General features: G+C 53.2%; 57 protein-coding genes, 2 tRNA genes, 1 pseudogene, 1 riboswitch and 1 other annotated feature (1 of these 62 running past the window's edge). Of the genes and pseudogenes, 54 read left to right on the forward strand and 6 right to left on the reverse strand.

The window, feature by feature from the left end; translation table 11 throughout:
- From I2D94_RS11045 to I2D94_RS11195, 32 genes and pseudogenes are all read left to right on the forward strand, one after another.
- Positions 1 to 314, forward strand: a pseudogene (locus tag I2D94_RS11045) (hypothetical protein); the annotation flags it as partial.
- Positions 315 to 404: 90 nt separating this feature from the next.
- Positions 405 to 701, forward strand: a complete 297-nt coding sequence (locus I2D94_RS11050) for a hypothetical protein (protein WP_195396931.1) — start codon at positions 405 to 407, stop codon at positions 699 to 701.
- 151 nt (positions 702 to 852) lie between these two features.
- Positions 853 to 1293, forward strand: coding sequence for a SpoVA/SpoVAEb family sporulation membrane protein (locus I2D94_RS11055; protein ID WP_072684511.1), 441 nt, complete (start codon positions 853 to 855; stop codon positions 1291 to 1293).
- On the forward strand, positions 1290 to 2288 hold the full coding sequence (gene spoVAD / locus I2D94_RS11060) for a stage V sporulation protein AD (RefSeq protein ID WP_195396933.1): 999 nt from the start codon (positions 1290 to 1292) through the stop codon (positions 2286 to 2288). Before I2D94_RS11055 ends, spoVAD begins: the two co-directional genes overlap by 4 nt.
- Positions 2288 to 2638 (forward strand): stage V sporulation protein AE, encoded by a 351-nt coding sequence (gene spoVAE / locus I2D94_RS11065; protein WP_039865245.1) that lies wholly within the window; start codon positions 2288 to 2290, stop codon positions 2636 to 2638. The genes spoVAD and spoVAE overlap by 1 nt, the downstream gene beginning before the upstream one ends.
- A complete protein-coding gene (locus I2D94_RS11070) occupies positions 2635 to 3999 on the forward strand; it encodes a spore germination protein (protein WP_195396934.1) in 1365 nt (454 codons plus the stop codon). Before spoVAE ends, I2D94_RS11070 begins: the two co-directional genes overlap by 4 nt.
- Before the next feature lie 55 nt (positions 4000 to 4054).
- Positions 4055 to 4780 carry a ScpA family protein gene (locus I2D94_RS11075; RefSeq protein WP_072684508.1) on the forward strand — a complete coding sequence of 242 codons (726 nt, stop codon included), beginning with the start codon at positions 4055 to 4057 and terminating at the stop codon, positions 4778 to 4780.
- Between the two features lie 2 nt (positions 4781 to 4782).
- A complete protein-coding gene (scpB, locus tag I2D94_RS11080) occupies positions 4783 to 5325 on the forward strand; it encodes an SMC-Scp complex subunit ScpB (RefSeq protein WP_072684507.1) in 543 nt (180 codons plus the stop codon).
- A 189-nt stretch (positions 5326 to 5514) separates the two neighbouring features.
- The gene (locus I2D94_RS11085) at positions 5515 to 5895 is read left to right on the forward strand and encodes a hypothetical protein (protein WP_195396935.1); all 381 of its coding nucleotides are present in this window, start codon (positions 5515 to 5517) and stop codon (positions 5893 to 5895) included.
- The gene (locus tag I2D94_RS11090) at positions 5853 to 6389 is read left to right on the forward strand and encodes a GDSL-type esterase/lipase family protein (RefSeq protein ID WP_195396936.1); all 537 of its coding nucleotides are present in this window, start codon (positions 5853 to 5855) and stop codon (positions 6387 to 6389) included. The genes I2D94_RS11085 and I2D94_RS11090 overlap by 43 nt, the downstream gene beginning before the upstream one ends.
- On the forward strand, positions 6358 to 6705 hold the full coding sequence (locus tag I2D94_RS11095) for a DUF4358 domain-containing protein (protein WP_195396937.1): 348 nt from the start codon (positions 6358 to 6360) through the stop codon (positions 6703 to 6705). Before I2D94_RS11090 ends, I2D94_RS11095 begins: the two co-directional genes overlap by 32 nt.
- Positions 6706 to 6723: 18 nt before the next feature.
- Entirely contained in the window at positions 6724 to 8463 is a 1740-nt protein-coding gene (locus I2D94_RS11100) for an ABC-F family ATP-binding cassette domain-containing protein (protein ID WP_072684504.1), read from the forward strand.
- Between the two features lie 74 nt (positions 8464 to 8537).
- A riboswitch (purine riboswitch) is annotated at positions 8538 to 8636 on the forward strand.
- A gap of 176 nt (positions 8637 to 8812) precedes the next feature.
- The gene (gene purC / locus I2D94_RS11105; RefSeq protein ID WP_072684503.1) at positions 8813 to 9535 is read left to right on the forward strand and encodes a phosphoribosylaminoimidazolesuccinocarboxamide synthase; all 723 of its coding nucleotides are present in this window, start codon (positions 8813 to 8815) and stop codon (positions 9533 to 9535) included.
- Positions 9532 to 10935: an amidophosphoribosyltransferase gene (purF, locus tag I2D94_RS11110; protein WP_083538524.1), complete on the forward strand. Its 1404-nt coding sequence runs from the start codon at positions 9532 to 9534 to the stop codon at positions 10933 to 10935. The genes purC and purF overlap by 4 nt, the downstream gene beginning before the upstream one ends.
- A gap of 13 nt (positions 10936 to 10948) precedes the next feature.
- On the forward strand, positions 10949 to 12244 hold the full coding sequence (gene purB, locus I2D94_RS11115; RefSeq protein ID WP_072684502.1) for an adenylosuccinate lyase: 1296 nt from the start codon (positions 10949 to 10951) through the stop codon (positions 12242 to 12244).
- A gap of 488 nt (positions 12245 to 12732) precedes the next feature.
- Complete coding sequence (locus I2D94_RS18585) at positions 12733 to 14544, forward strand: hypothetical protein (RefSeq protein ID WP_195396938.1); 1812 nt, start codon at positions 12733 to 12735, stop codon at positions 14542 to 14544.
- A gap of 224 nt (positions 14545 to 14768) precedes the next feature.
- Complete coding sequence (locus I2D94_RS18310) at positions 14769 to 15476, forward strand: hypothetical protein (RefSeq protein WP_304607857.1); 708 nt, start codon at positions 14769 to 14771, stop codon at positions 15474 to 15476.
- Positions 15477 to 15724: 248 nt separating this feature from the next.
- On the forward strand, positions 15725 to 16066 hold the full coding sequence (locus I2D94_RS18315; RefSeq protein WP_229056866.1) for a hypothetical protein: 342 nt from the start codon (positions 15725 to 15727) through the stop codon (positions 16064 to 16066).
- A gap of 102 nt (positions 16067 to 16168) precedes the next feature.
- Positions 16169 to 17251, forward strand: a complete 1083-nt coding sequence (locus I2D94_RS11130; protein ID WP_195396940.1) for a glycosyltransferase family 2 protein — start codon at positions 16169 to 16171, stop codon at positions 17249 to 17251.
- A 268-nt stretch (positions 17252 to 17519) separates the two neighbouring features.
- Entirely contained in the window at positions 17520 to 18215 is a 696-nt protein-coding gene (locus I2D94_RS11135) for a polyphosphate polymerase domain-containing protein (protein WP_083538522.1), read from the forward strand.
- A 25-nt stretch (positions 18216 to 18240) separates the two neighbouring features.
- The gene (locus tag I2D94_RS11140) at positions 18241 to 18918 is read left to right on the forward strand and encodes a DUF4956 domain-containing protein (RefSeq protein ID WP_072684498.1); all 678 of its coding nucleotides are present in this window, start codon (positions 18241 to 18243) and stop codon (positions 18916 to 18918) included.
- Between the two features lie 14 nt (positions 18919 to 18932).
- On the forward strand, positions 18933 to 20423 hold the full coding sequence (locus I2D94_RS11145; RefSeq protein WP_195396941.1) for a CotH kinase family protein: 1491 nt from the start codon (positions 18933 to 18935) through the stop codon (positions 20421 to 20423).
- Positions 20424 to 20438: 15 nt separating this feature from the next.
- Positions 20439 to 22574, forward strand: a complete 2136-nt coding sequence (locus I2D94_RS11150) for a hypothetical protein (RefSeq protein ID WP_195396942.1) — start codon at positions 20439 to 20441, stop codon at positions 22572 to 22574.
- Between the two features lie 12 nt (positions 22575 to 22586).
- The gene (locus tag I2D94_RS11155) at positions 22587 to 23699 is read left to right on the forward strand and encodes a HEAT repeat domain-containing protein (protein ID WP_195396943.1); all 1113 of its coding nucleotides are present in this window, start codon (positions 22587 to 22589) and stop codon (positions 23697 to 23699) included.
- Positions 23696 to 25126, forward strand: coding sequence for a glycosyltransferase (locus tag I2D94_RS11160; RefSeq protein ID WP_195396944.1), 1431 nt, complete (start codon positions 23696 to 23698; stop codon positions 25124 to 25126). Before I2D94_RS11155 ends, I2D94_RS11160 begins: the two co-directional genes overlap by 4 nt.
- On the forward strand, positions 25126 to 25998 hold the full coding sequence (locus I2D94_RS11165) for a hypothetical protein (protein ID WP_195396946.1): 873 nt from the start codon (positions 25126 to 25128) through the stop codon (positions 25996 to 25998). The genes I2D94_RS11160 and I2D94_RS11165 overlap by 1 nt, the downstream gene beginning before the upstream one ends.
- 107 nt (positions 25999 to 26105) lie before the next feature.
- Entirely contained in the window at positions 26106 to 27077 is a 972-nt protein-coding gene (locus tag I2D94_RS11170) for a YafY family protein (RefSeq protein ID WP_195396947.1), read from the forward strand.
- Positions 27078 to 27132: 55 nt separating this feature from the next.
- Positions 27133 to 28068 carry a radical SAM protein gene (locus tag I2D94_RS11175; protein WP_370544615.1) on the forward strand — a complete coding sequence of 312 codons (936 nt, stop codon included), beginning with the start codon at positions 27133 to 27135 and terminating at the stop codon, positions 28066 to 28068.
- 141 nt (positions 28069 to 28209) lie between these two features.
- The gene (locus I2D94_RS11180) at positions 28210 to 28566 is read left to right on the forward strand and encodes a hypothetical protein (protein ID WP_195396948.1); all 357 of its coding nucleotides are present in this window, start codon (positions 28210 to 28212) and stop codon (positions 28564 to 28566) included.
- Between the two features lie 90 nt (positions 28567 to 28656).
- The gene (locus I2D94_RS11185; RefSeq protein WP_195396950.1) at positions 28657 to 28893 is read left to right on the forward strand and encodes a hypothetical protein; all 237 of its coding nucleotides are present in this window, start codon (positions 28657 to 28659) and stop codon (positions 28891 to 28893) included.
- A 15-nt stretch (positions 28894 to 28908) separates the two neighbouring features.
- On the forward strand, positions 28909 to 29592 hold the full coding sequence (locus I2D94_RS11190; RefSeq protein ID WP_195396951.1) for a hypothetical protein: 684 nt from the start codon (positions 28909 to 28911) through the stop codon (positions 29590 to 29592).
- A gap of 75 nt (positions 29593 to 29667) precedes the next feature.
- On the forward strand, positions 29668 to 30546 hold the full coding sequence (locus I2D94_RS11195; RefSeq protein WP_195396952.1) for a helix-turn-helix domain-containing protein: 879 nt from the start codon (positions 29668 to 29670) through the stop codon (positions 30544 to 30546).
- A 140-nt stretch (positions 30547 to 30686) separates the two neighbouring features.
- Here the strand turns inward: I2D94_RS11195 and I2D94_RS11200 are convergent, their stop codons facing one another.
- On the reverse strand, positions 30687 to 31973 hold the full coding sequence (locus tag I2D94_RS11200) for an adenylosuccinate synthase (RefSeq protein ID WP_195396953.1): 1287 nt from the start codon (positions 31971 to 31973) through the stop codon (positions 30687 to 30689).
- A gap of 68 nt (positions 31974 to 32041) precedes the next feature.
- Positions 32042 to 33502 (reverse strand): glutamate--tRNA ligase, encoded by a 1461-nt coding sequence (gene gltX / locus I2D94_RS11205; RefSeq protein WP_195396954.1) that lies wholly within the window; start codon positions 33500 to 33502, stop codon positions 32042 to 32044.
- 518 nt (positions 33503 to 34020) lie between these two features.
- Between gltX and I2D94_RS11210 the strand changes: the two genes are divergently transcribed.
- Positions 34021 to 34095, forward strand: a tRNA-Gln gene (locus I2D94_RS11210).
- Between the two features lie 102 nt (positions 34096 to 34197).
- Here I2D94_RS11210 and I2D94_RS11215 read toward each other — a convergent pair.
- Together I2D94_RS11215 and I2D94_RS11220 are read right to left on the reverse strand one after the other, a co-directional pair.
- Entirely contained in the window at positions 34198 to 34578 is a 381-nt protein-coding gene (locus I2D94_RS11215) for a YkvA family protein (protein WP_195396955.1), read from the reverse strand.
- A gap of 232 nt (positions 34579 to 34810) precedes the next feature.
- A tRNA-Gln gene (locus tag I2D94_RS11220) sits at positions 34811 to 34885 on the reverse strand.
- Positions 34886 to 35027: 142 nt separating this feature from the next.
- Between I2D94_RS11220 and I2D94_RS11225 the strand changes: the two genes are divergently transcribed.
- The 12 genes from I2D94_RS11225 (at position 35028) to I2D94_RS11280 (ending at position 49261) form a co-directional block, all read left to right on the forward strand.
- The gene (locus tag I2D94_RS11225) at positions 35028 to 36104 is read left to right on the forward strand and encodes a M42 family metallopeptidase (protein WP_195396956.1); all 1077 of its coding nucleotides are present in this window, start codon (positions 35028 to 35030) and stop codon (positions 36102 to 36104) included.
- The gene (locus tag I2D94_RS11230; protein WP_195396957.1) at positions 36104 to 37084 is read left to right on the forward strand and encodes a hypothetical protein; all 981 of its coding nucleotides are present in this window, start codon (positions 36104 to 36106) and stop codon (positions 37082 to 37084) included. The genes I2D94_RS11225 and I2D94_RS11230 overlap by 1 nt, the downstream gene beginning before the upstream one ends.
- 122 nt (positions 37085 to 37206) lie before the next feature.
- Positions 37207 to 38865 (forward strand): B12-binding domain-containing radical SAM protein, encoded by a 1659-nt coding sequence (locus I2D94_RS11235; RefSeq protein ID WP_195396958.1) that lies wholly within the window; start codon positions 37207 to 37209, stop codon positions 38863 to 38865.
- Positions 38850 to 39440, forward strand: coding sequence for an RdgB/HAM1 family non-canonical purine NTP pyrophosphatase (rdgB, locus tag I2D94_RS11240; protein WP_195396959.1), 591 nt, complete (start codon positions 38850 to 38852; stop codon positions 39438 to 39440). Before I2D94_RS11235 ends, rdgB begins: the two co-directional genes overlap by 16 nt.
- The gene (locus I2D94_RS11245) at positions 39427 to 40125 is read left to right on the forward strand and encodes a TIGR01906 family membrane protein (protein WP_195396960.1); all 699 of its coding nucleotides are present in this window, start codon (positions 39427 to 39429) and stop codon (positions 40123 to 40125) included. Before rdgB ends, I2D94_RS11245 begins: the two co-directional genes overlap by 14 nt.
- Complete coding sequence (locus I2D94_RS11250) at positions 40122 to 40631, forward strand: tRNA (cytidine(34)-2'-O)-methyltransferase (RefSeq protein WP_006060655.1); 510 nt, start codon at positions 40122 to 40124, stop codon at positions 40629 to 40631. Before I2D94_RS11245 ends, I2D94_RS11250 begins: the two co-directional genes overlap by 4 nt.
- Positions 40628 to 41206 carry a hypothetical protein gene (locus I2D94_RS11255; protein WP_195396961.1) on the forward strand — a complete coding sequence of 193 codons (579 nt, stop codon included), beginning with the start codon at positions 40628 to 40630 and terminating at the stop codon, positions 41204 to 41206. The genes I2D94_RS11250 and I2D94_RS11255 overlap by 4 nt, the downstream gene beginning before the upstream one ends.
- 252 nt (positions 41207 to 41458) lie before the next feature.
- Positions 41459 to 42883: an SWIM zinc finger family protein gene (locus I2D94_RS11260; protein WP_195396962.1), complete on the forward strand. Its 1425-nt coding sequence runs from the start codon at positions 41459 to 41461 to the stop codon at positions 42881 to 42883.
- A 12-nt stretch (positions 42884 to 42895) separates the two neighbouring features.
- A complete protein-coding gene (locus I2D94_RS11265) occupies positions 42896 to 44815 on the forward strand; it encodes a hypothetical protein (protein ID WP_195396963.1) in 1920 nt (639 codons plus the stop codon).
- Positions 44815 to 45903, forward strand: a complete 1089-nt coding sequence (locus I2D94_RS11270; protein ID WP_195396964.1) for an AAA family ATPase — start codon at positions 44815 to 44817, stop codon at positions 45901 to 45903. Before I2D94_RS11265 ends, I2D94_RS11270 begins: the two co-directional genes overlap by 1 nt.
- Positions 45903 to 48116: a DUF5682 family protein gene (locus I2D94_RS11275; protein ID WP_195396966.1), complete on the forward strand. Its 2214-nt coding sequence runs from the start codon at positions 45903 to 45905 to the stop codon at positions 48114 to 48116. Before I2D94_RS11270 ends, I2D94_RS11275 begins: the two co-directional genes overlap by 1 nt.
- On the forward strand, positions 48116 to 49261 hold the full coding sequence (locus I2D94_RS11280; RefSeq protein WP_195396967.1) for a VWA domain-containing protein: 1146 nt from the start codon (positions 48116 to 48118) through the stop codon (positions 49259 to 49261). Before I2D94_RS11275 ends, I2D94_RS11280 begins: the two co-directional genes overlap by 1 nt.
- Positions 49262 to 49422: 161 nt before the next feature.
- On the opposite strand, the gene I2D94_RS11285 is transcribed toward I2D94_RS11280, so the two are convergent.
- Positions 49423 to 49677: a DUF3892 domain-containing protein gene (locus I2D94_RS11285; protein ID WP_006060663.1), complete on the reverse strand. Its 255-nt coding sequence runs from the start codon at positions 49675 to 49677 to the stop codon at positions 49423 to 49425.
- 61 nt (positions 49678 to 49738) lie between these two features.
- On the opposite strand from I2D94_RS11285, the gene I2D94_RS11290 reads away from it, so the two are divergent.
- The 7 genes from I2D94_RS11290 to I2D94_RS11320 all read left to right on the forward strand — a co-directional run bounded on the left by I2D94_RS11290 (position 49739) and on the right by I2D94_RS11320 (position 54968).
- Complete coding sequence (locus I2D94_RS11290) at positions 49739 to 50404, forward strand: hypothetical protein (RefSeq protein WP_195396968.1); 666 nt, start codon at positions 49739 to 49741, stop codon at positions 50402 to 50404.
- Between the two features lie 39 nt (positions 50405 to 50443).
- Positions 50444 to 50605, forward strand: a complete 162-nt coding sequence (locus I2D94_RS11295) for a hypothetical protein (protein ID WP_159432785.1) — start codon at positions 50444 to 50446, stop codon at positions 50603 to 50605.
- Positions 50606 to 50656: 51 nt separating this feature from the next.
- On the forward strand, positions 50657 to 51139 hold the full coding sequence (locus I2D94_RS11300) for a RidA family protein (RefSeq protein ID WP_006060666.1): 483 nt from the start codon (positions 50657 to 50659) through the stop codon (positions 51137 to 51139).
- Positions 51140 to 51490: 351 nt separating this feature from the next.
- Positions 51491 to 51919: a competence protein ComK gene (locus tag I2D94_RS11305; RefSeq protein WP_072684476.1), complete on the forward strand. Its 429-nt coding sequence runs from the start codon at positions 51491 to 51493 to the stop codon at positions 51917 to 51919.
- A 47-nt stretch (positions 51920 to 51966) separates the two neighbouring features.
- Positions 51967 to 53736 carry an asparagine synthetase B gene (locus I2D94_RS11310; RefSeq protein WP_195396969.1) on the forward strand — a complete coding sequence of 590 codons (1770 nt, stop codon included), beginning with the start codon at positions 51967 to 51969 and terminating at the stop codon, positions 53734 to 53736.
- 80 nt (positions 53737 to 53816) lie between these two features.
- Positions 53817 to 54677 (forward strand): YitT family protein, encoded by an 861-nt coding sequence (locus I2D94_RS11315; protein ID WP_195396970.1) that lies wholly within the window; start codon positions 53817 to 53819, stop codon positions 54675 to 54677.
- A 114-nt stretch (positions 54678 to 54791) separates the two neighbouring features.
- On the forward strand, positions 54792 to 54968 hold the full coding sequence (locus tag I2D94_RS11320; RefSeq protein ID WP_195396972.1) for a hypothetical protein: 177 nt from the start codon (positions 54792 to 54794) through the stop codon (positions 54966 to 54968).
- A gap of 10 nt (positions 54969 to 54978) precedes the next feature.
- On the opposite strand, the gene trpS is transcribed toward I2D94_RS11320, so the two are convergent.
- Positions 54979 to 55992 carry a tryptophan--tRNA ligase gene (gene trpS / locus I2D94_RS11325; RefSeq protein WP_229056856.1) on the reverse strand — a complete coding sequence of 338 codons (1014 nt, stop codon included), beginning with the start codon at positions 55990 to 55992 and terminating at the stop codon, positions 54979 to 54981.
- Between the two features lie 30 nt (positions 55993 to 56022).
- Positions 56023 to 56236, reverse strand: a binding site (T-box leader).
- 233 nt (positions 56237 to 56469) lie between these two features.
- On the opposite strand from trpS, the gene I2D94_RS11330 reads away from it, so the two are divergent.
- Positions 56470 to 56901, forward strand: a complete 432-nt coding sequence (locus tag I2D94_RS11330) for a Spx/MgsR family RNA polymerase-binding regulatory protein (RefSeq protein WP_039865115.1) — start codon at positions 56470 to 56472, stop codon at positions 56899 to 56901.
- Between the two features lie 59 nt (positions 56902 to 56960).
- On the forward strand, positions 56961 to 57143 hold the 5' end (the start) of the coding sequence (gene mnmA, locus I2D94_RS11335; RefSeq protein WP_072684473.1) for a tRNA 2-thiouridine(34) synthase MnmA. Its footprint extends 963 nt past the window's final position; the window shows 183 of its 1146 coding nt (coding positions 1–183); the start codon lies at positions 56961 to 56963; its stop codon lies beyond the right edge, outside the window.

The raw sequence follows: 57143 nt of genomic DNA on the forward strand, positions 1-57143 counted from the left end.
ATCCGGCAATGCGGGATGCGGCGTTTGAGCATAACCGGCGGATGATGGACATGGCGCAGCTGCGCTATGAAGGCAAATGGGAAGGCTTGGCAGAAGGCATTGAGAAAGGCATCAAACAAGGCATTGAACAAGGTGTCGAAAAGCAACGATTAGAAACCGCAAAGGAAATGCTAAGAAATCATTGTAATGATCAGCTCATCCAGCTCTGCACCAAGATCAGCCTTCGACAACTGGAACAGTTAAAGAAAGAAATCGTTTCAGGTTTTAGTCAAACCGAGGACGATTCGGAGAAATCCCATCGGGCAAGCGACTAAAAAGAGGAAACTGATTCAAATGAAGTTTAATGAGTAGTATGATCTAAATCCTTGATCGGGCAGGAAATCTTTAAGGAGGCGGACAGCGTAATGAAGCGAATGAGCAATGATCCGGCAATGCGGGATGCGGCGTTTGAGCATAACCGGCGGATGATGGACATGGCGCAGCTGCGCTATGAGGGCAAACAGGAAGGCTTGGCAGAAGGCATCGAAAAGCAACGATTAGAAACCGCAAAGGAAATGCTGAGAAATCATTGTGATGATCAGCTCATCCAGCTCTGCACCAAGATCAGTGTTCAACAATTGGAACAGTTAAAAAAGGAAATCGTTTCCGGTTTCAGCCAGACTGAGGACTACTCAGAGCAATCGCACCTTGCAAGCGACTGATATCATCGGAAAGAAAATATGGCGGCGTTTGCCGCCTTTTCTATCTTTTCCTCATTTTTAGCTGAATAAAGAAGTCTGTCGGGTTTTTGCGGTCTTGATGTTTGTTCGGGAAAATCCTGTCCATACTAGCGGATAGACAGGAGGAATCGTGATGAGTACACAAGGCTATAAAGAAGCGTCCAAGCGGACCGCGCCCAAAAAGGGAACGTTAGGCAAGGCGTTGTGGGCGTTTGTCAGCGGCGGGGTGATGGGAATCATCGGTCAGGGTCTTTTGACGATGTATCAACAGCTGCTGGGCTTAGACGCTAAGGCCGCAGCGGGTCCGATGGTCATCACCGTCGTGTTTGTCACGGCGCTGCTGACAGGACTGGGCATTTATGATAAGCTTGCGCAGAAATGCGGAGCCGGGCTGTTCATTCCAATTTCCGGCTTCGCCAACTCGCTGACAGCCTGCGCAATGGAAGGCCGCAGCGAAGGACCAATTTACGGCATTGGCAGCACAATGTTCAAGCTGGCGGGATCTGTTTTAACCTATGGCATCGCCGCGGCGTATACGCTGGGCCTGCTGCGATGGGTGGTGTCGCTGCTATGAAGACGCTGCATTTTCAATCCGTCTTTGTCGGCGGCTGCGGGACGGCGGCGGGTCCGATGGAAGCTCAGGGTCCGTTAAAGGATAAAATTGACAAGCTGTTCGACGACATTTATTGCGAAGAGAAAACCTATGAACAGGCAGAGCGGCGGCTGATGTCCGAAGCCTGCGATCATGCGCTGCGCGCGCAGGGATGCAAAACCAGCGATCTCGATCTGATCCTGGGCGGCGATCTGCTCAATCAGCTGGGGACCAGTCACTATTTTGCCCGCGATCTTGATATTCCGTTTATCGGTTTGTATGGCGCCTGTTCCAATTCAACACTGATCGCCGCCAACGCCGCGATGTGGATCGACAGCGGTCACGCTGAACGGGTGCTGGGCTTAACCAGTTCGCACAACGCGACGGCGGAACGGCAGTTCCGCTACCCGAATGAATACGGCGTACAGAAACCGGAAACAACGACCTATACGGTCACCGGGGCGGGCGCGATGATCTTCCAGAACGAAAAAACGCCTGTCCGTTTGACGCAGGCCACGCTGGGACGGATTCTCGACTGGCAGTTCACCAATCCCAACGACATGGGCAGCGCGATGGCTCCGGCGGCCTTCGATACGATCTGTCGGCATTTTGAGAACACCGGGACGAGTTTTGACGACTACGATCTGATCGTCACCGGTGATTTGTCCAAAATCGGCCGAAGCATGCTGATCGATCTGTTCAAGCAAAAGGGCATGGATCCGCACGACAAGCTGATCGACTGCGGACTTCTGATCTATGACCGCGAACATCAGGAAGTGTTCGCCGGCGGCAGCGGCTGCGCCTGCAGCGCGGTGGTGACGATCGCGTATTTGTTCGATCTGTTAAGAACCAAAGCGCTGCATAAGATCATGGTCGTCGCGACCGGCGCGCTGCTTTCGACGGTGATCGTGCAGCAGAAGGAATCGATCCCGTGCATTGCGCATGCGGTTGTATATGAAGGGACGGTCGGTGAATGATGGAATATTTTGGCGCGTTTGTTGTGTGCGGCTTAATTTGTCTGGCCGGACAGCTGATTTATGATAATACCAATCTGACGCCCGGGCACATTACAAGCTTGTTCGTTGTGCTCGGTGCGTTCCTTGACTTTTTCAATCTCTATGACAAGCTGGTCGAATTCGGCCATGCCGGCGCGCTGCTGCCGATCACCAGCTTTGGCCATTCGCTGATGCATTCCGTTATGGACGGAGTGGCGCAGCAAGGCTTATTAGGGATTCCGCTGGGGATGCTGGATCTGACGGCAGCCGGGATTACCAGCGCGATCTACTTTGCGTTTTTAGCGGCGCTGATCTTTAAGCCGAAGCTATGACCGAGAAGACCCCGTTTTCAGCGGAAGCCTGGAAGAACGTTGACTGGCTGCGGCAGGCGACCGACTGCTTCGACCTGACGATCCGTTCAGTCAACGTCAACGACCGGCAATGCCTGCTGGTGTTTGTCGGCGGGGTTACCGGTACGACTTCAATCGAACCGATCGTTGAAAGTCTGGTCTTCGACAAAGGCAATCTGGCATTCTTTCCAGCCACGGTGACGCAGGCGGGCAGTCTGGAGGATGCGCTCGACAAGATCCTGCAAGGCCAGACTTTGGTCATTCTGGAAGGCAGTGCCTATGCGTTTATCGTCGATACCCGCTCCTACCCAACCCGCGGGCCGAGCGAGCCGACGGTCGAGAAAAGTATCCGCGGCGCGCGCGATGGCTTCATTGAACATATCATGCTGGATTTGGGCATGGTGCGCCGGCGGATCCGCGATCCCAAGCTGGTGACAAAGGCTTATCAGAAGGGCAGCCGGACGAAGACCGATATCTTTGTCTTATACATCAGCGATCTGATTCATCCCTCGATCCTGCACGATTTCCAGAATCGGATCGACCATCTGCCGACCAACGCGGAGGTGACCAGCGAACGCCAGCTGTGCGAGCTGATGTATGGCCAGACGTGGAATCCTTATCCGCACGTGCGCTATACCGAGCGTCCGGATATCGCGGCGATCCATCTGCTTCAGGGTTCGCTGATCGTGCTGGTCGATAACTGTCCTTCGGCGGTTATCCTGCCGACGACCTTTTTTGAACAGACCAAGCAGATCGAGGAATACACCCAGACACCTGTGATCTCGCTGGTCATGCGGGCGATCCGGCTGGCCGGGGTGTTCTGTTCGATCTATCTGCTGCCGTTGTGGATGGTGCTGGTCATGCAGCACAATCCGACGCGCCTGAACCTGCCGCTGCCGGAAATCCCCGGACCGATTACGTTTGGCGTGCAGGTCTTGATCGCGGATCTTTTGATCGAGTGGATCCGGCTCTCCCTGATTCATTCGCCGTTGATGCTTTCCAGTCTTCTGGGCATCGTCGCGGTGTTTGTGCTGGGCGACGCGCCGATTGCGTATGGCGCCTATACGCAGGAGATCCTGATTATGACGGCAATCGTCAACATCGGTAATTTTGTGACCGCCGGCTATGAGCTGTCGATGGCGAATAAGATCGTGCGCCTGGCGCTGATCGTGCTGGTTGTGATCGGCGGTTATCCGGGTTTTCTAATCGGGATCCTGATTCATCTGATTCTGCTTTTACAAACCCAGGTCGGCCCGTTTCCTTATCTCTATCCGCTCATTCCGTTTAACGCCAGGGAATTCAAACGGCTGTTCTTCGGCAACTTCACGATGGATAAGAAATAAAATCTAGTGCTGAAAGCCACTTTTTGTTATAATGAGAAACAAGAGGTGGTTTTTTGTGTCGTTTACAGTCGCTGTGAATCAGTTTGAGGGACCGCTCGATCTGATGCTGCATCTGATCAAGGAGAAGGAGCTGGATCTGTTTGATCTGGATATCCATGTCCTGACGGAACAGTATCTTTTGTATCTGAATAAGATGGAAGAAATGCATTTGGAAGTGTGCAGCGAATATCTTGTCGAACTGGCGACGCTGATCGAATACAAAAGCAAGAAGCTTTTGCCGAAGCAGGAAGCGGAACTTAACGACGCCTATGAGGAAGATCCGAAGGACCGTCTGGTCCGCCGGTTATTGGAATATCAACAGTTTAAGGAAATCAGCGAGCAGCTGAAGCAGCTGTATCTGGACCGTCAGTGTCAGCTAAGCAAGCCGGTCTCGATCGAATCGGAGGAATGGATCAAAGCCAACGACAATCAACCGGTTCAAGGCAGTCCGTATGAGCTGGCAAAAGCGATGACGCGATGTCTACGGCGGATGCAGCTGTTAAGGCCGATTGAAACGAAATATACGGCGAAGGAAATTTCCGTTGAGGACCGGATCCTGCAGATCACGGCGCGGCTGGCGGATTTGCCGGAAACGTTCAGCTTTGAACGCTTGCTGGAAGACTGTCATGAAATTCATGAAACGATCGTCACATTTCTGGCGATTCTGGATATGGCGCATTCGCATCAGTTGTATTTTACAGTGGATGATGCGGATACGATCTGGTTTAGGAGGGGGGCTTAATCATGGAAAATCAGGCGATGACAATCGTCGAGGGCTTGTTGTTTATCGTTGGCGACGAAGGGCTGACGCTGCCGCAGTGCGCGGCGGTGCTGGATGTCAGCGAAAGCGAGGCGCGGCTGGTGCTGGAGGATTTGCAGCGGATGTATGCGGATGATCAGCGGGGGATTGAGGTTGTCGATTATGGCGGAGTGTTCAAATTTGTCTCCAAAGCTTCGATTCATCCCTATGCGCAGAAGCTGTTTGCGAATGCCAAGAGTACGGCCCTTTCTCAATCAGCGCTGGAAACCCTGGCAATCGTTGCCTACAAGCAGCCGATCACCCGCGTGGAAATTGAAGAAATCCGCGGCGTGGGCTGCGATATGATGCTGCGCAAGCTGCAGGCGCGGGGGCTGATTCGGGAAGCGGGACGTTCGGAAGCTCCGGGACGGCCGATTTTGTTTGAGGTAACGGAGGAATTTATGGACAGCTTCAAGCTGGTCAGTCTGAACGAGCTGCCGGAACTGCCGGATTATACGGAAAGCGAAAGCGAGGATCTGTTTGAATAGATCCTTTTTTCATCTTTAAACCTTTTTAGTTTAAACCGTGCCGTTTTCGCAGCTTGAAATTAAACTGCCGGAAAATCACCTCGGAAAATCTTTCCTTTTGGGAAAATCAGGCGAATTCAACATTCTTTCATGAAAGAGGAATTGCACTTCGGTCAAAAGGTTGTAAAATAAAGAAGGCAGGTGAATGCGATGAAAAAAAGCTTAGGTTTGCTCCTGTCGTTGTGTTTGGCCGGCTGCGCTGGGCAGCCGGTGGATTCTTCCGCCCTTATGAAGGAAAACACGACGCCGAAAGGGTGTCTTTGTTATAGAACCATCACGGATTTTGATTACAGCCAGCCACTGGCTGAAACCGCGCCGGTCTCGGACGACTTCTTTTCCGACACTGCGTTTTTAGGCGATTCGCGGGCTGTCGGCGTTTTTGACTACGAGGTTTTTCCGCAGTCGGACGTGCTGGCGTCGATCGGCTTGTCGATCAATCAGTGGCAGATCAAAAAGGTGATCGGGGAAGGAAAAGAGAAACAGACCGTATGGGAGCTCTGGAGAATAAAACTTACCGGCGGTTGGTTCTGATCGTCGGCTACAATGAACTGGGGTGGGAATACAGCTCGGTTTTTAAACAGAAACTGGGCAGTTTGATCGACGGATTGCGCGAAGTCCAGCCGGACGCTACGCTGCTGCTTCAGAAAATTTATCCCTGCAGCGCCAAGGGCTATGCCCGGGAAAAAGACGTCGCGCCCGAAAGAATCGCCGAATATAACGCGATCTTCACTGAGCTGGCACAGGAAAAGCAGATCTATCTGCTTGATCCGGCCCCGCTGCTGATGGATGAAAACGGCGAGCTGCGGGAAGAACTGACGGCCGACGGCGTGCATTTGAACACCGAAGGGTTCGCCATCTATAAGGACTATATGAAAACGCATGTGGAGGAAGGAAAGAACAATGAAAAAATGGAGTGTATTGATCTTGACGGCGCTGATGATCACAGGCTGTCAAAGCCCGGCCAAGCCGAACGCGAAGAGCGTGGCGGAAGTGATGGAACAGCTGAGCCGGAAAGCGGATCCTGAACAAACGCTGGTCGACGTCGACGCCGATCAGATCGACGCGTTTTATTTCTTCGCTCCGGACGAAGTGCTCGATCAAAAGATGAAAATGGCGGCGGATACCCGCGCTGATCAGATCGCGGTGTTCGAGGTCAGCCATCCCGACGAAGCGCGGAAAGTGATCGAATCCAGTTTAGCGGCAATGCAGCAGCAGAATGCCAACTACTTCCCGGAAGAAGCGGCGAAGTTGGAAAAGGCTTGTATTTTAAACGAGGGCGCGGTGTTTGCGGTCGTCGTCGGCGAACAGGCTGATGCGGTGTGCAGCGCAGGTCTGGAATAAAGAAGGGAGGCGGAGCGATTGATTTGTTCGGCAGACAATCTGGTTAAAAATTACGGCGCGGATCCGGTTCTGGATCATGTCAGCCTGGTTATCAATGAAAAAGAAAAATGGGGCATCGTTGGTGTTAACGGGGCTGGGAAATCAACGCTGCTGCGTTTGATCGCCGGGCTGGAAGCGCCGGATGACGGAACGGTCACGCTGGTGCCGGGCAAAAGGATTTCCTGTCTGGTACAGCAGCCGCAGCTGGATCCGGAGAAAACCGTCTTGGAAACCGTGCTGGAGAGCGCGGAGAAAAAAGATGAGGTTCAGGAATATGAAGCCAAGTCGATCCTGACCCAGTTAAAAATGAACGACATGAGTCAGAAGGTGGGCACGTGTTCCGGCGGTCAGCGCCGCCGTGTGGCGCTGGCCTGCGCCTTGATCCGGCCGTGCGACCTGTTGATCCTGGACGAGCCGACCAACCATCTTGATCAACAGATGATTCTGTGGCTGGAAAAGCGGCTGATCAAGTCGAATAAAGCGATGCTGATGGTCACGCATGACCGTTATTTCCTCGACCGTGTCACCAATGCGATCTTGGAGGTGGAGGCTGGACATGTTTATGCCTATCAGACAAATTATTCCGGCTTTCTGCAGCTGAAAGCGCAGCGTGAGGAAATGGCCCGGGCCAGCGAGCGCAAGCGGCTGGCGTATCTGCGCAAAGAAGCCCAGTGGATTCAGCGCGGGGCGATGGCCCGTTCAACCAAAAGCCGGGAGCGTATCGAACGTTTTGAAAAGCTTAGCGCGATTGAACGGATTCAGGATCCTGATCAGCTCAAGCTCGGCTCGCTGAGTTCCCGATTGGGCAATACGACGATCGAGATCTGCAATCTGTCCAAGGCGATCAATGGTCAGCCGCTGATCACGGATTTCAGCTACATTGTCCGCCGGCATGAGCGCTTAGGCATTATCGGCCCTAACGGCTGCGGAAAAAGCACGCTGATGAAGCTGCTTGCAGGTCAGCTGCAGCCCGACGCCGGGAAAATCATCGTCGGCGAAACAGTGCGGATCGGCTATTTTTCCCAGGAGCTGGAGGAAATGGATCCCGATCAGCGGATCATTGATTATGTCCGTTCGATCGGCGAGGTGATCGACACGCCGGACGGGCAGGTGAGCGCTTCGCAGATGCTGCAGCGATTCTTATTTGATCCGAAGCAGCAATGGCAGCCGATCGGCAAATGCTCCGGCGGTCAGAAACGCCGGCTGGGCTTATTGGGGATTCTGATGAAAGCGCCGAACGTTCTGCTTTTGGACGAACCGACTAACGATCTGGATATTCCGACACTGATGCTTCTGGAAGAATATCTCGACGATTTCGGCGGGGCGGTGCTTTCCGTCAGTCATGATCGCTATTTCCTCGACCGCACCTGCGACCGGTTGTTGATCTACGAAGGCCAGGGACGGCTGAGCTTCAGCAACCTGAGCTATACCGATTATCTGGAGCAGCAGACGGAAGCGGAACAGGCTAAGCCGCGGGAAACGACGGTCCGCGTCAAGCCGAAAGTCAACCGGCTGACCTATATGGAAAAGAAAGAGCTGGAGGAAATTGAAGCCCGGCTGCCGGTGCTGGAACAGGAAATTCAGGCGCTGGACGTCAAGCTGGGGCAGACGGCAGACTATGCTCAGCTCAAGACGTTGGGCGAGCAGCGGGAGGCGGCGGAAAGCGAGCTGGAAAGCAAAACTGAGCGGTGGATGGAGCTGAGTGAAAAACTATCCTGAAATCCTTAAAAAAAAGCTTAAAAAATCATTGTCAAGCAAGGGGAAGAAGTGTATTATATACCTGTAAATCTGATAGCAGTCAGGTTTGCATTACTTGTATAGGTGTCAAATTTCGGCTGACACGTATCTACCCACTGGCCTATGTGTGGACTACAAGTAACCTTTTCCCCCATTTTTATAAATGAGCAGTCAAGGTGAATGCCGAGGTTGACCCTAAAGGAGGAACTCTTTATGAAGAAAGGACCGAATCAGGCGCAGACTTCATTTTAGGAGTTTTTCAGTGCATATTGTGGATACAATATGTTTTTTATTTTGGCGAGGGTAATTGAGAGAAAAGGAAGGATATTGCATGGAAAAGCAGGAAATGATGTACGAAGGCAAGGCCAAGCAGGTCTATGCTACCGATGATCCAGAGCGGGTGATCATCCATTACAAGGATGACGCGACAGCGTTTAACGGATTGAAGAAGGACAGCATCAGCAACAAAGGCGTGCTCAACAACAAAATCACGACGATCTTGTTTCGCGAACTGAATCACCGTGGAATTGCGACGCATTGGGTAGAAACGCTGAACGATCGGGATCAGCTGTGTAAGAAAGTCAGTATCGTTCCGCTGGAAGTCATCGTCCGCAACGTCGTTGCCGGAAGTATGGCAAAGAAATTTGGAATTGAAGAGGGGACTGTGCTGAAAACGCCGGTCTATGAAATCTGTTATAAAAACGACGAGCTGGGCGATCCGATGATCAACGATACCCATGCCGTCGGTCTGGGTTTTGCGACGCGCGGGGAGCTGGACCAGATCTATGCGATCACCGCGCAGGTCAACGAAGTTCTGAAAGAAATTTTCGATCAGATCAACGTCCGCCTGATCGACTTCAAACTGGAATTCGGCAAGGACAGCGAAGGACGGATATTGCTGGCGGATGAAATTTCGCCGGATACCTGCCGGTTCTGGGAAAAAGGCACGGACAGAAAACTGGATAAGGATCGTTTCAGAAGAGATATGGGCGACGTCATCGGCGCTTATGAGGAGATATACGGCCGTTTGAGCCAGTGGGTGAAGACAAAATGAAAATGGAAAACGAATATTTTTTAAACGGTAAGATTCATGAGGAATGCGGTGTGTTCGGCGTATATCATGTCAGCTCGGCCGCCTCGCTGTCCTACTTTGGCCTGCACGCGCTGCAGCATCGCGGTCAGGAAGCGGCCGGGATTGCGACCAGCGACGGACAGAACATCAAGTGCATCAAGGGCAAGGGCCTGATCACGGAAGTGTTCAACACTGAAACGATCAACAAGATGGACGGCATCCATGCGATCGGCCATGTCCGGTATTCGACCGACGGCGGCAATGAGATCGAAAACGTGCAGCCGATCATGGTCCGCGCACATACCGGGCATTTCGGGGCCGTGCATAACGGGCAGATTGTCAACGCCAGCGAATTGAAAGAAGAACTGGAAAATCTGGGCAGCATCTTCCAGGGCAGCAGCGACAGCGAGATCATGCTGCATCTGATCCAGCGGGAAGCGGGAACGTTCGTTGAGAAAATCATGGGCGCCTGCCGCAAGATGGAAGGGGCGTTCGCGTTCATCATCATGACCAAGGACTGCATGTATGCGGTCCGCGACAAGAACGGTCTGCGGCCGCTGTCGCTGGCATTCCTTGAGGATGGCTACTGCATCAGCTCGGAAACCTGCGCGTTTGATATCGTCGGCGCGAAATTCATCCGCGATATCGAACCGGGCGAAGTCGTAAGAATCGCCAGCGACGGCGTTAAGAGCTTTCATTATACAGATCAAGTTCAGCACAAAATGTGCGCGATGGAATACATTTATTTCGCCCGTCCGGACAGCAGCATCGAGGGCATCAACGTCCATACCAGCCGCCGTCACGCGGGGATGCTTCTGGCCAAGAGCGATGACGTCGAAGCGGATATCGTCATCGGTGTGCCGGATTCCAGCCTCTCGGCCGCGATCGGCTACAGCGAAGCCAGCGGTCTTCCGTATGAAATCGGTTTGATCAAAAACCGGTATGTCGGCCGGACCTTCATTCAGCCGACCCAGAAACAACGTGAACGCGGCGTGCGCATGAAGCTGAGTGCGATCAGCAGCATCGTCAGCGGCAAGCGTGTCGTCATGGTCGACGATTCGATCGTGCGCGGTACGACATCCCGCCGAATTGTCCAGCTGTTAAAGGATGCCGGGGCAACGGAAGTGCATGTGCGGATCGCCTCCGCGCCTTTCAGCAGTCCATGCTTCTACGGCGTCGACACTTCGACGTATGAAGAATTGATCAGCGCGCGGATGAATGTGGACGAGCTGTGTACTTACATCAATGCCGATTCGCTGAAATTCATGACGATTGAACAGATGCGTGAGGCCATCCCGACGCGGGATCTGTGCGTCTCATGCTTCAGCGGCCAGTATCCGACCGCGCTGTTCAGTTTCCAAAAAGTGATTAAACAGAAATAAAAGGAGGAGTGTTATGTTAGACCGTTATTCCCGTCCTGAAATGCGGGCGATCTGGAATGAGGAGAGCAAGTTCGGCGCGTGGCTGAAAGTCGAGCTGCTGGCATGCGAGGCCTGGAGTCAGCTGGGTGAAATCCCGGCGGAGGACGTAGCGAAGCTGTGGCAGAACGCCTCGTTTGACATCGACCGGATCTATGAAATTGAAAGTGAAACCAAACATGACGTCGTGGCGTTTACTCGGGCGGTTTCCGAATCGCTGGGTGAGGAACGGAAGTGGGTACATTACGGGCTGACCTCCACCGACGTCGTCGACACCGCTTATGGCTATCTGTATAAACAGGCCAATGAAATTCTGCGGAAAGATCTGCATCGGTTTCAGGATGTTCTGAAGGAAAAAGCGCTGCGATATAAGGATACGATCATGATGGGCCGAACCCATGGCGTCCATGCGGAAATTACGACTTTCGGCTTGAAATTCGCGCTCTGGTTTGAAGAAATGAACCGCAACCTGCAGCGATTTGAGGAAGCGGCGGCAATGGTGGAAACCGGGAAGATTTCCGGCGCCGTCGGTACGTTTGCCAACACCCCGCCGTTCGTTCAGGATTATGTCTGTGAAAAGCTGGGGATTCATTCGGCGAAAATTTCGACACAGGTGCTGCAGCGCGATCGGCATGCGCAGTATTTTGCGACGCTGGCCCTGATCGCAACCTCGATCGAGAAAATGGCGACGGAGATCCGGCATTTGCAGCGCACGGAAGTCCGTGAAGTGGAGGAATACTTCAACAAGGGACAGAAGGGCTCCAGTGCGATGCCGCATAAGCACAATCCGATCGGTTCGGAAAACATGTGCGGCTGTGCCCGGATTTTACGCGGTTACATGATCAGCAGCTACGAGGATGTCGCATTGTGGCATGAGCGGGATATCTCGCATTCCAGCGCCGAGCGGATCATCGCGCCGGATGCAACGGAACTGCTCGACTACATGCTCAACCGGTTTACGCGGATCATTGACACGCTGACGGTGTTTGAAGACAACATGCGCGAGAACATTTATAAGACCTACGGCGTGATCTTCTCACAACGGTTTATGCTGACGTTGATTGAAAAGGGAATGTCGCGGGAGGAGGCTTATGACCTGGTCCAGCCGAACGCGAATAAATCCTGGAATGAGAAAATTGATTTCCGTTCGTTAATGGAAGCAGAACCGCGGGTAACGGCATTGTTAAGCAAGGCTGAAATTGACGACTGCTTCAATCCGGCCTATCATCTGAAACATGTCGATGATATTTTCAAACGTGTCGGTCTGCTTTAAGCGTGTAGTGAAAATGAATTGAATTTGAAACCTGGATCTTGAAAACAGAGAATCCAGGTTTTTTTATACTCTGTCCCCTGCGCGCAGCTGCAGAGTTTAAAGTGTTGGTAAATCCTTTCCAATATAGAAAGGAGGTCCGGCAGCCAGCGTCAATATAGAGAAAAAATTGTCAGATCAATGACGGAAGCCGTTTATTGTAGACAACACGGAAAAAGTAAATTCCATCCTTATCGTTTTAAAATATCAAGCAGACTTACCCGCAACAAACTGAAGGTGGATGCAGGAAAGCTTATAAGCATGTGGTTATGTCTGCGAAATAAACTGAATATTTTTCATAGGGAATGAACCTGCGTTTTTAGCCTAAATCGGCACACTGTTAGAAAAAAGATATCGAATTTCCAGCTTCGGCTGGGCCGGCGTCAAAGGAACGGGAAAGAATTGCCATAGTATGGGTTGAATGAGAACTCTCATTCTGAAAGCAGGTGAAGATGATGAACGATGATCGAAGACATTATGCCTCAAGCCCAATCGACTGGCAGGAGGAAGAAGATGCTCGTTCCTGCCGTCCGCCGCGTCCGCGTCCGGGGTGCTGCTGCACCGGCCCAACCGGTCCGCAAGGTCCGCGGGGCTGTCCGGGTCCCCAGGGTCCGCAGGGCCCTCGTGGCTGCCGGGGACCAGAAGGTCCGCAAGGTGAACCTGGGCCAATCGGTCCTCAAGGGGTAACCGGAGCCCGAGGTCCGATCGGTCCGCGTGGATATCCGGGTCCTCAGGGTCCGCAGGGAGAGCCGGGACCGATGGGACGCCCTGGCAATACAGGGGCAACCGGTCCGCAGGGGCCGCGGGGATTCCAGGGAATTCCAGGCCCGACAGGATCACGGGGACCGACAGGAGCTCAGGGCCCGATCGGCGCCCAAGGTCCGCAGGGAATTCCTGGGGATACGGGGGCAACTGGCCCCATGGGTCCGCAGGGGCCGCGAGGATTTACCGGGGCAACCGGTCCGACAGGGCCGCAAGGTCCAATGGGAAATCCGGGAATTCAGGGGCCTGTGGGTCCAACCGGTCCAACCGGAGCCGCCGGAGCCACGGGTCCGCAAGGCCCGCAGGGAATTCAAGGCCCGATGGGAAATACCGGAGCTCAAGGCCCGCAAGGACCACAAGGTCCTCAGGGTCTCGCAGGCGTTACCGGTGCGACAGGTCCAACCGGCCCAATCGGCCCGACGGGGGCAACCGGTCCGCAAGGTCCGCAAGGGTTTGCCGGCGTTACCGGTGCCACGGGTCCGCAAGGCGTCGCAGGTCCTGTTGGCGCCACCGGTCCGCAGGGACCACAAGGATTTATTGGCGTCACCGGTCCGATCGGTCCAATCGGCCCAACGGGTCCGACAGGCGTTACGGGAGCTACTGGCGTGACAGGTCCTTCTGGTATTCAAGGTATTACAGGGCCGACGGGACCAACCGGTCCAATCGGCCCAACGGGTCCGACCGGTGCTACGGGAGCCACAGGTGCTACGGGTCCTTCAGGTATTCAAGGCATCACCGGTCCGACGGGCCCAATCGGTCCAACTGGGGCCACTGGCAATATCGGAGCCGGCGGTGCGACAGGCGCTACGGGTCCAATCGGCCCTACAGGTCCAACCGGTGCGACGGGTCCAACGGGTCCGACTGGCGCCACGGGAGCTACAGGCGCAACTGGAGCTACCGGTGCAACTGGCGCTGATGGTGCTCAGGGATTAGCAGGAGAACCTGGTCCAATCGGTCCAACGGGCGCAGATGGGGCGATGGGTCCAACCGGTCCAACTGGGGCCGATGGGGAAATGGGTCCAACCGGTCCAACGGGTGCCACCGGTGCAGGCGGGGGCGGCGGTCTGCTTTATTATGGCGGACGCTATAACAAGACGGAACAGACATTATTCTTAAATCCGAATGTGCCGGAAAGAATTCCGCTCCCTCTGCTGATGCCGATCAATGGTGTGGGAACCGGAATGGCGGATAGCATAACAATCGAACATTCAGGTATTTATGAGATCAACTATATGTTCAATGGCTCTTCTTCTTTAGGTACTGAAGTTTCGCTTGAAGTAAGACGAAATGGAGCTCCGATTGACAGTACGGAGGTAACGCATTTATTGGCCGTTGGGGTAGAATCCATTTATTCTGGCAGCGTCATTGAACAACTGTTTGCCGGGGATGTCCTGGAACTGATCGTTTATGCGCCTTATGCTTTAAATTTGACGCTGGGCGTTGGCGTAGCGGCGACGTTAACCGTAAAGAAACTGGATTTGGACTTTGTAGAAGAAGAATAAATAATAAGTTTTGAGTATCGTTAAGCTTTTGCTTGAAGAATAAAACGGGAAGATAAATTTGATTTCAGGTGCTTTATAAACAACCGGTCTGTCAGCCCTCACTGACAGCCGGCTGTTTTTTTGAAAAAACAGATTTGTGTTAGGCTGACACAAAGCCGGTTCCGCATTAAAAACATAGAATGACGGTGATCGAAAGAAGGTGACGCAAATGAAAAACAGAGATTATGCTTCATCTCTGGATTGGGATAATCAGAATCATTCTTGCGAATGTTCCGGCTGCTGCCCGGGGCCTCGAGGACCTAGGGGGCCGCGGGGATGTCCGGGTCCCGTCGGTCCGCGCGGTGAATGTGGACCGCAGGGATATCCGGGAATGCCGGGACCGGAAGGAGAAAGAGGTCCAGCCGGTCCGCAGGGAGAACAAGGTGTTCCGGGAAGACCGGGACCTGCCGGTCCTCAAGGCCCTCTTGGCCCACAGGGTATTCCCGGCCCGACAGGCCCTCAGGGGATACAAGGGCTTACCGGGGCAACAGGACCGACTGGCAATCCCGGACCGCAGGGAATTCCTGGCCCGACAGGCCCTCAAGGGATACAAGGACTTACCGGGGCAACAGGACCAACAGGGAATCCCGGACTGCAGGGAATTCCTGGCCCAGCCGGTGCAATGGGAAATACAGGCCCGACGGGTCCTCAAGGCAATCCAGGACCTGTCGGTCTACCCGGCCCAACGGGTCCTCAGGGGATACAAGGACTTACCGGGGCAACAGGACCAACAGGGAATCCCGGACCGCAGGGAATTCCTGGCCCAGCCGGTGCAATGGGAAATACAGGCCCGACGGGTCCTCAAGGCAATCCAGGGCCTGTCGGTCTACCCGGCCCAACGGGTCCTGCCGGTCCTCAGGGTATTCAGGGACCGATGGGCAATCCTGGAATAACGGGTCCGCAAGGTCTCTCCGGAGTAACGGGAGCGACGGGGCCGACAGGTCCTCAGGGCATTCCAGGAGCCCCGGGCCCGACGGGTCCCCAGGGAATACCAGGTCCCACAGGACCAACAGGGGCTCCCGGCGAAACTGGCGCAACCGGAAATCCCGGCCCTACCGGTCCGGCAGGGCCTATTCCCGATAATATTTTTGCTTCGTTTGTAAACTTCGGTGCGCAGTTTGCTAACGGTGCGCTGATTCCAATGAGTCAGTCGATCGCGGATCCGACCGGCAACATTACGTTGAGCGAACCGACACGGGTGACGCTGGCCGCCGGTTTTTATAAAATTGATTATCAAGTTTCAGCGTTGACGATGGCGCCGACTTTTATCCAGGTAACTCCGTTTTATAACAATGCGGCACACATTGAATTCGGTATTTATTTTATGACGGCCCTCGAACGATCCAGTGCTTTCGGCGCGGTATCCATGATCATCGACGTCCCGGCCTCAACTTCATTTACGCTGACGTTCAACGCTGCCCAAACCGTCACGGAATGCACGCTGACAATGACCATTGTAAAATTACGCAGAACTCAAAGCTGACGCACAAAGGCCGACACCCCTTGTCCGTTGCGTTCATGTTGAACCATAACGCGCTGCGAATGACATGGGGTAGGAGAGTGAGAATGGAAAAGGAGATCAGGTATGATTACAATCAGTTTGTGTATGATCGTTAAAAATGAAGAAGACGTTTTGGATCGCTGTTTAAGCAGCGTTGCAAGAGCCGTGGATGAAATGATTATTGTGGATACAGGCTCGACCGATCAAACTCGTGCGATTGCCGCTCGTCATCAGGCTGAAATTTATGATTTTCCCTGGATAGATGATTTTGCGGCAGTCCGGAATTATTCCTTTGATCAGGCCAGTCAGGATTTTATTCTCTGGCTGGATGCGGATGACATCGTGCCTGCGGATCAGCTTGAAAAACTGCTTGCGCTGAAACAAACGCTGGACGAGCGCTGCGATATGGTCGTCATGCAGTATCGGACAGCCTTTGACAGCGAAGGCCGGCCCACGTTCAGCTTTCCTCGGGAACGCCTGATCCGGCGCGGCGCACATCTGCGTTGGCAAGGCGCGGTGCATGAAACAATCCCCTTTGTTCCTCGTCGTTATGTCAGTGATATCGCCATCGAACATCATAAGGTGCATTGTGCAGATCCGCAGCGTAATCTGCGGATTTTGGAAAAATTAAAACAGGCGGGCACGTTGGATATCCGCCAGCGGTACTATTACGCGCGGGAACTGGCTGATCATCAGCGCTATGAAGAAGCTTTGGCAGAATACGAAATGTTCCTGAACGATCCTGCCGGCTGGTCAGAAAATAAGATTGACGCCTGTTTGAGCATGGCCCGCTGCTGGCACGCCTTAAAGCAAAGGCAAAAAGAATTTTCAAGTCTGATCCAGGCCCTGCGTTATGCACCTCCGCGCGGAGAAATCTGCTGCGGACTGGGACGTTATTTCTATCTGGAAAAAAATTGGGAATGTGCTGTTTTCTGGTACAAGCTGGCAACAACACTACCTTTGCCCTTGGATCGGGGTGGTTTTGTCAATCTCGACTGTTATGGCTATATTCCCTGGATCTGGCTGTGCTGCTGCTATGATCAGATGCAGAAATGGGATGAAGCCTGGCAGGCTAACGAGAAGGCGGGCGCCCTGAAGCCAGCCGACGCTTCTTATCTGCATAACCGCGCCTACCTGAATCATAAGCGGGGAATGGGCCAATCCTGAAAGTCAGCGGGAAATCAATTTTAGATCAACCTCGGTTCTTTTGTGAACGGAGGTTTTTCTTGCGAAACACAAAAAATCTCTTCGGTGCAGTCGTTTTATTATTCCACAGCTTTCAACTTGTGAAAGTCTGCGCTATATCTGCGCAAGGTAAGTAAAAGTTACCGAAATTGTTCGGAAGATTAAGAAAAGAGAGTAGAAATTGAACGCGTAAATGACTATAATAAACCTTGGCTGTTTTAAATATAAGGATGACAGGAGGGGCGAATCAATGGCAGAAGTTATCCGGCAGGAGAAAAAATATCTGATCACGCAGAGTCAGCGGATCCAACTGCAGCATCAGTTCAGCGCGATGATCAAACCCGATCCGCATAACGGGACAGAAGGCTACCGGGTGCGTTCGCTGTATTTTGACACGCTTAACGACCGTGATTTTCAGGAAAAAGAGGATGGCGTGGAACGGCGGCGGAAGCTGCGCTTACGTGTTTACGATCCTCAAGGAGATTTTGCATTGCTGGAAATCAAGCAGAAGGAAGGCGCTTACCAACGCAAACGCTCGATGAAGCTGACGCGAAGCCAGGCCGAAGCTTTGATCCAGGGGTATCCGGAAGCGTTGTTGGCATGTTCCGATCCTTTTGCCGCGGAGTGCTATGGAATGATCCGGGTTCAGCTTTATCGGCCGAAGACGATCGTTGAATATCAGCGGCTGGCGTTGATTGGTTCGGAGAACAATATCCGGATTACTTTTGACCATCAGATTCGGGCGACGGAAGGATGTTTCCATCTGTTTGATCCAAAGCTGAGCCTGGTTCCGGTTTTTCCGATGGCGCAGGCGGTGCTGGAGGTGAAATTTAATCACTTTCTTCCCTCCTATATTCAACGGGTGATCCAGGTCTGCGATCGCAGCGAACTGGCCGTCAGCAAGTATGCGCTGGCCCGGCGAATCAGCCATTCCGTCGTTTTTTAGTCAACAAAAGAAAAGGGGAGAGTTTATGAATCAGTTTTTGTACGACCTGATTTCACAGGTGGATCAGATCAGTCTGTTTGCGTTGTTTCTACATATTGCGATGAGCGCGCTGATCGGCCTGGTGATCTATTTGTCCTACTGGCTGTCGCACACAGGAACGATTTACAGTAAAAAATTCAACGTTTCGTTAGTAACGCTGACAATCCTGACGGCGACCGTCATGGCGATCATTGGCAACAACATCGCGTTGTCGTTAGGGATGGTCGGTGCATTGTCAATCGTGCGCTTCAGAACTGCGATCAAGGACAGCCGCGATACGGTCTACATTTTCTGGACGATTGTCGCAGGATTGGGCTGCGGCGTGGGCGATTATGTAACCAGTGCGATCGGCAGCGCGATTGTTTTCATCGTGCTTTTAGCGCTGGGCCGGATTAAAAATGACAACCGGATGCTTTTGATCATCCGCGGTGCGCGTTCAACAGAACGGCAGATCGAAGGCGTGGTTTTTAACTACTTTAATCAGAAAGCAATTCTGCGGGTTAAAAACACAACACCGGATACGCTGGAATTGATCTATGAACTGCCGCGCAGCAGTTACCGGCAATCGTTGAAAAAAGAGATCAGTGTGACTGACGCTCTGTATCAGGTTGAACACATTGAATATGTGAATGTCGTCGCTCAGGATGACGATATCAGCAGTTAGCCGAGGCCTCAGCGATGAAGCGGAAATTATTCCTGCTGGGATTGTGTTTTCTGATCGTCGCGGTTGCCTTAACGGTGCAGACGCTGACGCCGGAAAATAAGGTCCGAATTATACAGCACCGCCAGTCTGCGGCTTCCTCCCAGGTGTGCGAAGGAACCGCATCCACGGAGTTTTGTACGCATTTGCCAATACTGAAGTTAAGCACGCGGGCGCAGGCGGTTCCAGGGGAAGATCACAGTCATGAACGGAATCTGGCGGAACTGACAGTCTGGGATGGAAGCGACGGTAACCGGCTGAGCGACGAGCCGACGTTGTCAACCCTGGCAGCGATTCGTTACCGCGGCAATTCCAGTTTGCATTTTGATAAAAAGTCTTATTCCATCGTCACCATGAACGACGATAGCAAAAAGAAGAAACGTTCGCTCTTAGGCATGGCGGCGGACCAGGAATGGGTGCTGAACGGTCCGTTTCTGGACAAGACGCTGATGCGCAATTATATTGCGATGAACATTGCCGGACAGATTATGGACTATGCGCCTAACGTCCGTTATTGCGAGTTGTTCGTTGACGATGAGTATCAGGGCGTCTATCTCTTGATGGAACAAATCAGCCGCTCGAAAGATCGGATTAATGTGACAGAAATCAATGAAAAATTGCAGAAAACCGGGTATATCGTGCGGCTGGACCGTGAAAATGCGGATCCGAAGCAGCTTGACGTGTTTACTGATTATACCTATATTCTGGACATCAGCCAGGCGATGGACGTGAAATATCCCGGTATCGGAAAACTGACAGAACCGTTGAGAGCTTATATTGAGCGGGATCTCGGGGAAGTCGAAAAAGCGTTGTATTCGTTTGATTACGATTCCCGGGAATTTGGCTATCGGCAATTATTGGACGTAGATTCATTTGTCGATTATTTCATCATCAACGAATTTTTCCGCAATATCGACGCCGGCAGTTATTCGACGTATTTGTATCGCAGTCTGGGCGGCAAGGTAGGAATCTGCGTCTGGGATTTCAACAACATGCTGGATAATTATCAGGATATCGAATTGCCTGTCGACGGTTTTTCCATGCCGGATAAGACCTGGTTTTTTATGCTGTGCAAGGATGAGGATTTTATTGAGCGTGTGATTCAGCGGTATAAACTGCTGCGGCAGTCGGTGTTAAGTGAAGAATCGTTATTGACGTTCATCGACGAAACGCAGCAATATCTGGGCCCGGCGATTGATCGAAATTTTGAAGTCTGGGGTTATACGTTTGACCGTCCGCATCAGTTGGAAGCGGATCAAAATTGGCAGACCGGCGATCAGGCAGGCGCGATTCTGAATGAGATCGACCGCAATTATCTGCGTCCGTTGTCACGGAATCCACATAACTATGAAGAAGCTGTCGCGCATATGAAAGCTTATTTAATCGCAAGAGGAACATGGCTGGACGAACATATCGACAGTCTGCGTCATTATGCGCATGAATCCGTCAATAAAAAATACAACCATTAAAAAGGAGGCTGTCCGATGAAAAAGTTTATTATTACCGTCAGCGTCCTGCTTTGTCTGTTTCTGGCTTTCCAATGGTTCGATTACCGTTACGGGTTGAACTGGCAAACCTCAGAGCGGCCGGCTGAGATTATAGCGAAGACGGCGGGGCGGCAGATTTTAATCCGGGAATCGGAAGGATATGAGCCATTTGAGATTCGCGGCGTTGACCTGGGTGCGGGAATTCCCGGTTATTTTGCAACGGATTACAAGGTGGATAAGGAAACCTATCTGCGCTGGTTTGATTTAATTCAGCAGATGGGCGCCAATACGATCCGGGTTTATACAATCCTGAATTCCGATTTCTACAACGCGTTCTATGAATACAATCAGGGGCGGGAAGAACCGTTATATCTGATTCACGGACTGTGGGTCAATGATTATGTGCAATTTTCTCACCGGGATGCTTATGATCAGGCTTTTTTAGGAACCTTTTTAGAAGATGCCCGAACTTTGATCAATATCCTGCATGGCAGGCAGATGTTCTCTCTGGGATATGGCACGGGTTCCGGTTCTTATCATCATGATGTTTCGCCCTGGGTGATCGGCTATATCCTCGGGGTGGAATGGGAGCCTACAACCGTGGCGTTTACAAACCAGCGGTATCCGGATATGGCTTATCATGGAGAATATTTCAGCACAACGCCTGAAGCAAACGCGTTTGAAGCAATGCTGGCGCAAGTCGGCGATACGCTGGCCCGCTATGAGGATCAGCGCTTCCATTGTCAGAAGATGATCGCGTTTTCCAACTGGCCGACGACCGATCCCTTTGACTATCCGGATCTGATGAAGAAAATGTTTGAGAAATTTGCTTCGGTCAACGTCGAACACATTGCGGTCCAGCCTGCCTTTCAGGCCGGACAATTCGCTTCCTATCATGTCTATCCCTACTTTCCGGATTACCTGGGCGTGATGAACCGCTATGAAATCGGCGACGCCATGGATATCACGGACCAAAGGGGTGAACAAAATTCTTATTATGCTTATTTAAAACAGCTGGCGGACTATCATACGATGCCGGTGGTCATTGCCGAGTTCGGCGTTCCCAGCTCGCGGGGGCAGGCAAAAAAAGAAAGCCGGGGCCGCAGTCAGGGCGGACTGAATGAAACAGAACAGGCGGAAGCTCTGGTTTCATGCTATGAAGATATCATGGCTTCCGGCTGTGCCGGCTCGATTGTATTCAGCTGGCAGGATGAATGGTTCAAGCGGACCTGGAACACCATGGCGCATGTCGATCTGACAAAAACGCCATTCTGGAGCGATGTTCAGACGAACGAACAGTTTTTCGGCCTGTTGGCGTTTGATCCGGGGAAGGAGCGCAGCGTCAGTTATCCGGATGGCGATCTGGAAGAATGGCAGGACATGGAGCCTGTTTTGGAAGCAGATGCGCTGCGGCTGTACGCGCAATATGATGAAAAGTATTTGTATCTGATGATCGAAGGTGAAAATTATAACCCCGTCGCAGACCGGTTATCGCTGGGATTGGATATTACGCCGAAATCCGGCAGTTCCACTGTGCTTGGCACAGCGCTGAACTTTGATCAGCCGGTTGATTTTTATCTGATGATCCGGGGAGATCAGGCCGAGATTCAGGTTCAGGAACGCTATGAAGTCCTCAACGCTGTTTCTGGATCCCTGGTTTATGGGGAAGATCCGTTTCTGGACCCGCCGGCTAAGGACAGTCCGGTTTTTAAGCCGATCCAACTTATTCTGCAGGATGTATCCCGCTATCAACTTGGCTTAAGCAAGGTCCGGGAAATGCCGGCAACCGATCCAACGGGAATTTTGAAGCGCGGCAACGGCAATCCGGAAGCTGCGGATTTTAATTCCCTGACAGATTATTGCTTTGCGGAACACGCGGTGGAACTGCGGCTTCCGTGGGAGCTGTTGAATTTTTCCAATCCGAGCGAAATGCAGATTCACGATGATTACTACGAAAAATACGGCGTCGAAAATCTGACGATTTCCTCAATCCAGATCGGTGCGACGACAAAATATCAGGGAGAAGTTGCAATGGGCAGAATCCCGTTAAAAGGATGGGGCCGCAAGGTGACCTGTCACGAACGATTAAAAGAAGCATACTGGCGGATGCAGCAGGTCTGGGCGCCGAAGTAAGGAGCGGATACCATGAGAATTCATATTCGGGCAGAAGCGCTGGTCTTTGTTTATATGGTCATCTGCTTCAGCATATTGCTCTTCAATTTATTCGCGATCGGCAAGAATCATGTGCGGGAGCGATTCATTGAAAAGCGCCGCCGGCAATGGCTGACACGCATTGAACAACAGCTGGCCTGTCAGGATTGTTCCCGGGACAAAAAGGAACAGCATCGCCGGCTGTTGAACCGGAAGCTGCGTTATCTGGTCGAGCTGATCGCCTATCAACAAGCAGCCGCCGAGCTGCAAGTCCATCAGCCGGAGGCACTTTACGCGTATTTAAAACAATATCGCGATTGTTTTGTCCAAGTCGCGTTTCAGTTAACCCGCAAAGACCTGGTAACGCAAGCTTATGTGGTATATGTGATCGGACAGTTTCGTTTGCTTAACGCCGGCTTTGAAGACGAGCTGACGCGGCTGGTTTTACAAATTCTGCTGCACAATTCAGTGTATTGCCGGGAGAATGCCTTTCAGGCATTGGTGGCTTCGGGCAATCCGCAATCGGTAACGCAGGCTGTACTTTTGCTTTCGCGCAATGAAATCCAGCACAGCCAGAAGTTGATCAGCGATGATCTGCTGCGGTTTCCAGGTGACCAGAACGCGCTTGCTCAGCAGCTTTGGCAGCGCATGGATGAGCTGACGCCGGTCTATCAATGCGCGCTGATCAATTATTTTCGAATGGTCGGTCCGCAATTTGCCGAGCTCTTGTTCGCCCGGCTGAACGATCCGCGTCAGGATCCGGAAATTCATTTCGCCGTGCTGCGTTATCTGCGCCGCTGGCCGGATCCCCAGGCGTATCCGCTGCTCCTGGAATTGCTGCAGGATGAAAGCCGGAGTTGGGAATACGCAGCTCTGGCCGCCTCGGCGCTGGACAGCTATCCCGGCTCACAGACGATCGAATGTTTAAAGCAGGGGCTGCATTCACGTTTCTGGCATGTCCGGTATAACAGCGCTCAGGCCCTGCTGAATCTGCATGTGCCGTTAGCGCAGATGCAGGATATCCTGACGGGCCCGGATCGGTATGCGCGTGAGATTCTCGAATACAAGCTGAAAGAAAATGAAGGAAGGGAGGGCACTGCCGGATGATGGATCTGATTAAAGATTTTCTTGCGAACGTCGAATTCTTCTTCGTGTTCTATCTGATCGGCTACAGCACCTTCCTGTTTATCTCCGTAGTCGTTGGCGCCAGCGTGCTTTACCGCAACCGCTATCTAGAAAAAATGAAAAACGAGCTGAAGCACGATTACTATGTGCCGGTATCCGTAATCGTTCCGGCGCACAACGAGGAAGTCACAGTCGTCGATACGGTGTGTTCCCTGCTGCAGCTGGATTATAAGTTATATGAAGTTTTAGTCGTTGACGACGGGTCGACCGACCAGACAAGCCAGCGGCTGATTGAAGCCTTTAATTTAATCGAAACCCAACGCCCAATCCGTCGTCAGGTGCCTTGCAAGAAACAGAAAGCAATCTACGAACGGGAAATCCACGGCATTCGCGTGACTCTGATCGTCAAGGAAAACGGCGGCAAGGCTGATGCGCTGAACATGGGCATCAACGCCTCCCGTTTCCCGTATTTTGTCTGTATGGACGCCGATTCGATGCTTCAGCGAGATTCCCTGGAATATGCGGTGCGGCCGTTGCTGGAAAGCGACGAGGCGATCGCCGTCGGCGGACTGGTGCGTATTTCCAACGGCGTAACGCTGGAAAATGGCAAGGTAAAACATTATCACCTGCCGTCCAATCCGCTGATATGCATGCAAATTCTGGAGTATGACCGGTCATTTCTGGCTTCCCGGATCCTGATGGATCAATACAACGGAAATTTGATCATCTCCGGTGCGTTTGGTTTATTTAAGAAAGATCTGGTCATCACGGTCGGCGGCTATGACCGGAATACGATGGGGGAGGATATGGAATTGGTGACCAAGCTGCATGTGTTCTGCCGGGCACATGATATTCCCTACGCAATTCGCTATGCGCCGGATGCGATCTGCTGGAGCCAGGCGCCTTCGACCCTGCTCGATCTGACGAAGCAGCGCCGCCGCTGGCATATTGGTTTGTTCCAGAGCCTGACAAAATATCGCCGGCTGTTCCTGAATGTCAAATATGGTTTTGTCAGCTTGATTTCCTATTTCTACTATCTGCTTTACGAATTGTTTTCACCTTATATCGAGCTGTTCGGTTTGTTGACGATCGCTTTGGCATGGGTCACCAATCTGATCAATTATCCCTTTGTCGTTTATTTTTATCTCGTCTACGCCTGCTTCAGCGGCGTCTTGACGCTGGTGGCATTTTTCAGTCGGATTCATACGCAAAATTTAACAATTTCGCTTTTGGACGTGATCAAAGCGATCGGCTTATGCTTGTTTGAAATCATTTTCTTACGCCTGTATTTGTCAACTGTGCGGATGCTGGCCTTATTCAGCTACCGCAAGCGAAAGAATCATTGGGAAGCAATTACCCGGACTGCGAATAATCCGGCCGTCACCGTCAAGGAAGGCAGCGAAAAATAATGAAACGGAAAACAGGAATATTGTTAGTTGCAGGACTGGCGCTTACTCTGGCGGCCTTGGGACTGCAATCATCGCATACTCGCCCCAAGGCCGGCAGCTTATTTTCATGGAACCGCACGGCTGTGAGTGCAGAAGGAATCGAGGCGGTGCTGACGGTTAACGAGCAGCTTCCGCTGACTCAGCTGTTTCAGGAATTTCCGTTGGAAATGCTGCGTGAGAAAACCGAAGTCCAGCGCTTTGTCAGCCAGCTGCACACCCAGGGGATCGACTGTTACGCATTGATGGGGGATGCCACATGGGCACTGCACGAACAGGCAGAGGAGGTGTTGTCACGGCTTATCTTAGTCGCTGATTACAATGAAACAAGTTCCGCATCTCAGCGGCTGCGCGGCGTGGTGCTGGATATTGAGCCCTATCTTCTGCCGCAATGGGACACGGAAGACCGGCTGACTTTATTGCAGGACTATGCCGATCAGATGGTGATTTATTACAAGCAGGCGAAGGCGCTGAATCTGGAGGTTGTGATCTGCCTGCCATATTGGTATGATCAAGACTATGCCGAAGCGCTTGAACAGTTGATCAGTGAGGCCTGCGACCAGGCGGCAATCATGAATTACAACCGCCATGACGAAGCCGGCCAGCTGGTCAGGGAAGTGGAATATGCCCAACACAGCCACAAAACGTTGATTGCCATTTATGAATTTATCGCTCCGGGCAAGCATGGTCTGGAATCCAACAACACCTATCATGATGCGTCGCTGGATGAGCTTCGTCAAGCCTGGGCCGGACTGCAGGAACAATTTCCTCAGGGAAAGATTTATCCAGGCTATCATTACCTTGAAGAAGTTCAGGCTTTTTTACAACGTCAGTAATTCAATCACAATGCCCAGACGGCATTGTTTTTCTGTTTGCGCGCAAGTCTGGTTCTGTTATAATCAGAACAGAGACTTCAGATTTGCAGGAAAGCGAGGATTCGATAATGCAGATGAACCGATGCTTTGAAATTGTTTACCTGCTTTTAGAACGCAGGAAAATCACGGCTCAGGAACTGGCGGACCGTTTCGAGGTGTCCGTACGGACGATCTATCGGGATCTTGATTTTCTCTCCCGTGCGGGAATTCCGATTTATGCCCGCAGGGGAAAGGACGGCGGGATCGAACTGTGGGATACGTTTGTCTTGAATAAGACCGTTTTCTCAGAAGCGGAAAAGCAGGAGCTGACGGCGTTGCTGGAAGGTTTGCGTTCCACTGGCGTACAGGAAGAAACACAGGTCTTGCAAAAGGTATCTGCCTTGCTGGGACAACCGCGGCAGGCCTGGATCGAAGCGGATTTTTCACTGTGGTCCAAGACGGCTGAGCAGCCGGATTTATTCAGTCTTCTGCGCCATGCGATTTTAAACCGCAAACGTATCCAATTTGATTATTACGGACTGAACCGGGAAGCGACGCATCGTATCGTTGAACCGCTGCGGCTGGTGTTTAAAGCGCAGGCGTGGTATTGTTATGGCTGGTGCGCGCTGCGGGAAGAAGAACGCTTTTTTAAAATCGTGCGGATGCGCGAAGTGACGGAACTGGACGAGAGCTTTGAGCCGCGCCCGCTGCCGGAAAAGATCCTGATGCCGCTGCCGGTCAGCGAGAGATGCGTGACGATTACGATGAAGGTCCAGCCGCAGGGGATCGCACGGCTGATGGATGATTTTCAGCAGATAGAATTGAAGCAGACGCCGGAAATGACGACGGTCCAGTTTACCTGCCCCGATGGTGAATGGCTGCTGAGTTATCTGTTGTCGATGGCCGATTGCACTGAGGTGCTGGCGCCTGCCGACCTGCGGGAGAAAATGCGGCAGCGGATCAATGTTTTGGCTGAGCTATACAATAACAAAGAAACAAATACGCAGAACCTGACATCCTGTTGTCAGGTAATCCCTGGTAAAATAACAGCGGATCAATAAAAAATCCAAACCCGTCATTGTGGTAATTTGATGGATAAAGGATGGAGGCAAAAGGGTGGAAAAGCAAGATAAACAAGCAGAAAGCAGGGAGCAGTCGATGAGCATTGTACCTGAAATCAGCGCCAGGACGCTGTTAACCCCGATGAAAAACGCCCAATGGTGGTTTGGCGGAGATTACAATATGAATTTATATCGTGGCTGTTGCCATGGCTGCATTTACTGTGATTCGCGCAGCGAATGCTATGGCAATGACCAGTTTGACACGGTGATGGTGAAAAAAGACGTGCTGACGCTGCTGGAAAAAGAATTAAAAAGCAAACGACACACCGGCGTCGTCATGAACGGCGCGATGACCGATCCATACAATCCCTTTGAAAAACAGCTGGAAGTGACGCGCGGATCGTTAGCCTTACTGGATCGGTATGGTTTCGGCGTCGGGTTTGCGACCAAGGGAATTCTGGCGGTAAGAGATATCGACCTGTTATGCCGGATTCATCAGCATTCGCCAGTGTTGTGCAAGTTTACGATCACGGCGGCGGACGATGCGCTGGCAAGAAAAATTGAACCTCATGCTCCGTCGAGTACCCGGCGATTTGAAGCGATGGCAAAGCTGTCGAAGGCGGGGTTGTTTACCGGTGTTCTGTTAATGCCGGTTTTGCCGGGAATCACGGACGATCGGGAAAACATCCGTCAGATTTTGATCCGCGCGAAGGAAGCTGGGGCACAGTTTGTTTACTGCAGCTATGGCATGACGATGCGGGACCGCCAGCGGGAGTATTACTATCAATGCCTGGACGAACAGTTTCCGGGATTAAAAGAAAAGTATATTCGCCGTTACGGCAACCGGTACAGCTGTGCCTGCCGCAAACCGGTTGAGCTGAAGGCGATGATCGAAACGGAATGCCGGCAGCTGGGACTTTTAACCCAGATGAAAGCGATCATTGAGGCTTATCGCTTCAGCCGTGGGCCGCAGCAGATTTCATTATTCTGACAATCCTCATCTCTTACAAATTCATGACATTCTTGACGCGGTGTTGGTTTTTCAACCCCGCTTCTTTTATAATAGAAATAAGCATAGCGCTGGGGCTTTTCTGGCAGCGCAGGGGAAATAATTAAAAAAGGGGATGAAACGATGAAACGCGGATTTGCAGCACTGATCATTCTGGGCGTGCTGCTGACATGCAGCGTCAGTCAAAGCTGTACAAAAGGAGAAACAGTTTCAGTTAATCCGATGAATTTGACGGAAGAACAAAATCAATACGTCAAAGAACATCAGCTCCACTATCTGACCAGCGGTTCAGATCGCACAAAAGATCATTTCGCGATTGCCCGGCTGTTTAAAAATCCGCAGGGGAAACTGACGCTTTTCGTTAACTATGTTCAGCAGGACGCGGTAGCTGCTGTCAGCCGGAGGTTGTATCTGTTTGATGAGGACAGCGCAAAAAAGAAGCCTTCTCCAACTTACGCGATGCAGCTGGTGGAACAGTAGCATTTTTATCAGACTAAAAACGCCGCAGCCTATTCGCTGGATCCTCTGAATACCACTTATCCAGGCAATTCTCAGCTGGATACGACGAGTATGTGGAGCAACTGCCAGCGCGTGCAGCTGCCTTTGGCGCAATATTGGAGCCGGAAGACCCTATTTGGTTATTACATTGTGGAAATGGAGGCTCCGGCGGATGATGCGTATCATTTCCTGATCCGGATGATTCTGGAAAAACCTGCGGTCCAGCTGAAGCTGGGGTTTGCAGAGCTGACGCCGCGGTCATTTGAAAATTATGCTTATCTGCTGCGGCTGGATTTGTGGGATGAATAAAGGAGGAAATCAAGGATGCAAAAGGCTATGGTCTGGTTTCGGGCTGGTTTGGGGATGCAGGTTTTATTGGCAGGCCTGGTGATTGTGCTGGCTGTGATTTATTATCGTAAAGATAGCCGCGGACGAATGCTGCTCTTAGCGCGGTTATTGAGCTGGGGAATGGCTGCGGTGATCGCCGTTAACGTCGTTATGATCGCCGGCCTGTTGTTTACGATGCAGCAGTTTGGGTTAAGCCATTCCCGGCTGTTCGTTGTAAATTTGGTTGTGATCGGCTTGATAGGTGGTTTGGAAATGGCTTTGTTATTGGGTTTCGGTTTTTGTTACCGACAACTGCTGGGGTTGGCAGTCCGCGGAGATCGATCGCCGGACCTCGTTAAACAATGCTGTCGGGGGAATCGGATGTTGGCCGGTTTCTGCGCTGTGCGGCTGATCGAACCGTTGATTCAGGCGGCGGCGATCCAGTTCTTTCCGATCACGGAAATTGACGCGCTGGCCTTCTCGTCAATCAATCTGAAGTTTGAATTTCCTTCGCTGCCGCTGCTCGACTGGGGTCTGCTGCTGATCGTGGCGCTGATTCTGGAGGCTTTCCTCAAGCGTTATATTCCGATGTCTTCCGAACGCTTAAACCGTGAAGAGGAGGGAGAAGAAAGCCAGGGGGATAAAGTACAGAGCTTCGAGGTGGATTCAGGAAAATCGTGACAATTTCCCAATGCCGCAAGAATGGTGATAAAACTGAAATCAGATTCGGGTATGCTTGAACCAGGAGGCGAAAGCATGAATGACAATCGAGAACAAATTAGCCGTGCTGTCGATTACATTGAGGCGCATCTGCAGGATGAAACCCTGGATCTCAACGCGGTGACCGCTGCCGTCGGCTATTTCAAATATCACTGGCACCGGCTGTTTACCGCATTGACCGGCGTGCCGGTACATCGTTATATCCAGCGCCGGCGGATGAGTGAAGCGGCACGGCGGCTTGTGTTTACTGCTGATCCGATCCTGAGGATCGCATTGGATTCGGGTTATCAGACGCAGCGTTCATTTTCCCGCCAGTTTCAGGCGGTTTATCACTGCAGTCCAAAAACGTATCGGCGCAGAAAGCTGTACCTGCCGCTGCAGTCCCGATTGGAATTGCAGAATAGTCAACCGGATGCGCTGCGCAATGTCAAAATTCAAATTCAGGATGAAGGCGCGATAGCGCTTGTCGGTTACTGTGCCGAACTCCGGCATGGATTTGGGGTGATCGGACGGTCCTGGCGGAAACTGCATCAAAATAAATCTTCAATCCCCGGACGCTGCGATTCGAATTTCCTGATCGGCGTTCATGATTATACGGAGTTCTCAAATTCCCAAAAGGGGCCGATGTTTACCTGTTGGGTCGGAGCACAGGTGGAACTTCTGGCTGATCAAGCTCAGTCCGTTCCCAAGGGCATGCAGCGGCTAACGCTGCCGGCCAGCCGCTACGTGGTATTTGAATATCAAGGCCGATGCAAGGATTCTCTGGAGCCGGTAATCGAGCTGATCTATAATCAATGGTTTCCCTCAGCTTCATGTCAGCTGAATGAAAATGCGCGGTATGATCTTGTCCGATATGGCGAATCTACCAACGATCAAGGACTAAGCGATATCCAGATAGGAATTCCAATTCTTTAACCGCCAATAGTTTCTCAACAGGAGTAAGGAAAGGACGGTCAACAAAAACAAACGGCATCGGGAATAAGCGAAGGTCGGAAACAGAATAAAAAAGGCTCAGCCTGCTTGATGCGGACTGAGCTTATTTGTATCGAATTTTGTTATTTTGTCAGATCGTGGATAATGATGTTATTTTCACGATCCGGCCCGACGGAAACCAGCGAGATCCGGGTGCCGGTGATTTCTTCGATCAGGGCGAGATACTTGCGGCAGTTCTCCGGCAGTTCTTCAAACTGGCGGATGCCGGTGATATCTTCTTCCCAGCCTTCCATCATGCGGTAGACCGGTTTGGCTTTTGCGTATTCTTCCAGCGATGCCGGAATGGAAGTGGTAACCTTGCCATCCAGCTCATAGCCGACACAGACTGGTAACGTTTTAAATTGGGACAGCACGTCAATTTTTGTAATGACGAGATCGGTTAATCCATTGATCCGGGCCGCCTGTTTGACGACGCACAGATCGAGCCAGCCGCAGCGGCGCGGACGCCCCGTTGTTGCGCCGTATTCGTTGCCGGCCTGACGCAGTTCTTCGCCGACTTCATCGAGCAGCTCGGTGACAAACGGGCCTTCGCCGACGCGGGTCGAGTACGCTTTGACAACACCGATGACATGATCCAGCTTGAACGGGCTGACACCGGCGCCTTCACAAACACCCGCGGCTGTCGGGCTGGAGGAGGTGACGTACGGGTAGGTACCGTAGTTGATATCGAGCATGTTCGCCTGAGCGCCTTCAAACAGAACATTCTGGTTCTGATCCAAAGCGTCGTTGACCGTGGTGACCGCGTCGATGATCCGCGGAAGCAGGCGTTCCCGAACTTCCCGGAACTGTTCAACCAGCGCGTCGTAATCAAACGGTTCTTCCTCGTACAGCTTGACGATCTGTTCGTTTTTGATCGAAAGGGTCGTAGCCAGCTTGGATTTGAAGTTATCGAAATCAACGAGATCGCAGGCACGTAAGCCGATGCGGGTGTATTTGTCCGCGTAGCAAGGACCGATGCCGCGCTTGGTCGTGCCGATTTTGTTGCCGGCCAGCCGCGTTTCCTGCAGCTCGTCCAGCTTGACGTGATACGGCATGATCAGATGCGCGCGGCCGCTGATCTTCACGTGCTCCGTGTTTACGCCGCGGGACTCCAGTTCGTCGATTTCTTTCAGCAGTACAAACGGATCGACAACAACGCCCGGGCCGATGACGCACAGCGCGTCCTGATGCAGAACGCCCGAGGGCAGTAAGTGCAGAACCGTTTTCTCGCCTTCGACGACCACGGTGTGTCCGGCATTGTTGCCGCCCTGGAAGCGGACGACCATGTCCATTTTATCTCCCAAAACGTCAACGATTTTTCCTTTTCCTTCATCACCCCATTGGGATCCGACGACGACATATCCAGCCATAATTGTATTCCAACCTTTCTTTACTATGGGATTTGGTTATGATGCGGCAGGGGAGAGACAAACAAGGCTTATGCCTGTTCGCTCAGTTTGGCAATGCCGGTGTCAATCCGGCGCAGTGTTTCCGCCTGGCCCAGAATGTGAGCAATTTCAATCGCCCCGCCCGGGGTGAACTGCTTGCCGCTGACGGCCGTGCGAACCGGCCACAGCATCTGACCATTCTTAATGCCCGATTCCTGAATCAGATTCATCAGGGAATCGTGAATTGCTTCTTCGCTCCACTGCGGCAGCGCTGCCAGCACTTCGCGGGCCTGCTTCAGGGAAGTCAGAGCAATTTCAGCATTGGTCTTCATCTTTTTGTGCGTGTACATCGCAATGTCATATTCCGGCAGAACGTCGAAGAAATCGACCATTTCGTCAATCTCGTTGAGCGTGGACACCCGCGGCTGCAGGATCTTGCTGATCTCTACGAGGTCAAAGTCGCCCTTGACGGCGTTCTTCAGATGCGGCAGCGCCAGCTGATGGAACTGCTCCAGCGTCAGATTGCGGATGTACATGCCGTTCATCCACGTCAGCTTTTCAATATCGAAAATCGCCGGCGATTTGCTGATGCGCTCGACGGAGAACGCTTTTTTCAATTCATCCAGGGTGTAGATTTCCTGTTCCGTTTCCGGCGACCAGCCCAACAGTGCGATGTAGTTGAGGATCGCGGCCGGCAGATAGCCTTTGGCTACCAGATCCTGAAACGACGCGTCGCCGTTGCGCTTGCTTAATTTGTGATGCTCATCTTTCATGACCGGCGGCAGGTGGATGTATTTCGGGATGTTCCAGCCAAACGCCTGGTAGACCAGATTGTACTTCGGCGTCGACGACAGATACTCATTGCCGCGCACGACGTGGGTGATGTTCATCATGTGATCGTCGATGATGTTGGCGAAGTTGTACGTTGGGAATCCGTCGGATTTTAACAGGATGCTTTCATCCAGAATGCTGTTTTCAACTTCGATGTGACCGTAAACTTCATCGTCAAACGAAGTGGTGCCGGTCAGCGGGATGTTCTGCCGGACAACGTATTTCTCGCCATTGGCAATCCGCTGCCGCGCTTCTTCCAGCGTCATATTGTGGCAGGGATCATTGTATTTGAAGGAGACGCCTTTGGCTTCGGCTTCTTCCTTCTGACGATGGATATCGTCCTCGCTGCAGAAGCAGTAATGCGCGCCGCCCAGTTCAATCAGCTTTTCCGCATATTCTTTATAAATGCCGGAAGCCATGCGTTCCGACTGGACATACGAGCCATAATCGCCGCCGACGTCCGGTCCTTCGTCATGGTCCAGGCCACATTCCTTTAATGTCGTGTAAATCAGATCGACAGCACCTTCGACAAGACGTTCCTGGTCGGTGTCTTCAATCCGCAGGATGAAGGTTCCGTCATCCTTTTTTGCGACCAGATATTCGTAAAGAGCTGTGCGAAGATTTCCGATATGCATGTAGCCGGTTGGGCTGGGTGCAAATCTAGTTCTAACTTTTTCCATTTTCACGCTTCCTTTTCTAAAACCTTTCTTATTGTACCTTAAGTTAACCCTAAGTGCAATTTTATCTTTCCAGAAAACGGCGTTTTTTAGCACACTTTTCAGTCGAATTTTCTGCGTTGGACACGCTTCGGGGATTATGGGAGGAACGAAACTGAAAAATGAACCTTTTTTCAATTTCCAAACAGGATTCCTTACGCAGAATCCGCTGGCAGCAGTTCTGAATAAACATCATCCCGGTTTGGATTTGATCCGGAATTTCCGTACAAAAAGTAAAGCAGGGATTTTTGCCAGTGAGGCTTAGTCAGATAAAATGAGGAACAGCACGTGCGATCATTCAATGGGATCATTCAATCTGAATCCGAACAAAATAAGAAAAGAAGCGACAAAGCGGAACGCACATAAAATGAAGGATCAAAAGGGAGAACTTCGTGATCGCTGGGGAAGGAAATCTGATAAAATTTTGAAAATTCTGGTTGACTTTTTTATGAAAAAGCGTAGAATATAAGAGCAAGCCAAATTGGGATGTAGCCAAGCGGTAAGGCTGTGGACTCTGAATCCACCATGCAAAGGTTCGAATCCTTTCATCCCAGCCATAAAACAAACTTCTCATCTGTAAAAGATGAGTTTTTTTATGTCTTGTTAAAGTAAAACGAGGAGGGCTGGGGATGAAGGGGCATTCAAGATGAACCGCTTGGCTAAAGTAAATCGATTCCTTTCAAAATCAACAATAAAATAATAAGCCAAAACAACACGACGCCTAAAGCATAGCGCCCGTCTTTGAGCGGCAGAGCCTGGGCCTGCGCCTGACATTTCTGCCAGACCTCGGCAGGAATACATTTGACCGCCAGCGTGATGAGCAGCGGCAGCAGAAACAGATCGTCCAACGCGCCCAAAACGGGAATAAAATCGGGGATCAGATCAAGGGGAGACAAGGCATAGCCGACGGCCAGAGCGCAAAGCCACCGCGCCCGCTTCGGTGTGTTCGGATCTTTGAGTGCCTGAGCCAGCACGGGAAGGGCAGATTTGCAGGAACGGATTCGATCTTTTATGCGGCGTTGGCGTTCTTCTTTATTCATCAGTTCATCCTCCCGGTCTTTTCGCATTCTTTTTAACCCCTGAAGAAGAGAGGCAGGGATTGCTTCTGTTTTATCGGATTCATCATTTTTTCTTCTGTTTATTTATCGTTTGGTTATTTATCTTCTGATTATTTATTATAAAGAGAAGCCAAACTGCGGGTCAATCCTTTCCTCAGTCAGCTTTTCCATCAGCGACAAAAAAACCATCCGGCTGGATGGTTTCTATTTTTTATGGCTGGGATGAAAGGATTCGAACCTTTGCATGGTGGATTCAGAGTCCACAGCCTTACCGCTTGGCTACATCCCAATGACTTGGTGCTTTTATATTCTACCCTTTTTTCAAAGAAAGTCAACCCTGAAAATTTTTCTTTTTCTGGAAAGTTTTAGAATCCCTGATTGACAAAAAATTCGCTTCCTGATTACAATGGATAAAGAAGTGAGGGGATTTTATGAATTCAGAACAACGGCTGACGATGATCCGGCGGCTCAGCGACGCTTACGGCGTGTCCGGCTTTGAGGATCTGGCGGCGGCGGAAGCCCGGCGCTGGATCGACGAAACGCGCTATGCGGTGCGCGAGGATCACATGCGCAATTTGATCATCCAGCCCAAGGCGGCGGATGGGGAAGTCCGGATCCTGCTGGACGCTCACAGCGACGAGCTGGGGTTTATGGTCCAGGCGATCAAACCGAATGGCACGCTGACGTTTCTGCCCTTAGGCGGCTGGGCGGCGAATACCGTGCCGGCGCATAAGGTGAAGGTCAGAAACCGCAGGGGAGAGTATATCAGCGGCGTGGTCGCGGCCAAGCCGGTGCATTTTATGAGCGAGAGCGAGCGGCGGGCGCCGTCTGAGATCAGTGCGATGGTGATCGACGTTGGATCGCATTCGCTGGAAGAAACCCGCGATGTTTTTCAAATTGAGATCGGTGCGCCGGTCGTGCCGGATGTGACATGCGAAATCCAGAGGGAGAAGGGCTTGATTATCGGCAAGGCGCTGGACTGCCGGATCGGCGTGGCGGCGCTATTGGAAACGCTGGATCAAATCGATCCAGCTGTTCACCGCAATCATGTCGCCGCCTGTCTGTCTAGTCAGGAGGAAGTCGGCGACCGCGGTATCCAGACGGCGCTGCATCAGCTGGAGGCGGACGTGGCAATCGTGTTCGAGGGCTGTCCGGCGGATGATACGTTTACGGAAGACTGGCTCTGTCAGACGGCGATGGGAAAAGGGTTGATGCTGCGGCACATGGATCGCTCGATTATTGCCAACCCTCGCTGGATGCGCCAGGTTTTGACCTTGGCTCATGACCGGGGCATTCCGGTGCAGGAATCGGTACGCAGCGGCGGCGGGAATAACGGCGCGATGATTCAGTTAAGTCAGCGCGGCATTCCGACGGTCGTCCTGGGCATTCCAGTCCGCTACATTCACTCGCATCATGGTATCGCCTGTCTGGCGGATGTGGAAGCCGCTGTGGCGTTGGCGAAAGCCGTCATCGACACTGTGAGCGCGGCGGACGTGGACGGTTTGTAATGGAATCCCCATGGAGAACGCTGGGGCCAATCGACGCGGTCTTGAAGCGCAATCATCTGCGGATGCTTCTGGGCGTGGTCCTGCTTGCGGGTGCGGTGCTTTTCCCGATCCTCATGAATACAGTATTCAAGTCCGCCGGGCCGAAGCCGTTAACCGAAACAACGCTGATCAACGAACAGGCGAAATATGAGATCCAGCTGTGCACCGAGGAGTTTGCCAGCAGCAGCGACGGCTACAAGACCAATCATTATTATTTAGCGTCCGACGGGTTATCCTGGCGGATTGTGATGCTGAGCGAAGCGACGGCGAAACGCTGCGGGCCGATCATTGATTACAGCTACGGCGACACGGACATCGCGCCGCTGCCGTTGGTGGTTGAAGGCTTAAGCGCAGCGATCCCGCAGCAGCTGCAGGAGTACGCGCTGGAAGTCGTGCAGATGCTGATCAACGAGAACGCCGATCTGACGACGCTGCAGGATGAAATCGGTTCGCTGATGTTAGTCGAGGGTGCGCAGCATGCCTTTCCCTTAGCCAACGTTCTGATTTTGATCGGCCTGGGCATGGCCGGCGTACTGCTGATCTTAAGCGGCCGCTACAACAAGAAAACGGCTCGCCAGCAGCTGGAAGAAGCTGACGAAAAAGGCTTGTATGAGCGTCTGGCGGACGACTTTGAGCAGGCGGCTTATTATCCTTCATTCAAGCTGATCGTCCATCACGGCGTGCTGCTGGAGACCGGAAAAACGCTTCGGATGCAGACGTTAGCGCCAATCCTGCGGCTGCGCTGCCGGCGGCGGTTTGAGAGCTTTCAGATGCCGATGATGATGCTGCAGGCGCAGCGCAGTGACGAACCGGACCGCTGGGTCACGTTGGTTTCCGCGCACAACAGCGGCCGCAGCGTCGACGAGATGAACCGGCTGATCGATCAGATACTGAGCGAAAACCCGGCGATTCAATGGATTGAAGAAGAACTGAATGCTTGAAATTGCACTTTCCTTAGGCTTGGGCATAAGGAAAGTTTTTTTTCTGTCGAAACCGGTTTGCGGCGGGATCCGGGGATAGAAAAGCGAGGGGATTTCTGCTAGAATAGCAAAGGTGATAAAACATGAAAGTTGTGCTAACCACGCTCAACGCCAAATATATCCATAAAAATCTGGCGCTGCGCTGGCTGTATGTCAGCCGGATTCCGGAGGCGGATGTCGAGCTGATGGAATTTGTGATCAAGGATGATCTGGAACGGATCAGCGATCAGATCGCTTCGCGGCAGCCGGAGGTGATCGGAATTTCGGTCTATATCTGGAATGCGGATTTGACCCGGAAATGGATTGCGATTCTCAAGCGCAAGCTGCCTCATGTCCGAATTCTGATCGGCGGCCCGGAGGTTTCCTATCAATGCGAAGACTGGCTGGACACCGGGATTGAAGCGGTGCTGCGGGGCGAAGGCGAGAAGACGTTCTGGCAGGCGGTGCGCCGGGAAGCGGATATCGACGGGTTAGTCAGCCGCAGTTACGTCAGTCCGGTTGCTTACGCGCGGGTGGACCTGAACTGGCTGGAAACCTTGGAAAGTCCTTACTGGCTGGCGATGGACGAGGAAGCGATGGCGCATCGCTACCTCTATCTTGAAACCTCGCGGGGTTGTCCGTATCATTGTGCGTACTGCCTGTCCTCGGCGGACAACCGTGTGCGGATGTTTTCGGAAGCGTATGTCCTGCGGCAGCTGGCGCCGCTGGCAGAGCGGACGGTCAAGCAGGTGAAGTTTTTAGACCGGACGTACAACGTGATGCCCGAGCGGGCGCTGCGGATCGCACGGTTTATTGAAACGCTGCCGCCTTCGATCAACTTCCAGTTTGAGGTTGTCGCCGATACGATCAGCGAAGCGATGCTGGATTTCTTTGAACAGGAAGCCGATCCGGCCCGCTACCGCTTTGAAATCGGCGTGCAGTCGCTGAATTCCAAAACCCTGGAAGCGGTGGACCGGCGGCAGGACAACCAGCGTCTGCTTGAGGTCACAAGCCGGCTGTTAAAGCGCGGCTACGTCTGTCATCTGGATCTGATCGCGGGGCTGCCGTATGAGGATCGGGCCAGTTTTGAACAATCCTACAACGGGTTGTTCGCCGTGTGTCCCAGCGAGCTGCAGGTCGGCATCCTGAAATTATTGAAGGGGACGGCGATGATCGCACGCGCACCGGCTTGGGGCATGGAATTTGAAGCGCAGACGCCGTATACCGTGACGAAGACGGCGTGGCTGAGTGAAGTGGATCTGGCGGAAGTGGAGTGCGTGCATCTGGCAACGGAAAAGCTGCTCAACAGCGGCCGCTGCCGGGCATGTTTACAGAGCGTCTTTGCGGAGCATCCTCAGTTAAGCGCTTATGCCCTGATGGCGCAGGCCGGGGCGCGGCTGCAAGCGCTGCCCCATCCGTATCAGCTGAAAGATCTCTATGAGCTGCTGATCGAGGTGTTAACACCGCTGGTGGGAGAGCCGGAAGCGCAGGCGCGGGTCAATACCGATTATCTGATGCAGTCTGTCCACCGCCAGAAGCCGCTGGCGATCCGGCATCTCAGCGCCGAGGAGCGCAAGGAAATCCGCAGGAATTTAGTTCAGCGGATGGATTTTGACGAGCAGCAGGTTTATAATTATACCCAAATTGACGTCGGCTGGCAGGCCGGCGGCATTCAGATTCAGATCGTGCTGGCCGTTCCCGGACAGCCGGTGCGGCGGATCTGGCTCAGTGAGGAGGAACAACAAGAATGGATAAAATCGTAATTGCGTCGGGCAATCAACATAAGATTGAGGAATTCCGCACGCTGTTTGCGCCGCTGGGGATCACCGTGATCGGCATGAAGGAATGCGGCACGTTTGCCGAACCGGAGGAAACCGGAACGACGTTTGCGGCCAACGCCGTAATCAAAGCCGAAGCGCTGTGCGCGCAGCTGGGCTGCACTGTGATTTCCGATGATTCCGGACTGGAAATCGACGCGTTAAACAAGGAACCCGGCGTGTATTCGGCCCGTTATCTGGGCCATGATACAAGCTACGAAATCAAGAACCGGAATCTGATCGAGCGCGTCAGCGGCCAGGCGGACCGCACCTGCCGGTTTGTCTGTGCGATCGCCTTGGCGCGCCCGGGCAGGCCGACCGAGGTGTTTGAGGGAACGGTCGAAGGGACAGTCGCGTTCCAGCCCGCCGGGGGTAAGGGCTTTGGCTACGATCCGATTTTCTATTATCCGCCGCTGTGCAAAACACTTGCTGAGGCAAGTGAGGAAGAAAAGAATCAGGTCAGTCACCGCGGCAAGGCGATGCGCTTGTTAATGGAGTATTTACATCATGAAGAAAACTGATTCGTTTCTTGTCAAGGCGCTGCAGGCGGTCTGGTCGGTGGCGCTCATCGCCGTGCTGATTTTGACATCGGTTGATCTCAACTGCTTCAGCCGGCCGTTTTACGCCGATCAATACCGCCAGCTGAACACTGCGCAGACGATCGGCATGAGTGAGGAAGATCTGGATTTAACGACCGACGTGCTGCTGGACTATACCCAGGGCAAGCGCGGGAATCTGGACGTGCAGGCCGTCATCGGCGGTCAGGTGCAGGAGGTTTTCAATCAGCGGGAAAAAGACCACATGGTCGACGTTCAGGCACTCTATCTCAACGCGATGAGCGTGCGGAACCTGGCGGCGGCGATCGTGATCGTGGGATTGGGTCTGTTGGTGATGAAAAAGGATAAGGCACTGCGGCGGCAGACAGCGAAGATGTTTTTAAAAACCTCGGCGGTGCTGATGGGCCTGGCGGGGGCGCTGGCGTTCTACGCGTTTCTCGATTTCAACGAATTCTGGACGATGTTCCACCACATCTTTTTCCGCAACGACCTGTGGCTGCTCGATCCCAATACCGACGTCTTGATCATGATGGTTCCGGAAACCTTTTTCTTCAATCTGGTATTCCGGATTCTCGGCGGATTCGGGCTGGGCTATCTGGTCTGTCTGGTCTTGGCCTGGTTTGAAAGCAAAGGAGGCGTTCAAGCGTGATTCATGTTGTTTTATATGAGCCGGAGATCCCGCAGAATACCGGCAATATCATGCGGACCTGCGTCGCAGCAAACTGCCGGCTGCATTTAATCGAGCCGCTGGGTTTTTCGTTAGACGAACAGAAGATCCGCCGTTCCGGGATGGATTACCGGGAAAAGCTGCAGATGAGCGTCTATCCGGATTGGGCGGCGTTCTGCGCGCAAAATCCGGACGGGGAGTTTTACTTCTTAACCCGCTATGGCAAGCAGCCGCCGGCCAGTTTTGACTATACCCGGACGGAAAAGGATATTTATCTGGTGTTCGGCCGCGAAAGCACAGGCATTCCCAAGGCGATCCTGCGCGATCATCTGGACCGCTGCGCACGGCTGCCGATGGTTGCCGACGCCCGCAGCCTGAACTTGAGCAACTGCGTCGCGATCTGCGTCTATGAAGTGCTGCGCCAGCTCGATTATCCGGGCTTAAGCAAAACGGAGCACATCAAGGGAGAGGACTGGCTGTTGGTATGATTACGCTGTTCAACCGTCTGCTTCAAACCGAAAAACGCCGGATCTGTATTTTGTTCTGCGCCGGCTGTTTCTGCGCGGCCGTGTTTGCCTTTGCCAACGCCCGGTTGGGGTATTTGTTAGTCCAGCTGCGCAGCATTGAGGATGTGCTGGCGCTGACGCACCATCCCTGGGTAGAGGGAACGTGGCTGGGGCGGACGATCCTGAATCTGTTGGCGACGCCGCTGGCCTTTTCCGACTGGCTGAGCAGTGCGGCAACGGCGCTGGCCTGGCCGCAGATCGGCTTTCTCCTGGTCGCCGCGATGTTTTTCACCCAGCGCGGCAAGGATAAAAATATCCGTCGCAAACGAAGGGGCTTAGGCTGCTTGATCGGATGTGAGCTGGTCATGGTAATCGCCGGCGGTTTTTTTGTAACGCGCAGCTATTTTTCCCTCACCACGCTCAAAGCGATCCAGCAGTTTGCCTATGCCGGGATCGCCGTGGGGTCGTTGGCGACGCTGCAGCTGATGCTGGCGCTGATTCAGATTCCCTTAGCGCTCTACCGCGATTTTCTGGCGCCGGAGAATGTGAAGTCATAGTGAGTTCCAGCGAAAAACAATTCGCATAGATCATAAGAAATTCAAGAAGTCCTTAAGCCGGTTCGCTGCTTTGCTTTCGGGCTTTTTTTTATTCTTTATTCTACAATCTCCGTATCCGGCAATCGTTGAGCAGGGCGGGGGAAACTGGGGTGGGATTCTAACGATGAAGAATTTCGTAAATCGGACGATCTCTTACTGCGTCCTTCCTCATCTATGGTAAAATAAAAGCATCACAAAGTCAGGAGGAACGGTATGGAGATCAAAGAAAGCTGGATCGCGGAACAGGCTGTCAACGCGAACGCACTGAAGAATGCGAAAGCGCTTGTTCAGAGCGGTAAATTTGTCAGGCTGGTTCGCAGCGAGGACGATACTTTTTATATGGGGGAATGCCAGGGCAGCGGCAGTTCTAATTATACGACGTCCGCCGATTTTCTGGACCCGGCGCATCCGGTATTCCGATGCAGCTGTCCGAGCCGGCAGTTTCCGTGCAAGCACAGCCTCGGCTTGTTGTACGCGATAGCTCAAAAAGCGGCGTTTGAAACGGGCGCGATCCCGGAGGATATCCTCAGAAAGCGCGAGCGGCTGGCGAAGCGGAGCACCCAGGCGGAAACGGAAGCCGAACCGCCGCAGGCAAAGCCGAAGAAAACGAAGAAGACGGCGAATAACAAGCGCTGGCTGAAGCAGCTGGAAGGCCTGGACGTCTGCGACAGAATGCTGCGGGATCTCGTGCGCAGCGGCGTAAGCGCGTTTGTCAACAATTCGCTTAAGGATTACGAAGCGCTGGCGAAGCAGATGAACGATTATTATCTGCCCGGCATTCAGCGCCAGCTTGTGACGCTGATCGCGGCAGCGCGCACCGCTCAGACTTCAGAGGGAACTTACGACGCGGTGTTTACCGAACTTTTGCGGCTGAACCAGACGGTAAAGCAGGGCCGGCAGTATCTGAACAAGAAGCTTCAGGATCAGCCGGTGACTCCGGAGGAAAAGGGAATAGAAGAGGGACTCGGCACGATCTGGAATCTCAGCGATTTGAAGGAACAAGGCTTTGAGATCGGGGAACAGTCCCTGATTCAGCTCGGCTTCCGCGTGCGCTATGATTCAGCGCATCAGGAAACCGTGGAGGAAGGGTTCTGGTTTGTCTATCCGCTCAATGAAATTCATAAAACGATTCATATCCGACCGAAAAAGGCGGAGAAATACATCCGGGAAGAAGACAGCGTATTGATGAAAATCAAGGCGCCCGCGGTTTACCTGTACCCCGGCGCCGGCAACCGCCGGCTGCGCTATGAAGAAACGAGGACAACTGAGCCGCTGAACGGGGACGATTACGCCCGGATCCGGCAAGCCGCCGGCGAAACGTTGGAAACGGTGATCAAGGACGTTAAAAACAAGCTGAAAAATCCCTTCGTCAAAAATGAAGTCGCAGCGCTGATCGCGTATGCCGAGATCCGCCGCCAGGACGAGGGATTTGTGATGTTGGACCGGCAGGGTGAGGCGCTGGCGCTTTCGCCGCTGGAGGGAATGTCGTTGATGGCGCTGACGGCGCTGCCTGAACAGAAATTGTTGGCAGACCAATGCGCGCTTCTCTTGTTTTCCTACGAAGCTCAAACCCACCGGCTCATCGCGAAGCCGATGAGTTTAATCAGTGCCGAACACATCGTCCGGCTGTTGTACTAGGAGGTGGCGGAAATGATCCTGCAACTTTTATTTGATCTGCAAGCCCGGCTGCGGACGGGACTGGCGGCGGGCGGCACGATTCTGCTCAGCGACCCGCGGCTGCCGGAATTACAGAAAAAGGTCGGCGTGCTCGCTGCGAAATCCCCGGTGTTCCAGCGGCTTTACAATTTGCTTCAAAGTCTGGCGGACGACACCGAGTTGTTTGCGGACCGGCTGTTGGAAACGCTGTCGCTGTTGGAAGCGATGCTGATCACCCAGGCGGATTGGAAAACGGACGCCGCCGGTGAAGCGATCATTCTGCCGGCGGAAAAAGCCTATACCGACATCCGCTATTCCCAGCTGAAACCGTTAATTCAGGCTTTGACGACAACCGGAAGCGGCCGCTACGAAATTATTGAAAAAACATATCAGCATCATCCTGAACGGTTCGCGGACTACCGCGTGCTGCCGGCGCTGATCGCGGACCTGGACGACGCGTATGGCGAACTGGCTGAGCTTAACGAACAGATTCTGCGCGCCTGCGGGGCGGGGATCGTTCCGTTTTTAAAGGAAGGCTTCGATCCCGCCGGCAAGAAGGCGATGCTGCGGCGGATCCGGCTGATTGTTGATCTGGCGGGAAACCGGGAAAATGCGTTTTACCAGGCGATGGTTCCGCTGGCCCAGCCGGCGATTTTGAAGGAAATCATCCGGGGACTGGCCTGCGATCCGGACAACCTTGATCTTTTGATGCGGATTGCCAATAACGAAAAGGGGAAGCTGAAAGAAACTGCGCTGTACGCCCTGACACGTATCCGCGATCCGAAGGTCGACGCGTTTTTGTTGGAAAAGATTCGTAAAAACAGCCGTTTTCTGCACTATGCCGGCTATACCAACGATCCTGAGATCACCGCGCTCGTCTGCGCCAGCGTGAAGGAACAGCTGCAGTCTGTGCTGGAAGCTCAGGCGCTGCCTACGCTCGATGCGGAAAAGGCGCTGATCGAGTCCTTGAAGCTTCTCGCCTATAAAACCGGTCCGGCCATCACGGAGCTGGTGAGCTGGATTCTCGATCAGGACGCTGCGTTCAGCGCGGTCCGCGATCATCAAAAAAAGCCGTTCCGCACGCATATCCGCTTTGCGCGGGTCAGGCCGTTAGCGTATCTGGTGGCCGGCAGCTGCGAGCGGACGCTGAGTGAAATCGTATTGGAAATCGTGTTCACCAGCTGGCTGGCAGATCAAAACGCCGCGGCCGAAGCGCTGATCAAGACGCTGGTTCAGCGCTGGCCGGACAAAGCCGCCGCGCTGTATGCCCGGATGCGTCTGATTCAGAACTTCGAGCAGGCTTACGGGGAATTGACGGAAGCGTTTGCCGGTCAGCCGCGTTCCTTTTTCAATCAGCTCTGGGCCTGTGTGGAATACGATGAGGCTTTAAAGCAATACGTTTACCGCAGCGCCTTGATCGCCAATCCGCTTCAGGAAGACACGGCGGTCATTCCGTTAGGGAAGACACTTGATCTGCGCTGGATCGACCTGTTAACGGGTCAGCGGAACGTGGAGAAGGGACTGTTTAAGAAAACCACTGTCAAAGTTTACGGCGCGGAGGATCCGTTAGGCAGCAGCGTGCTGGTGCATCTGGCCGATCCGGAAAACGAGCTTCTGAAGCAGAAGCTTTCCGATTATTTTGATCAACGCCGCCAGACGGCAGGGCACTTGTATTTTAAACAAGTTTACGGACTGCCGCTGAAAGAGGAACTGCTTGCCTATTTAAAACACAGCGCTTTCGGTCCGGGGCAGATGGCGATGATGACGCGAGCTTTCTGCCGCCCGCGCGAAGCAGTCCCGGTCTTAAACGAGCTGCAGGACGATTGGAAGAAAAAACGGCCGAACGCCCAGTTGTGGGAGTTCTACGTGCTGGAAAGTGCGATCACGCAATGTGAAGAAAGCGAGGATGAATAATGGAAAATCAGAAATTTCAACGGCTGCCGGCCGAAATCTTGTATCAAACGGAGCTGGATACGTTAATCGCCAACGAACAATACCCGGTTCCGCCCGGCTGGAACATGTCGCCCCGTTCCGTCTTCACCTATATCTGCGGCGGGCGCAGCGGCAAGCTCGAGATCACGCCGAAATACATCGGCAACCCGCGTTTAGTTGAAATCGCGATCGCGACGCTGGTCACCGACCGGGCGCTGCTTTTGATCGGCGAGCCGGGCACGGCGAAGTCGTGGCTAAGCGAGCATCTGTGCGCGGCGATCAACGGCGATTCGACAAAAGTGATCCAGGGCACCGCCGGCACCAGTGAGGAAGCGATCCGCTATTCGTGGAACTACGCGATGCTGATCGCCAAGGGTCCCAGCGAGGAAGCGCTGGTCAAAAGTCCGCTGCTGCACGCGATGGAAAGCGGCAGTCTTGTGCGCTTTGAGGAAATCAGCCGCTGCGCCAGCGAGGTCCAGGACGCGCTGATCTCGATCCTGTCGGAAAAACGGGTGTCGGTGCCGGAGCTGAATCTGGAAATTCCGGCGCAGAAAGGGTTCTCTTTGATCGCTACCGCAAACACCCGCGACAAGGGCGTCAACGAGATGTCGGCAGCTTTAAAACGGCGGTTTAACATCGTTGTGCTGCCGGCGCCGGGCGATTTGAAGACGGAGATGGAGATCGTTACCCAGCGGGTTGGCCAGCTGTCGGGATCGCTGGGCCTGCAGGCGAAAATGCCGGATCAGGACATTGTCGAACAGGTCGTCACGATCTTCCGCGAGCTGCGCGCCGGGGCGACGCTGGACGGTAAGCTGAAAGTGAAAACGACCTCCGGCGTCTTGTCCTCCGCCGAGGCGATTTCGCTCTTGGCGAACAGTATGGCGCTGGCGGCGAGCTTTGGGGATGGAAAAATCCGCGCCGCGGATGTGGCCGCGGGCTTGCAGGGAGCGATCGTCAAGGATGAAGCGAAAGACGGCGTGGCGTGGAAGGACTATCTGGAAAATATTCTGAAGAAGAAAGGCCTGGCCTATTATGAGCTCTATCACGCATGCATGGAGCTGAATAAATAATGGCGGCGGTTTTCGGCGTCCGTCATCTCTCGCCGGCCTGTTCGCTCCATCTGAGTGCGTTTCTTGATCAGCTTCAGCCCCAGGTCGTCCTGATCGAAGGTCCGAGCGACTGCAGCGATTTCATCGAAGCGATCGTCAGCGCGGAACTGACGCCGCCGTTTGCGATCATGGCGTACACTGACACAACGCCGGTCCGCTCGGTTTTATATCCGTTTGCGTGCTATTCGCCAGAGTATGTCGCGATGCAATGGGCGCATGCCCATCAGGTACCGTGTGCGTTTATGGATCTGCCTGCCGCGGCGTTTCTGGTGCAAAACGACACGCCGGACAAACCGCAGGCAAACGATCAGGCGCAGGATCAGGCCATGGATTTGAAGCTGGATGAAGAGGATCGTTGGGAACGGATGTTTGAGCATGAAACGGACGGGGCGAAGTTTGCCGAAGCGCTGGCACTGTTCGCGCATCATCTGCGCCAGCTTCAGCCGCCGGATGCGCTGACGCTGCGCCGTGAGGCGTTTATGCGCGGAGTCATCGATCATTATATTCAAAGCGGAATCGACGCGGAACGAATTGCGGTGATCTGCGGCGCGTACCATGGCGAAGGTCTTGAAACACCGCAGGCTTGCGGACAAGCAGAAAAGCTTCCGGCGCTGTCCGTCCGGCGAACGCTCATGCCGTATTCCTATTTCCGGCTGGCCTCGCTCTCCGGTTATGGTGCCGGCAACAAAGCGCCAGCCTACTATGAACAACTCTGGCAGTATGGACGCAAGGGGCACCCTGATCAGGCGGCCGCGGCTTACTTGTCGCAATTATCGTTTTATCAGCGCAAACATGGCTATCCTTGTTCCACCGCCCAGGTCATCGAAGCGCTGCAGTTGGCGCAGAGTCTGGCCGCGCTGCGGCAGGAAGCGACGCCTTCTTTGCAGGATTTAAAGGATGCCGCGATGGCCTGTATGGGCGAGGGGCGCCCGACAGTTTTAATGGAAGCTTTTGTCGATACGGAAATCGGCACGGCGATCGGAAGTCTTCCCCAGGGTCTGTCGCAGACGGCGATTCAGAATGATTTTTATCAGGCGCTGCGGACGTTGAAGCTGCAGCGCTACAACACGCTGACAGCGAATTTACTGGAACTGGATCTGCGGGAGAAGACCACGGTGAAGACGGAAGCGTCCGCGTTTCTCGATCTGCGCCGGTCGATGTTTCTGCATCGGCTGCGGGTGCTCGGCGTTCCGTTTGGCACGCTGCGGCCAAAAACTCAGGCCCGCGGCGATTGGAAGGAAAGCTGGGATTTGAAGTGGAGCAGTACGGCGGAGATCACGTTGATTGAAGCATCGCTGTCCGGCGACAGCGTCGCTTCCGCCGCTCAGTTTGTGCTGCGTGAACAGCTGGCCCGTGCGCAGCAGCTCAGCGAATGCGCGGCGGTCGTGGAAGAAGCGTTTCTCTGCGGCCTGCAGGAAAGTCTTGACGATGCTTTAAAAGCGGTGCAGGCGCTGGCGATTGATTCCTCGGCCTTGGAGGAGATCGTCAAGACGGCGCGCCGGCTGAGCACGCTGCTGCGGTTTGGTTCGCTGCGGCGAATGGACAGTACGGCGATTGAGCCGTTGTTTCACCAGCTGTTTTACCGCGCGCTGCTGCTCTGTCCGGGCAGCTGCCAGTGCGATGGCAAAGCCGCCCGCGGCGTCATGGAAGCGCTGGGTTCCATCAATGAGCTGTCGATTCTGCACGATCATTACATGGAGGAAACCTGGCTGGACGTCTTAACGGAATTATCCGGCCGCGACGACGTCCATCCGCTGTTAGGCGGCTATGCGGCGGCGATCCGGCTGGAACGGGGGCTGTTGGCGGAAGCAGAGTTGGAGCAGTGGATAAGCTATCGGCTGTCGCCGGGGGTGCCCGCGGAAATCGCGGCGGCCAGCTTTGAGGGCCTGATGCTGCGCAATCATTATGCCCTGATCGCCCGCGCGTATCTGTGGCGGCAGCTCGACGAATACATCGCCAGTCTGTCCGATCCGGATTTCCAGCGTATTCTGCTGGTTTTGCGGCGGGCATTCGGTACGTACAGCGCCGCGGAAAAGCAAGCGGTCGCGCAGAATCTGGGCAGTCTGTGGCAGCTGGATGAAGACAGCGTTGCGGAAGTGCTCAACGACGAGTTAAAACAAGAGGAACAAGATCTTCTGAGCGAACTGGAAGATTTTGATTTTGGTGAATTCTGATGGATACTCAACAAAAATTAACGCGCTGGCGGTTAATCCTCGGCGTTCAAACAGAGTCTGAATTTCAAAAGCTGGATCCCGATTTTAAGCTGGACCGCCGCGGTCTGGCGCTGGATGCCGCACTGGCGGCGGTGTATGGCGGAATCGGGGAAGCCGCGGGCAGCGGAGCCGGCCTGGGCCCCAGCCATCCGCAGATCACAAAGTGGCTGAAGGACATCCGCTCGCTGTTTGATCCGGATCTGGTCAAGGTCATTCAGCAGGATGCGATCGAACGGAAAGGCTGGAAGCAGCTGTTGATGGAGCCGGAGCTGCTGGAACAGCTGGAACCGGATTTGGAAATGGCCAGCGTATTGCTTACGTTAAAAGATCTGATCCCGGCGAAGTCGAAGGATCAGGCGCGCGCCTACATCCGTAAAATTGTCGAGCTGATCAACCGTCAGCTGGCCTCACAGCTGCAGCGGTGCGTGCATGCCGCCCTGGCGAAGCAGGAGCATTCCCCGCTGCCCAGCGCCGCGGCGATTGATTTTCCTTATACCGTGCGCAAAAATCTGAAGCACTATTCGCCTGCGCTGCAGACGATCGTGCCGGAGCGCGTCTATTTCTTTGACCGCAAGCAGAAAAGCAACCGCTGGCATGTGATTCTGGATATTGATCAGAGCGGTTCCATGTCCAGCTCGATCCTCTATTCCTCCGTTACGGCCTGCATTTTGGCGAGCATGAACGCGGTGCGCACGCACGTCGTGGCGTTTGATACGACGATTGTCGATCTCAGCGAGCTGTGCAGCGATCCGGTCGAGCTGCTTTACGGTTTCCAGCTGGGCGGGGGAACCGATATCCATAAATCGGTAAAATATTGCGAGCAGCTGATTGAGGAGCCGAACAAAACAATCTTCTTCTTGATTTCCGATCTGGATGAGGGCGGCAATCACGCCGGACTGCTTCACCGGCTGCAGGCGATGAAGGAAAGCGGTGTGACCGTGATCTGCCTGTTGGCGATTCAGGATGGCGGCAAGCCGTATTACAACCAGGATATGGCCCAGCGCGTGGCCAATCTCGCGATTCCCTGTTTTGCCTGCACACCCCAGCGGCTGCCGGAGCTGCTTCAGGCGGTTTTCCAGAAACAGGATCTGGCCCGGTTCGGCTGATTCGCTTAAAAAGCGGCAAGGTTGGCGACGATCCTTTCCGCTAAGTTGGTGAACAATTTAGTTTTGCGTGAAAGTATAGAAAAAAGCAGGGATTTTGCCCTGCTTTTTTCTATACCGGAGAGTTGATTCCGGCAGCCCTGATTTGAGTTAAGGAGGAAAACTTAGAACTCTTTCAGGTTAGAGAACTTCGTGTTCGGATCGCCATCGTTCTTAGAACGGATGTGCTGCTTTCCGTCACGGCCTGTAAACAGCATCGCGCCCTCGATCTTGCCCTGTTCGATAGCTTCGATCGCCATCTCATAGTCATAGACCTTGCCTGTGTTGGACTTAAATTCACACAGGTTTCCTTCGTTGTTCTTACGAACAGCGACGAAACGTTCTTTGCTGGATTCAGTTTTCTCGTTTTTTCTTGCCATATTTATCGCCTCCTGACATTATTCTGAGCCCGGCCAGCATAAATATACTTGAGGTGATATTGTGAAATTCTGGAAATTTGCGGCTGCGGATTTGTCGACAGTACTGATCGATCAGCCGCCCCATGCCGAATCGGCGTCCCGGATTCTGAGCGGGGGGCTGGGTATCGGCGGCGATCAGCTGGCGGGCGTTGGCGAACAGGCTGAAGAAGGAAGCGTTCTGCTCGATGCGCAGGGCAATGACGGCCCCTCGCTCTTGTCCGCGGTGCTGGCCAAGGCAGTCTGGCAGAAACGCATGCAGAATCAAGCTCAGGGCACGATTCGGACGCCGGACCGCTGGATCAGCTGGTTTATCGAGAAAAATGGAATCGCGCTGTGCCTGCCGCGTCCGCAGGTTACGAAAGACTTCATCGGCTATTATGGTCAGCATGAATGCCGCGGGGAGGGGATTCTGCCCTGGGATCCGCCGGATCATGCGGTGCATCGCTGGCGGCTGATCGACGCGCAGTCCTTTTATCTGGATTCCAGCGTGCCGGTGCAGGGACGAATCTGCAGCAGTGCGGAAGGGGCGCTGTGCGCCTATGCCTGCCTGCGGAAAGACAGACTGCTTTCCGGTCCGGCGTTAGCGTTGTGCGAGGGCGGACGGTTCTGGATCCGGCCGCAGGGGAAGGCGCTGATCCTGACGACGCCGGTTTTTTTCATCGCCGAGGGTTCTCTATTTGAAAATTAACCTGAAGTCCAGTATAATAGGCGTCAGAGGTGATGGAAAATGATCGAAAACGTCAATGACTTCTTATCTGTTGCCTTTCTCGCGCTTCTTTTAATCATTGCGGCGTTTCAGGTCGTCAAGCATTTCAGCTCGCGCCACGCGCGGCGGATTATGGATCTGGAGCGGGATTACTATATCCAGGATTTTGAAGAAGACGAATAGGAATCCGATCATAAAATCAGACTCAAAACGGCAAACGTACAGGAGGTAAACATGCTGATTCAGGAAATTACATCTGCCAATGCGCCGAAAGCGATTGGCCCGTACACCCCGGCGGTGAAGCTGGGCGACTTTGTTTATATGTCCGGCCAGATTCCGGTGGATCCGGCCAGCGGCGAAATCGTCGCGGGCGGCATCCAGGAACAGACTCACCAGGTATTAAAGAATATCGAAGCGCTGTTGGCGGAGATGAATCTGGAAATGCGCCACATCGTCAAGACGACGGTCTTCATGACCGACCTGGGCGAATTCAATGCGATGAACGAGATTTATGCCACGTATTTTGACCGGCCGTATCCAGCCCGTTCCACGGTGCAGGTTGGCGCGCTGCCGAAAGGCGCGAAGGTTGAGATCGAATGCCTGGTCATCGACACGCTCGTCTATGAACGCCAGATGCAGGGCGGCTGCGGAGGCTGCGGCGGGGGCTGCTCCTCGGATGAAGGCGGCTGCTGCGGCGGTGACTGCTGCGGAGAATAACCTAACACAAAAATTGGACTGAGGCTTCTCTATAAGGATTGTTTTGTCTTTGAACAATCAAAAAACAGGGAAATTGCAGCGGAAATTCCGGTTTTTACTCTCGCTTTGCGGGAGTTTTTTTATGTTTTTTTCAAGCGGTAAGAATAAATTGAAAATAGAATGTTAAAACTGCCAGCCGGGTATAAATAGAGCTGACGGGTTTGTATGAATTATGCGAATAAAATAAAAATTTGCCTGCCCAGTGTGTAACAGAAATATTTACGAAGAACGAGAAAAAAACAGGATTTTTTAAATTTTCTGCAATGATTACTAGTGACGGATCACTCACCAAAGCATTAAAAAGGGGAATTTATGAGAGACTTATTACTACTTTACTACGATTCAGCAAACTGCTGCACGATTGCGGTCCATTTCGATGGGACAATCAGCGCACTGCCGGACAAACCGGTAAAATGGCTGCGCCGCTGGTGCGTCGAAGCGGGAAGCAGCCTGGAAGGGCGGCTGGATGGTTACCGTAAGAAAATGGGAATCATCCAGAAACCGGCGCTTTATATCGGCGGCTATCCGCCCCAGATCTTTATTCCGACCGTGTCCATGGAGCGCGATGACTGTCTTTACCTGCGGGCTGACCGCATTCGCAAGATTATGAGCGATGACGGGATCGCCGTGGTTTGTTTTGATACCGGCGTTGTTTACCGGATACCGGTCTGCGCCCGCAGTCTGCGTCAGCAGCGCAACCGCAGCCTGCAATATTTGGAAATGTTGAACGGCCTGCGGTGAATCAGACGATGATGTTTGTCATAGAATGAAACGATGAGGAGGAAATTATGACGAAGATCAATCTGATATTCAACGAAAATCGGAATATTCAAAAAGAACAGTCCCGGCTGGAACGGATGGGGCTGAAGGACGAACTGGCAATCGTCAGCGACGAGCATCTTCTCGCTTCAGCAAAACCAGATCAAGTTTACTACGACAGCCAGCGCAAGTGCGGCTGTTTCTGGTCGGGCATCCTTGATAACGAGGACGAGCTGCGGTCACTGTGGAGCCAATACCGGCCGCAAAGCACAGGCAACAGTGCGAAAATGTTGGCGCAGCTGTATGAAATTTTAAGTGAGAAGTTGTTTGAAAAGCTCGACGGCTGTTTCGTGATCGTGTTTGTCCAGGGTCATCAGCTGCATATTGTGCGCGACCCAATGGGTGTGAAAACGTTGTATTATACGCGCAAGCCGGATGGGGAATGGCTGTTCTCCGATCAGATCAAGGGATTGTTTGCCGAGGGCAGCCGCATGCCGGTCGTCAACCGGGCCGCGCTTCTGGAGCTGTTTGCGTTAGGGCCGTCACATACCGAAGGGCAGACGTTCTATAAGAACATCGCGGAGCTGCCGATGGGGTATGCGCTGCTGATCCGCGACCGCAAGGAAAGCCTGCACGAATACTTTGAACTGAACGTGCACCGGCACAACGAGGATCTGGCGGCGACGGCGGCGCATGTCCGGCAGATGGTCAGCGATTCGCTGAACCGTCAGTGCGCAGCCTCGGACGTGCACGCGGCGTTTCTTTCCGGTGGTTTAGACAGCAGCATTCTGTGCGCGCTGGCGGCAAAGCACGGACCATTAACGACATACTCGCTGGATTATGAGGGCAACGCGCAGTATTTCAAGGGCTATGCGTATCAGACGACGCGCGACAACGAGTATATCGACGCGATGATCGAGCGGTATGCGTTCGATCATCATCCGCTAGTCATCGCCCAGCGCGAATGCGCGGACTTGCTGGAACCGGCGATGATCGGCCGTGATGGTCCCGGCATGGCGGATGTCGATTCCAGCCTGTTGTGGATGTACGGCAAGGTCAGGGAACAGAATGGTTCGGTGCTGACGGGTGAATGCTCGGACGAGCTGTTCGGCGGTTATCCGTGGTTTTACCGCAGCGATCTGGTCAGTCTGAAATCTTTTCCATGGCTGCAGTCGCTGCCGCAGCGTGTGAAGCTGCTGCGCGCGCCGATGAACGAGCTGGACTATGAGGGCGCGATGCGTTCCGCTTACTGGGCGACCGTTCAGCGGGCGCCGAAGGATCCGTTTGACAGCGAACAGGATCAGCGGGCCAAGCTCATGACGTATCTGACTGTGCATTGGTTTATGCAGACGCTGGTGCAGCGCCAGGAAGCGATGGCGGCTCTGACAGGCTTGACCGTGCGGGCGCCGTTCTGCGACGCGAAGCTCTACCAATATCTGTATAACGTGCCGTGGTCAATGAAATTTTATAAAGGTGAAGAGAAGGGACTTTTGCGGCTGGCGTTTGAAGACATCCTGCCGGCCAAGGTCGCGCACCGCAAGAAAAACCCGTATCCGAAGACCTATCATCCGGAATATACCCAGCGTGTCAAGGACCGTCTGCAGGCACTGATCAACGATCCTGAGTGCCGTCTGTGCGAGCTGCTGGAGCCGGCGGGATTGCAGGAATTGATCGACACCGACGGCGGCAGTTTTGCCAAACCGTGGTTCGGTCAGCTGATGATGGGGCCGCAGCTGCTGGCGTATTTTATCCAGCTGGAACTGTGGCTGCGCCGCTACCAGATCCGCATCGAATTCTAAGATTTCAGATTCCTGTCTTTTTGGCTTGAAAGACAAAATAAAGATGATAAAATGAGGAATGGAAAAAAAGAGGAGATTTTATGTCAAACCAAGCCAAAAAGGACTGTAAAACACTGATTGCAGTCATTCTTTCCGCCTTTGTCTACGCGCTGGCGATGAAAGCTTTCGTCGAGACCGGCAATCTGTTCCCGGGCGGCTTCGCCGGCCTGTCCCGCATGTTCAGCATGTCGCTGTCGAAATTCGGCGGGATTACGATTCCGTTCAGCGTCTTCTACTTCCTGCTGAACATTCCGCCGACATTGTTAGTCTACAAATATGTCGGCCACCGCTTCACGATCTTTTCCGTGCTGCAATACTCATTAACCAGCTTGTTTACAGAGTTGCTTCCGACCTTTCCGATCACCAGCGACATGCTTTTGATCGCGGTGTTCGGCGGCATCTTGGGCGGTCTGGCAATCTCAATCGCGCTGCGCGCGGATGCCAGCAGCGGCGGCACCGATTTCATCGCGATCTACGCCTCGACGAAATACAACGCTCCGACCTGGTCCTACGTCATGTATTTCAACGCCGCGATGTTGGTGCTGGCGGGTATCCTGTTTGGATGGGAACAGGCGCTGTATTCAATTATTTATCAGTTCTGCAGCACCCAGGTCGTGCAGACGATGCATCTGCGCTACAAGCTGAATTCCTTGTTTATTATCACGGAGAAGCCGGAAGAAGTCTGCGACGCGGTGTTCCATTACTGCCGTCACGGCATTACCAAGCTGTGGGGCGAAGGGGGCTTCTCGCATACGCCGCGGTGTCTGTTATTCATGACGGTCAACGCGTATCAGGTTCACGGCTTGATCGAAGCGATCCGCCTGGTCGATCCGAAGGTGTTCATCAACGTGTCCAAAACCGATAAAATCATCGGCAACTATTATCAGAAACCGCTGGACTAACCCAGCCTGAGACGTTCTTTCATCAGAACGTCTTTTTTTCCGCTTTTCGACGAAGTTAAACAAGCTTTGCGCTTTTAAGCGGGTATGCTGAGCTTAACGGAAGGGGCGAAGCACATGGACTATCAGGTCAACGATCCTGAACTGCAGCGAAAGCTGGATCTGGCGGAAAATGTCATCCAGCCGAAAACCCGCCAGGAAAGCCGGCTGCAGCGCTACTGGCAAAGCGTGGGGTGGAAGCACGCGGATAAAAAAAACCTGGGACTACCATCATCCCAGGCTGCGGACAGCTGAGGCTGTCCGTTTATCGTTTGCGGAACTCAAGGCCGATTTTGCGCTGGACCTTTTCCAGCTTGCGGCTGGCCAGCCGCTGCGCCTTGACGGCGCCCTCGGCCAGCGTTTCCTCGATCAAGGTCGAATTGATGATCTCGTTGTAGCGAGCCTGAATTTTTTCCAGCTCGGCGCAGACGACGTCTGCCACGGCGCTTTTGAATTCCCCATAGCCTTTGCCCGCGAAGCGTTCGGCAATCGTTTCGATCGCTTCACCTGAGAGCGAAGACATAATCGTCAGCAGGTTGGCGATGCCCGGCTGGTTTTCAGGATCAAAGCGCACGCACGCTTCATTGTCTGTCACGGCCGACATGATTTTCTTGCGGGCCGATTTCAGATCTTCCAGCAGATAGATGCAGCCCTTGTCGCCTTTGTCGGATTTGGACATTTTCTTTGACGGATCGCTGAGCGACATGATCCGCGCCCCCACCTTTGGAACAACCGGCTCCGGAATCCGGAACGTTTCGCCATAGCGGTTGTTGAAGCGGTTGGCGATGTCGCGGGTCAGCTCGACATGCTGCTTCTGATCCTCGCCGACAGGAACATAATCCGCGTCATAGATCAGAATATCGGCCGCCATTAAGCACGGATAGGTGTACAGGCCGACCGTCAGGTTTGTTTCGCCTTTTGCGACCTTATCCTTATACTGCGTCATCCGGTTCAGCTCGCCCTGATAGCTGTTGCAGTTCATAATAAAGCCCAGCTGCGCATGCTCCTTGACGTCCGACTGTAAGAAAATCGTTGCCCGCTGCGGATCCAGACCGCACGCCAGATACAATGCGACGGCGTCCTTCAGATTCTTTTTCAGCTCTTTGGGATCCTGATAAACCGTGATGCAGTGCAGGTTGGCGATGAACACAAGCATTTCGTATTCATCCTGATACTTGACGAAATTGCGCAGGGCGCCGATATAGTTGCCCAGCGTCAGCTGTCCGCTCGGCTTGATTCCGCTGAGCATGACTTTTCTTTTTTCAGTGTTTTCCATCATTTCTCCTCCTAAAATAAAAAACGCCCCGATCACCGGGACGCTTCCGCGTGGTACCACCCAGCTTGTTTTCCAGACGCCTGAAAAACCGCTCATGCAGGATAACGGCCTGTTCCGTTGGAAAACTGACGCTTTCCAAGGCTCCAAAAACCCAATTCACGAAAGATTTCTGCGGATGAGTCGCACCGTTCCTCATCTCTCTGGATGTCACAAAATCCCGCTACTGCTTTTTCTTCGTTGCTTTTCTTAATTTAAGCACAAACCGGTCGAACATGCAAGCCGGATCGGACTGGATCTTGTCAATCCGAGACGCAGCAGCGAACTGCAGGTCATAAAAAATCATGAAATTCATCCGAGAATCGGCAGGGCCGGATTGAATTTCCGGCTGTTTCATTGTATGATAAAAGCTCAAAAGAACTCACAACGGCGTTGAGCTTGATTTCAGCCCGGCTGTGCGCAATAGAAATGGCGGTGCAATTTATGATCGTAGTGTATACTTCACCCGGCTGTGCTTCCTGCCGAAAGGTCAAACAATGGCTGAAAGAGCGGAATCTGCCGTATATAGAAAAGAACATTTTTACGACGCTGCTCAACGAAACGGAGATCCGGCATTTGTTGATGCGCAGTGAAAACGGCTCGGAGGATATCATCTCCAAGCGCTCAAAAATCATCCAGCAGAACGCGATCGACCTGGACGACATGACGATCAGCGAGCTGGTGCATTTCATCCAGGAAAATCCATCCGTGCTGAAACGGCCGATCATCCTGAATGAACGGAACTTCCAGGTCGGCTACGACGAGGAGGAGATCGACGCGTTCGTCCCGCAGCAGCTGCGCTCTCTGGCCCGGCTGTCCTGCAACGCCAGCTGTCCGAATTACGCCGGCTGCGGCAAGATCCGGGAAGAAGCCTGACAAGCATCTGCGGATGCTTGTTTTTTTCCTCAAATTCAAAAGAAACAAAGGGAGGATGAATGATGAAAATCTTAGTCGGTTTGTCCGGCGGCGTCGATTCCGCCGTCGCGGCGTATCTTTTAAAACAACAAGGGCTGGACGTAACCTGCGCGTTTATGCGCAACTGGGATTCGATGGCCAACAATGATTTCTTAGGCAATCCGAATGCGGACGACGACGTATGCCCGCAGGAAAAGGACTGG

The organism is Holdemania sp. 1001302B_160321_E10, from assembly GCF_015552275.1.
Lineage (GTDB): Bacteria > Bacillota_I > Bacilli_A > Erysipelotrichales > Erysipelotrichaceae > Holdemania.

Coding starts and splice junctions, on each gene's coding strand:
- I2D94_RS11050 (WP_195396931.1), top strand. CDS start 405: ATGAAGCGAATGAGCAATGATCCGGCAATGCGGGATGCGGCGTTTGAG.
- I2D94_RS11055 (WP_072684511.1), top strand. CDS start 853: ATGAGTACACAAGGCTATAAAGAAGCGTCCAAGCGGACCGCGCCCAAA.
- spoVAD (WP_195396933.1), top strand. CDS start 1,290: ATGAAGACGCTGCATTTTCAATCCGTCTTTGTCGGCGGCTGCGGGACG.
- spoVAE (WP_039865245.1), top strand. CDS start 2,288: ATGGAATATTTTGGCGCGTTTGTTGTGTGCGGCTTAATTTGTCTGGCC.
- I2D94_RS11070 (WP_195396934.1), top strand. CDS start 2,635: ATGACCGAGAAGACCCCGTTTTCAGCGGAAGCCTGGAAGAACGTTGAC.
- scpB (WP_072684507.1), top strand. CDS start 4,783: ATGGAAAATCAGGCGATGACAATCGTCGAGGGCTTGTTGTTTATCGTT.
- I2D94_RS11085 (WP_195396935.1), top strand. CDS start 5,515: ATGAAAAAAAGCTTAGGTTTGCTCCTGTCGTTGTGTTTGGCCGGCTGC.
- I2D94_RS11090 (WP_195396936.1), top strand. CDS start 5,853: ATGGGAGCTCTGGAGAATAAAACTTACCGGCGGTTGGTTCTGATCGTC.
- I2D94_RS11095 (WP_195396937.1), top strand. CDS start 6,358: ATGGAACAGCTGAGCCGGAAAGCGGATCCTGAACAAACGCTGGTCGAC.
- purC (WP_072684503.1), top strand. CDS start 8,813: ATGGAAAAGCAGGAAATGATGTACGAAGGCAAGGCCAAGCAGGTCTAT.
- purF (WP_083538524.1), top strand. CDS start 9,532: ATGAAAATGGAAAACGAATATTTTTTAAACGGTAAGATTCATGAGGAA.
- purB (WP_072684502.1), top strand. CDS start 10,949: ATGTTAGACCGTTATTCCCGTCCTGAAATGCGGGCGATCTGGAATGAG.
- I2D94_RS18585 (WP_195396938.1), top strand. CDS start 12,733: ATGATGAACGATGATCGAAGACATTATGCCTCAAGCCCAATCGACTGG.
- I2D94_RS18310 (WP_304607857.1), top strand. CDS start 14,769: ATGCTTCATCTCTGGATTGGGATAATCAGAATCATTCTTGCGAATGTT.
- I2D94_RS18315 (WP_229056866.1), top strand. CDS start 15,725: ATGAGTCAGTCGATCGCGGATCCGACCGGCAACATTACGTTGAGCGAA.
- I2D94_RS11130 (WP_195396940.1), top strand. CDS start 16,169: ATGATTACAATCAGTTTGTGTATGATCGTTAAAAATGAAGAAGACGTT.
- I2D94_RS11135 (WP_083538522.1), top strand. CDS start 17,520: ATGGCAGAAGTTATCCGGCAGGAGAAAAAATATCTGATCACGCAGAGT.
- I2D94_RS11140 (WP_072684498.1), top strand. CDS start 18,241: ATGAATCAGTTTTTGTACGACCTGATTTCACAGGTGGATCAGATCAGT.
- I2D94_RS11145 (WP_195396941.1), top strand. CDS start 18,933: ATGAAGCGGAAATTATTCCTGCTGGGATTGTGTTTTCTGATCGTCGCG.
- I2D94_RS11150 (WP_195396942.1), top strand. CDS start 20,439: ATGAAAAAGTTTATTATTACCGTCAGCGTCCTGCTTTGTCTGTTTCTG.
- I2D94_RS11155 (WP_195396943.1), top strand. CDS start 22,587: ATGAGAATTCATATTCGGGCAGAAGCGCTGGTCTTTGTTTATATGGTC.
- I2D94_RS11160 (WP_195396944.1), top strand. CDS start 23,696: ATGATGGATCTGATTAAAGATTTTCTTGCGAACGTCGAATTCTTCTTC.
- I2D94_RS11165 (WP_195396946.1), top strand. CDS start 25,126: ATGAAACGGAAAACAGGAATATTGTTAGTTGCAGGACTGGCGCTTACT.
- I2D94_RS11170 (WP_195396947.1), top strand. CDS start 26,106: ATGCAGATGAACCGATGCTTTGAAATTGTTTACCTGCTTTTAGAACGC.
- I2D94_RS11180 (WP_195396948.1), top strand. CDS start 28,210: ATGAAACGCGGATTTGCAGCACTGATCATTCTGGGCGTGCTGCTGACA.
- I2D94_RS11185 (WP_195396950.1), top strand. CDS start 28,657: ATGTGGAGCAACTGCCAGCGCGTGCAGCTGCCTTTGGCGCAATATTGG.
- I2D94_RS11190 (WP_195396951.1), top strand. CDS start 28,909: ATGCAAAAGGCTATGGTCTGGTTTCGGGCTGGTTTGGGGATGCAGGTT.
- I2D94_RS11195 (WP_195396952.1), top strand. CDS start 29,668: ATGAATGACAATCGAGAACAAATTAGCCGTGCTGTCGATTACATTGAG.
- I2D94_RS11200 (WP_195396953.1), bottom strand. CDS start 31,973: ATGGCTGGATATGTCGTCGTCGGATCCCAATGGGGTGATGAAGGAAAA.
- gltX (WP_195396954.1), bottom strand. CDS start 33,502: ATGGAAAAAGTTAGAACTAGATTTGCACCCAGCCCAACCGGCTACATG.
- I2D94_RS11215 (WP_195396955.1), bottom strand. CDS start 34,578: ATGAATAAAGAAGAACGCCAACGCCGCATAAAAGATCGAATCCGTTCC.
- I2D94_RS11225 (WP_195396956.1), top strand. CDS start 35,028: ATGAATTCAGAACAACGGCTGACGATGATCCGGCGGCTCAGCGACGCT.
- I2D94_RS11230 (WP_195396957.1), top strand. CDS start 36,104: ATGGAATCCCCATGGAGAACGCTGGGGCCAATCGACGCGGTCTTGAAG.
- I2D94_RS11235 (WP_195396958.1), top strand. CDS start 37,207: ATGAAAGTTGTGCTAACCACGCTCAACGCCAAATATATCCATAAAAAT.
- rdgB (WP_195396959.1), top strand. CDS start 38,850: ATGGATAAAATCGTAATTGCGTCGGGCAATCAACATAAGATTGAGGAA.
- I2D94_RS11245 (WP_195396960.1), top strand. CDS start 39,427: ATGAAGAAAACTGATTCGTTTCTTGTCAAGGCGCTGCAGGCGGTCTGG.
- I2D94_RS11255 (WP_195396961.1), top strand. CDS start 40,628: ATGATTACGCTGTTCAACCGTCTGCTTCAAACCGAAAAACGCCGGATC.
- I2D94_RS11260 (WP_195396962.1), top strand. CDS start 41,459: ATGGAGATCAAAGAAAGCTGGATCGCGGAACAGGCTGTCAACGCGAAC.
- I2D94_RS11265 (WP_195396963.1), top strand. CDS start 42,896: ATGATCCTGCAACTTTTATTTGATCTGCAAGCCCGGCTGCGGACGGGA.
- I2D94_RS11270 (WP_195396964.1), top strand. CDS start 44,815: ATGGAAAATCAGAAATTTCAACGGCTGCCGGCCGAAATCTTGTATCAA.
- I2D94_RS11275 (WP_195396966.1), top strand. CDS start 45,903: ATGGCGGCGGTTTTCGGCGTCCGTCATCTCTCGCCGGCCTGTTCGCTC.
- I2D94_RS11280 (WP_195396967.1), top strand. CDS start 48,116: ATGGATACTCAACAAAAATTAACGCGCTGGCGGTTAATCCTCGGCGTT.
- I2D94_RS11285 (WP_006060663.1), bottom strand. CDS start 49,677: ATGGCAAGAAAAAACGAGAAAACTGAATCCAGCAAAGAACGTTTCGTC.
- I2D94_RS11295 (WP_159432785.1), top strand. CDS start 50,444: ATGATCGAAAACGTCAATGACTTCTTATCTGTTGCCTTTCTCGCGCTT.
- I2D94_RS11300 (WP_006060666.1), top strand. CDS start 50,657: ATGCTGATTCAGGAAATTACATCTGCCAATGCGCCGAAAGCGATTGGC.
- I2D94_RS11305 (WP_072684476.1), top strand. CDS start 51,491: ATGAGAGACTTATTACTACTTTACTACGATTCAGCAAACTGCTGCACG.
- I2D94_RS11310 (WP_195396969.1), top strand. CDS start 51,967: ATGACGAAGATCAATCTGATATTCAACGAAAATCGGAATATTCAAAAA.
- I2D94_RS11315 (WP_195396970.1), top strand. CDS start 53,817: ATGTCAAACCAAGCCAAAAAGGACTGTAAAACACTGATTGCAGTCATT.
- I2D94_RS11320 (WP_195396972.1), top strand. CDS start 54,792: ATGGACTATCAGGTCAACGATCCTGAACTGCAGCGAAAGCTGGATCTG.
- trpS (WP_229056856.1), bottom strand. CDS start 55,992: ATGATGGAAAACACTGAAAAAAGAAAAGTCATGCTCAGCGGAATCAAG.
- I2D94_RS11330 (WP_039865115.1), top strand. CDS start 56,470: ATGATCGTAGTGTATACTTCACCCGGCTGTGCTTCCTGCCGAAAGGTC.